This is a genomic window from Desulfurivibrio nitratireducens (assembly GCF_044068515.1).
Classification (GTDB): domain Bacteria; phylum Desulfobacterota; class Desulfobulbia; order Desulfobulbales; family Desulfurivibrionaceae; genus Desulfurivibrio.
The window spans coordinates 1-56,014 of record NZ_JBIPKI010000010.1 but is presented as its reverse complement, the minus strand read 5'-3'; the positions used below and the strand labels follow the sequence as shown (position 1 = coordinate 56,014).

At 62.2% G+C, this 56,014-nt stretch carries 49 protein-coding genes and 1 riboswitch; of the genes, 31 read left to right on the top strand and 18 right to left on the bottom strand.

Going from position 1 to position 56,014, the window contains the following annotated elements:
- The first annotated feature begins 212 nt into the window (after positions 1-212).
- The 4 genes from rpsO (at position 213) to ACHHTY_RS04910 (ending at position 5,143) form a co-directional block, all read left to right on the top strand.
- Positions 213-482, top strand: a complete 270-nt coding sequence (gene rpsO / locus ACHHTY_RS04925; RefSeq protein WP_395492979.1) for a 30S ribosomal protein S15 — start codon at positions 213-215, stop codon at positions 480-482.
- A gap of 181 nt (positions 483-663) precedes the next feature.
- Entirely contained in the window at positions 664-2,781 is a 2,118-nt protein-coding gene (pnp, locus tag ACHHTY_RS04920; protein ID WP_395492978.1) for a polyribonucleotide nucleotidyltransferase, read from the top strand.
- 106 nt (positions 2,782-2,887) lie between these two features.
- Positions 2,888-4,177 (top strand): M16 family metallopeptidase, encoded by a 1,290-nt coding sequence (locus ACHHTY_RS04915; RefSeq protein ID WP_395492977.1) that lies wholly within the window; start codon positions 2,888-2,890, stop codon positions 4,175-4,177.
- 186 nt (positions 4,178-4,363) lie between these two features.
- Positions 4,364-5,143, top strand: a complete 780-nt coding sequence (locus tag ACHHTY_RS04910) for an MBL fold metallo-hydrolase (RefSeq protein ID WP_395492976.1) — start codon at positions 4,364-4,366, stop codon at positions 5,141-5,143.
- A gap of 94 nt (positions 5,144-5,237) precedes the next feature.
- Here the strand turns inward: ACHHTY_RS04910 and ACHHTY_RS04905 are convergent, their stop codons facing one another.
- Positions 5,238-6,626: a sigma-54-dependent transcriptional regulator gene (locus ACHHTY_RS04905; RefSeq protein ID WP_395492975.1), complete on the bottom strand. Its 1,389-nt coding sequence runs from the start codon at positions 6,624-6,626 to the stop codon at positions 5,238-5,240.
- Complete coding sequence (locus ACHHTY_RS04900; protein WP_395492974.1) at positions 6,619-8,112, bottom strand: sensor histidine kinase; 1,494 nt, start codon at positions 8,110-8,112, stop codon at positions 6,619-6,621. Before ACHHTY_RS04900 ends, ACHHTY_RS04905 begins: the two co-directional genes overlap by 8 nt.
- 270 nt (positions 8,113-8,382) lie before the next feature.
- Between ACHHTY_RS04900 and ACHHTY_RS04895 the strand changes: the two genes are divergently transcribed.
- A complete protein-coding gene (locus tag ACHHTY_RS04895) occupies positions 8,383-8,793 on the top strand; it encodes a DUF4168 domain-containing protein (protein ID WP_395492973.1) in 411 nt (136 codons plus the stop codon).
- A gap of 666 nt (positions 8,794-9,459) precedes the next feature.
- Positions 9,460-10,068 (top strand): 5-formyltetrahydrofolate cyclo-ligase, encoded by a 609-nt coding sequence (locus ACHHTY_RS04890; protein WP_395492972.1) that lies wholly within the window; start codon positions 9,460-9,462, stop codon positions 10,066-10,068.
- Between the two features lie 7 nt (positions 10,069-10,075).
- Here ACHHTY_RS04890 and ACHHTY_RS04885 read toward each other — a convergent pair whose 3' ends face one another.
- On the bottom strand, positions 10,076-10,873 hold the full coding sequence (locus tag ACHHTY_RS04885) for a sulfite exporter TauE/SafE family protein (RefSeq protein ID WP_395492971.1): 798 nt from the start codon (positions 10,871-10,873) through the stop codon (positions 10,076-10,078).
- Between the two features lie 306 nt (positions 10,874-11,179).
- Between ACHHTY_RS04885 and ACHHTY_RS04880 the strand changes: the two genes are divergently transcribed.
- Positions 11,180-12,355 carry a diguanylate cyclase gene (locus ACHHTY_RS04880; protein WP_395492970.1) on the top strand — a complete coding sequence of 392 codons (1,176 nt, stop codon included), beginning with the start codon at positions 11,180-11,182 and terminating at the stop codon, positions 12,353-12,355.
- 91 nt (positions 12,356-12,446) lie between these two features.
- On the opposite strand, the gene ACHHTY_RS04875 is transcribed toward ACHHTY_RS04880, so the two are convergent.
- The 13 genes from ACHHTY_RS04875 to ACHHTY_RS04815 form a co-directional block, all read right to left on the bottom strand.
- Positions 12,447-13,226: a cytochrome c3 family protein gene (locus tag ACHHTY_RS04875; RefSeq protein WP_395492969.1), complete on the bottom strand. Its 780-nt coding sequence runs from the start codon at positions 13,224-13,226 to the stop codon at positions 12,447-12,449.
- 213 nt (positions 13,227-13,439) lie between these two features.
- Positions 13,440-14,819: a sigma-54-dependent transcriptional regulator gene (locus ACHHTY_RS04870; RefSeq protein WP_395492968.1), complete on the bottom strand. Its 1,380-nt coding sequence runs from the start codon at positions 14,817-14,819 to the stop codon at positions 13,440-13,442.
- Positions 14,819-16,786, bottom strand: a complete 1,968-nt coding sequence (locus tag ACHHTY_RS04865; protein WP_395492967.1) for an ATP-binding protein — start codon at positions 16,784-16,786, stop codon at positions 14,819-14,821. Before ACHHTY_RS04865 ends, ACHHTY_RS04870 begins: the two co-directional genes overlap by 1 nt.
- Before the next feature lie 318 nt (positions 16,787-17,104).
- Positions 17,105-17,965, bottom strand: coding sequence for a ChaN family lipoprotein (locus ACHHTY_RS04860; protein ID WP_395492966.1), 861 nt, complete (start codon positions 17,963-17,965; stop codon positions 17,105-17,107).
- 167 nt (positions 17,966-18,132) lie between these two features.
- Entirely contained in the window at positions 18,133-18,807 is a 675-nt protein-coding gene (locus ACHHTY_RS04855) for a hypothetical protein (RefSeq protein WP_395492965.1), read from the bottom strand.
- A 15-nt stretch (positions 18,808-18,822) separates the two neighbouring features.
- Complete coding sequence (locus ACHHTY_RS04850; protein WP_395492963.1) at positions 18,823-20,598, bottom strand: cytochrome c3 family protein; 1,776 nt, start codon at positions 20,596-20,598, stop codon at positions 18,823-18,825.
- On the bottom strand, positions 20,595-21,659 hold the full coding sequence (locus tag ACHHTY_RS04845) for a 6-bladed beta-propeller (RefSeq protein WP_395492961.1): 1,065 nt from the start codon (positions 21,657-21,659) through the stop codon (positions 20,595-20,597). Before ACHHTY_RS04845 ends, ACHHTY_RS04850 begins: the two co-directional genes overlap by 4 nt.
- Positions 21,660-21,687: 28 nt before the next feature.
- The gene (locus ACHHTY_RS04840; RefSeq protein ID WP_395492960.1) at positions 21,688-24,072 is read right to left on the bottom strand and encodes a hypothetical protein; all 2,385 of its coding nucleotides are present in this window, start codon (positions 24,070-24,072) and stop codon (positions 21,688-21,690) included.
- Between the two features lies 1 nt (position 24,073).
- Positions 24,074-24,715, bottom strand: a complete 642-nt coding sequence (locus ACHHTY_RS04835) for a cytochrome c3 family protein (RefSeq protein ID WP_395492959.1) — start codon at positions 24,713-24,715, stop codon at positions 24,074-24,076.
- Entirely contained in the window at positions 24,715-25,779 is a 1,065-nt protein-coding gene (locus tag ACHHTY_RS04830; protein WP_395492958.1) for an NHL repeat-containing protein, read from the bottom strand. Before ACHHTY_RS04830 ends, ACHHTY_RS04835 begins: the two co-directional genes overlap by 1 nt.
- Before the next feature lie 89 nt (positions 25,780-25,868).
- Positions 25,869-27,164 (bottom strand): cytochrome c3 family protein, encoded by a 1,296-nt coding sequence (locus tag ACHHTY_RS04825; RefSeq protein ID WP_395492957.1) that lies wholly within the window; start codon positions 27,162-27,164, stop codon positions 25,869-25,871.
- Positions 27,165-27,328: 164 nt separating this feature from the next.
- Positions 27,329-28,054 carry a cytochrome C gene (locus tag ACHHTY_RS04820; protein ID WP_395492955.1) on the bottom strand — a complete coding sequence of 242 codons (726 nt, stop codon included), beginning with the start codon at positions 28,052-28,054 and terminating at the stop codon, positions 27,329-27,331.
- Between the two features lie 123 nt (positions 28,055-28,177).
- Positions 28,178-29,056 carry a hypothetical protein gene (locus ACHHTY_RS04815; protein ID WP_395492953.1) on the bottom strand — a complete coding sequence of 293 codons (879 nt, stop codon included), beginning with the start codon at positions 29,054-29,056 and terminating at the stop codon, positions 28,178-28,180.
- A gap of 695 nt (positions 29,057-29,751) precedes the next feature.
- On the opposite strand from ACHHTY_RS04815, the gene resB reads away from it, so the two are divergent.
- The 23 genes from resB to ACHHTY_RS04700 all read left to right on the top strand — a co-directional run bounded on the left by resB (position 29,752) and on the right by ACHHTY_RS04700 (position 51,243).
- Positions 29,752-31,095 carry a cytochrome c biogenesis protein ResB gene (gene resB, locus ACHHTY_RS04810; protein ID WP_395492952.1) on the top strand — a complete coding sequence of 448 codons (1,344 nt, stop codon included), beginning with the start codon at positions 29,752-29,754 and terminating at the stop codon, positions 31,093-31,095.
- 52 nt (positions 31,096-31,147) lie between these two features.
- Positions 31,148-32,008 (top strand): c-type cytochrome biogenesis protein CcsB, encoded by an 861-nt coding sequence (ccsB, locus tag ACHHTY_RS04805; protein WP_395492951.1) that lies wholly within the window; start codon positions 31,148-31,150, stop codon positions 32,006-32,008.
- Between the two features lie 252 nt (positions 32,009-32,260).
- Positions 32,261-33,190, top strand: a complete 930-nt coding sequence (locus ACHHTY_RS04800; RefSeq protein WP_395492950.1) for a phosphate/phosphite/phosphonate ABC transporter substrate-binding protein — start codon at positions 32,261-32,263, stop codon at positions 33,188-33,190.
- 25 nt (positions 33,191-33,215) lie between these two features.
- A complete protein-coding gene (locus ACHHTY_RS04795; RefSeq protein WP_395492949.1) occupies positions 33,216-35,084 on the top strand; it encodes a sensor histidine kinase in 1,869 nt (622 codons plus the stop codon).
- Positions 35,081-36,469 carry a sigma-54-dependent transcriptional regulator gene (locus ACHHTY_RS04790; RefSeq protein WP_395492948.1) on the top strand — a complete coding sequence of 463 codons (1,389 nt, stop codon included), beginning with the start codon at positions 35,081-35,083 and terminating at the stop codon, positions 36,467-36,469. The genes ACHHTY_RS04795 and ACHHTY_RS04790 overlap by 4 nt, the downstream gene beginning before the upstream one ends.
- A gap of 104 nt (positions 36,470-36,573) precedes the next feature.
- Entirely contained in the window at positions 36,574-36,993 is a 420-nt protein-coding gene (gene arfB / locus ACHHTY_RS04785; RefSeq protein ID WP_395492947.1) for an alternative ribosome rescue aminoacyl-tRNA hydrolase ArfB, read from the top strand.
- Positions 36,994-37,178: 185 nt separating this feature from the next.
- On the top strand, positions 37,179-40,676 hold the full coding sequence (locus ACHHTY_RS04780) for a DUF748 domain-containing protein (protein ID WP_395492946.1): 3,498 nt from the start codon (positions 37,179-37,181) through the stop codon (positions 40,674-40,676).
- Positions 40,677-40,732: 56 nt separating this feature from the next.
- Positions 40,733-41,500, top strand: a complete 768-nt coding sequence (locus tag ACHHTY_RS04775; protein ID WP_395492945.1) for a Mut7-C RNAse domain-containing protein — start codon at positions 40,733-40,735, stop codon at positions 41,498-41,500.
- A gap of 187 nt (positions 41,501-41,687) precedes the next feature.
- A complete protein-coding gene (locus ACHHTY_RS04770; RefSeq protein WP_395492943.1) occupies positions 41,688-42,248 on the top strand; it encodes a Slp family lipoprotein in 561 nt (186 codons plus the stop codon).
- Between the two features lie 96 nt (positions 42,249-42,344).
- Positions 42,345-42,836: a Slp family lipoprotein gene (locus tag ACHHTY_RS04765; protein ID WP_395492941.1), complete on the top strand. Its 492-nt coding sequence runs from the start codon at positions 42,345-42,347 to the stop codon at positions 42,834-42,836.
- 69 nt (positions 42,837-42,905) lie between these two features.
- Complete coding sequence (locus ACHHTY_RS04760; protein WP_395492940.1) at positions 42,906-43,088, top strand: hypothetical protein; 183 nt, start codon at positions 42,906-42,908, stop codon at positions 43,086-43,088.
- Between the two features lie 123 nt (positions 43,089-43,211).
- A complete protein-coding gene (locus ACHHTY_RS04755; protein WP_395492939.1) occupies positions 43,212-43,499 on the top strand; it encodes a DUF5676 family membrane protein in 288 nt (95 codons plus the stop codon).
- Positions 43,500-43,640: 141 nt separating this feature from the next.
- On the top strand, positions 43,641-46,451 hold the full coding sequence (locus ACHHTY_RS04750; protein WP_395492938.1) for a heavy metal translocating P-type ATPase: 2,811 nt from the start codon (positions 43,641-43,643) through the stop codon (positions 46,449-46,451).
- 60 nt (positions 46,452-46,511) lie between these two features.
- Complete coding sequence (locus ACHHTY_RS04745) at positions 46,512-47,132, top strand: methyltransferase family protein (protein ID WP_395492937.1); 621 nt, start codon at positions 46,512-46,514, stop codon at positions 47,130-47,132.
- Positions 47,133-47,267: a hypothetical protein gene (locus ACHHTY_RS04740; protein ID WP_395492935.1), complete on the top strand. Its 135-nt coding sequence runs from the start codon at positions 47,133-47,135 to the stop codon at positions 47,265-47,267. It begins immediately after the preceding gene.
- Positions 47,257-47,667 (top strand): hypothetical protein, encoded by a 411-nt coding sequence (locus tag ACHHTY_RS04735; RefSeq protein WP_395492934.1) that lies wholly within the window; start codon positions 47,257-47,259, stop codon positions 47,665-47,667. The genes ACHHTY_RS04740 and ACHHTY_RS04735 overlap by 11 nt, the downstream gene beginning before the upstream one ends.
- A gap of 1 nt (position 47,668) precedes the next feature.
- A complete protein-coding gene (locus ACHHTY_RS04730; RefSeq protein WP_395492933.1) occupies positions 47,669-47,935 on the top strand; it encodes a 2Fe-2S iron-sulfur cluster-binding protein in 267 nt (88 codons plus the stop codon).
- A 16-nt stretch (positions 47,936-47,951) separates the two neighbouring features.
- Complete coding sequence (locus tag ACHHTY_RS04725) at positions 47,952-48,671, top strand: hypothetical protein (RefSeq protein ID WP_395492931.1); 720 nt, start codon at positions 47,952-47,954, stop codon at positions 48,669-48,671.
- Positions 48,668-49,294, top strand: a complete 627-nt coding sequence (locus tag ACHHTY_RS04720; protein WP_395492929.1) for a hypothetical protein — start codon at positions 48,668-48,670, stop codon at positions 49,292-49,294. The genes ACHHTY_RS04725 and ACHHTY_RS04720 overlap by 4 nt, the downstream gene beginning before the upstream one ends.
- A gap of 80 nt (positions 49,295-49,374) precedes the next feature.
- Positions 49,375-49,713: an SHOCT domain-containing protein gene (locus tag ACHHTY_RS04715; protein ID WP_395492928.1), complete on the top strand. Its 339-nt coding sequence runs from the start codon at positions 49,375-49,377 to the stop codon at positions 49,711-49,713.
- Positions 49,714-49,861: 148 nt separating this feature from the next.
- Complete coding sequence (locus ACHHTY_RS04710; RefSeq protein ID WP_395492927.1) at positions 49,862-50,290, top strand: hypothetical protein; 429 nt, start codon at positions 49,862-49,864, stop codon at positions 50,288-50,290.
- 113 nt (positions 50,291-50,403) lie between these two features.
- Complete coding sequence (locus tag ACHHTY_RS04705) at positions 50,404-50,742, top strand: c-type cytochrome (RefSeq protein WP_395492925.1); 339 nt, start codon at positions 50,404-50,406, stop codon at positions 50,740-50,742.
- A 15-nt stretch (positions 50,743-50,757) separates the two neighbouring features.
- Positions 50,758-51,243: a hypothetical protein gene (locus tag ACHHTY_RS04700; protein ID WP_395492923.1), complete on the top strand. Its 486-nt coding sequence runs from the start codon at positions 50,758-50,760 to the stop codon at positions 51,241-51,243.
- Positions 51,244-51,262: 19 nt separating this feature from the next.
- On the opposite strand, the gene ACHHTY_RS04695 is transcribed toward ACHHTY_RS04700, so the two are convergent.
- Together ACHHTY_RS04695 and ACHHTY_RS04690 are read right to left on the bottom strand one after the other, a co-directional pair.
- Positions 51,263-51,856: an anaerobic ribonucleoside-triphosphate reductase activating protein gene (locus ACHHTY_RS04695; RefSeq protein ID WP_395492921.1), complete on the bottom strand. Its 594-nt coding sequence runs from the start codon at positions 51,854-51,856 to the stop codon at positions 51,263-51,265.
- A gap of 136 nt (positions 51,857-51,992) precedes the next feature.
- Positions 51,993-54,230, bottom strand: coding sequence for a ribonucleoside triphosphate reductase (locus ACHHTY_RS04690; RefSeq protein WP_395492980.1), 2,238 nt, complete (start codon positions 54,228-54,230; stop codon positions 51,993-51,995).
- Positions 54,231-54,361: 131 nt separating this feature from the next.
- Positions 54,362-54,563: riboswitch (cobalamin riboswitch) on the bottom strand.
- 574 nt (positions 54,564-55,137) lie between these two features.
- On the opposite strand from ACHHTY_RS04690, the gene ACHHTY_RS04685 reads away from it, so the two are divergent.
- Positions 55,138-55,791, top strand: coding sequence for an outer membrane protein (locus ACHHTY_RS04685; RefSeq protein ID WP_395492920.1), 654 nt, complete (start codon positions 55,138-55,140; stop codon positions 55,789-55,791).
- Positions 55,792-56,014: the final 223 nt, after the last annotated feature.

Genomic DNA, 56,014 nt, shown 5'->3' with positions numbered 1-56,014 from the left:
CAAAAAGGTGGCCGGCGCTGACATCAGGGCCCGCCCGGAGCGGTCGGCGGGGACGAGGCCGGCGCCGGTGACGGTTATAGGCCTTGACGGGCGGCGTTTATTTGATTAAAAGACACTGCTTCAGCAGTTGGTAGGAATGGCTGGTCGGGAGGGTTTTCCGCCCGGGGCTGGCCATCTCCCGAATGTTTAATTACCCCGAGGAGTTGTTACCCATGACCCTGCAAACCGAAGACAAACAGGCCATCATCGCCGAGTATGGCGCCAATCCCCAGGATTCCGGCTCGCCCCAGGTCCAGGTCGCCCTTTTGAGCGCCCGGATCACTTATCTCACCGAGCATTTCAAAATCAACAAGAAAGACCATCACTCCCGCCGCGGCCTGCTCAAGCTGGTCGGTCAGCGCCGGCGCCTGTTGGACTACATCAAGGGCAAGGACGTCGAGGCTTATCGCCAACTGATCCAGAAGCTTGGTATCCGTAAGTAAGTTTCGCGTTAATAATAAATCTGTTGCTTCAGGTAAACGTTCAGCTGGGTGGCCGCTTACGGCACCGCTGGACGTTTGCCGTTTTGGCTCCCGCCGTTGGGAGCCCACCGAGGGCAGGCGTCGCGGGCCGTGAAAACCGCATCATTCGTCTGTCAAGATGACCGTCAGAGGAGAAAGAAAAATGGAAAAGAAGATCAGTATCGAATTAGCCGGCAGAACCTTGACCATCGAGACCGGCCGCCTGGCCAAGCAGGCCAGCGGCTCGGTTTTAGTAACCTACGGCCAGAGCGTGGTCCTGGTGACCGCCACCGCCGCCCGCGAGGCCCGGGCCAACGTCGATTTCCTGCCGTTGACCGTTGAATACCAGGAGCGTTTCTACGCGGTGGGCCGGATTCCCGGCAGTTTCTTCCGCCGCGAGATCGGCCGCCCTTCGGAAAAGGAAACCCTTTCCTCCCGCTTCATCGACCGGCCGCTGCGGCCGCTGTTCGCGCCCGGCTACCAGAACGAAACCCAGGTCATCGCCACCGTTCTGTCCGCCGACCAGGAAAATGATCCCGATCTGATGGCCATGCTCGGCGCTTCCGCCGCCCTGACCGTTTCCCATATTCCGTTCCTCGGCCCCATTGCCGGGGTCCGGGTCGGAATGATCGACGGCCAGTACGTCCTCAATCCCACCCGGGAACAGCGCAAGAATTCCCGCCTCGACCTGATTGTCGCCGGCTCCGCCAAGGCGGTGGTCATGGTGGAAGGCGGGGCCGACAGCCTGTCCGAAGAAGAGGTGATGGGGGGCATTTTCTTCGCCCATGAATCCCTGCAGCCGCTGCTGGCCGTCCAGGAAGAGTTGCGGGCGGCGGTGGGCCGGCCCAAGATGGAGGTCAAAGCCCCCGAGGTGGACGAGGCCCTGCGGGCCCGGGTGCAGGAACTGGCGGCCGGCGAGATGGCCGCGGTGATCAGCACCGTGGACAAGCAGCAGCGCTACGAGGCCGTGGCCGTGCTGGAGGATAAAGTCGTGGCCGCCCTGGAGGCGGAAATGGCCGGGCAGGCGCCCGATGAGGCGGCGGCCAAGCTCAAGGAAGCCAAGGGACTGCTCCACGATCTGAAGAAGAAAATGATGCGGGAACGGATCGTCAGGGAGAAAACCCGGATCGACAACCGCCGCCTCGACGAGGTTCGGCCGATCACCAACGAGGTGGCGGTGCTGCCCCGGGTGCATGGTTCGGCCCTCTTTACCCGCGGCGAAACCCAGGTTCTGGTCAGCGCCACTTTAGGCAGCGGCGAGGACGAGCAGCGGATCGAATCCTTGAGCGGCATGTCCTTCAAGCCCTTCATGCTCCACTACAACTTTCCGCCTTACTGTGTCGGCGAGGTCCGCTTTCTGCGCGGTCCCAGCCGCCGCGATATCGGCCACGGCGCCCTGGCCGAACGGGCGGTGCGGGCGATGCTGCCGGACAGCGAAAGCTTTCCCTACACCATCCGGGTGGTTTCCGAGGTCCTGGAATCCAACGGTTCATCCTCGATGGCCACGGTCTGCGGGGCTTCGCTCTCCCTGATGGATGCCGGGGTGCCGATGAGAAAGGCGGTTTCCGGGATCGCCATGGGTTTGATCAAGGAGGGCGAGGATGTCGCCATCCTGACCGACATCCTCGGCGACGAGGACCACCTGGGCGACATGGACTTCAAGGTGGCCGGGACTGAAGACGGGATCACCGCCCTGCAGATGGACATCAAGCTTGAGGGCGTTTCCCAGGAGATCATGGGCCAGGCCCTGGCCCAGGCCCGGGCCGGGCGGCTCCATATCCTGGAAAAGATGAAGGAAGCCATCGCTGCTCCCCGGACCGATGTGCCGGCCCATGCCCCCAAACTCTTCAGCATCACCATCAATCCCGACAAGATCCGCGATCTGATCGGCCCGGGGGGCAAGATGATCAAGTCGATCACCGCCGATTACGGGGTCAAGATCGACGTCACCGACGACGGCAAGGTCAAGATTTTCGCCCCCAGCGGCGAGGTGGCCGAGCAGGTCAAGGAAGTGATCCTGGGCCTGACCGCCGAGGCCGAAGTGGGCAAGATCTATACCGGCATTGTCCAGAAGGTCATGGATTTCGGCGCCTTTGTCCAGATCCTGCCCGGCACCGACGGCCTGGTTCACATTTCCGAACTGGAAAACCACCGGGTCAACAAGGTCACCGACGTCCTCAACGAAGGGGATGAGGTGCGGGTCAAGGTCCTGGAAATCGACTCCCGCGGCAAGATCCGCCTGAGCCGCAAGGCGTTGCTGCAGGAGGAAGGCCAGTCCTGAGCCGACGGGATCAACAGCCACCCCCCCAGCCGGGAACGGGCAGAATCTCCGGACCTGCCCGCCCCCGGCTGCATCTCTGAACTGTACCGTGGACGCCGGAACTTATTTGAACAGACCATTGCCCAATCAGGTCAGCACCCTGGCCAACGGAGTGCGGATCGTCACCGAGGCTACCCCCTCCCGGGTGGTTTCGGTGGGGATCTGGGTGGAGGTCGGGGCCCGTGACGAGCATGACCTGACCAACGGTTGCTCCCATTTCGTCGAGCACATGCTCTTCAAGGGGACCACCCGGCGCAACGCCCATCAGATTTCCCGCGAGTTCGACGTGATGGGGGGCGCCGCCAACGCCTTCACCGCCACCGAAAGCACCTGCTATTACGCCACGGTTCTGGCGGACCGGCTGCCCCAACTGGTCGATCTGCTCAGCGATATCGTGCTCAATTCCCGCTTTGCCCCCGAAGAGGTGGAAAACGAGCGCGAGGTCATCCTCCAGGAAATCGCCATGGTGGAGGACACCCCCGATGATTTGGTGCACGATCTTTTCAATCGCCAGATCTGGGGGCGCCATCCCCTGGGCAACAGCGTCCTGGGTCCTCCCCGGGTGATTGCCGCCCTCACCCCCGGCCATCTCCGCGACTACCACCAGCGTCATTACAACCCGGGCCGGATTCTCATCGCTGCGGCCGGCAAGGTCGAGCACCAGAGCTTCCATCGCCTTTGGCAGGAGGCTTTCGCCGGCCGAGCAGGGGCCGGGGCGGTGGCCGCCGACCTGGCTCCCGCGGCCCGCGGCGGCGCCCTGAGCCGCCGGCCCCCGGAATATCTCCAGTCGAGCCGGCGGATTTTCGCCCGGGACCTGGAGCAGGCCCACCTGGTGCTGGGCGCCTACGGCCTGGGCGAAACCGATCCCCAGCGCTATGCCCTGCACCTGCTCAACACGGTGCTGGGCGGCAACATGAGTTCCCGCCTGTTCCAGGAAATCCGGGAAAAGCGGGGCCTGGCCTATGCCGTTTATTCCTACGTCAACGCCCACAGCGACAGCGGCACCCTGGGTATTTACCTGGGCGTGGATCCCCAGGCGGCAGCCGAGGCGGTGGCCCTGGTGAACGCCGCGGTCAGCCGCCTGCGCCGGGAGCCCCTGGCGGACGAGGTGCTGGCCGAAGCCCGCGATTATGCCCGGGCGGTGATCATGCTGGCCGAGGAAAACATGGAAGCCCGGATGTGCCGGCTGGCCCGCAACATCATCAACTTTGGCCGGCCGTTGCCCATCGAAGAAATTATCGCCGATCTGGCCCGGGTAACCGCCGACGATGTCCTGAAGGTGGCCAATCGGGTTTTCGCCCCGCCCCTGAGCGGCGTGGCGCTGGGTCCCCTGGACCAGGACCTGCTCAACTGGTAAACTTGCTGCAGCACCCCATTGAGCGGCGTTCAGCCCGGCTTGGCTTGGACGGCGAACCAGGCGGCGCCGATCCGCTGGCCGCGGGCTGCGGCCCGGCGGCCGTTTTACCTTGTTCCTGGGCGGTTGATCCTCTTTTTCCGGTTGGTTTGGTGCGGTAGCTACTGTTGGCGGCGATGGGGTTTGGCCATGCGATTTTGTGTGCTGGGCGGCGGGAGCAAGGGCAACGCCACTTACGTTGAGGCGGGGGAGACCCGGCTGTTGATTGATGCCGGCTTTTCCGGCCGGGAGATCGAAACCCGGCTGGCCGCCCTGGGAGTGGCTGCCGCCTCTCTGAGCGCCATTCTGCTCAGCCATGAACACTGCGACCATATCCGGGGAGCCGGAGTTCTGTCCCGGCGCTACCGTCTGCCCCTGCTGGCCAACCGCGCCACCCTGGCGGCAGCCGGGCCCGGCCTGGGCAATCCGGCCGCGGTGGGGGAATTCACCACCGGCACGGCCTTTGTCTGCGGGGAGGTGCAAATCCATCCCTTCGCCGTTTCCCACGATGCCGCCGAACCGGTGGGGTTCCTCCTCCAGGCCGGCGGGATCTCTTTGGGCCACTGCACCGATCTCGGCATGGTTTCCCGGCTTACCCGTCATCGCCTGAGCGGCTGTAACGCCCTGGTCTTGGAGTGCAATCATGATCCGGAGATGCTGATGAACGGGCCCTATCCCCCCGCCCTGAAGCAGCGGGTTCGTTCCCGGCACGGCCACCTGGCCAACCAGGATGCCGCCGCCTTCCTCTGTGAGCTGCTCCACCGGGAGCTGCGCCACGTGGTGCTTTCCCACCTCAGTGAAACCAACAACACCCCGGCCCTGGCCGAGCAGGCGGTTCGCGCCGCCCTGACCGCCACCGGAGCCGGCCCCCTGCCGCAGATCACCATCGCCTGCCAGCACCTGGGCAGCGCCCTGCTCCACCTCCGTTAGCCGGGCCGAGCCCCCCAATCTTGCGCCAAGCGGCGGCCCGCCACGACATCGGGGCCAGCCAGCTCGCGCATTGACTGCCTGGGTTTTGAACCTGTCAAGTGAGGCGGCGGTAGAGGGTGCGGCGGCCGATGCCCAGGATCTGTGCGGCCCGGCGCTTGTTACCGCCGACTCGGGCGAGGACCAGGCGGACGTAGCGGTTGGCCACTTCTTCCAGGGAAGGCAGATCCGGTTCCTCCCCATCGCCCAGCAGTTGGGGCGGCAGGGCATCGTCCCCTGCCTGGTCCGCCGCCTTCGCGGGGCGGCGGATCCGCTCGGGCAGATGTTCCAGGCCGATTTCCCGGCCGGGGCAAAAGGCCACTGCCCGTTCAATAGCGTTGCGCAGTTCGCGGACGTTGCCGGGAAAGGGATAGCGCCGCAGGCGCGCGAGGGCGGCGGGGGCAATTAGCCGGGCCGGGCGCCGGGTTCGGGTGGCGAACAGTTCGATGAAGCGGGCGCAGAGCAGATCCAGGTCATCATCTCGCTGCCGCAGGGGCGGCACCTGGATCCGGAAAGTTTCCAGCCGGAAATAAAGGTCTTCCCGGAAGCGGCCCGCCCGGACCTCCTCTTCCAGGTCGCGGTTGGTGGCGGCAATGATCCGGACCTCGACCCGCTGTTCCCGGTCAGCCCCCACCGCCCTCACCATGCCGTCCTGGAGAATGCGCAGCAGCTTGGCCTGGAGGTTGAGCGGCAGTTCGGCGATTTCATCGAGCAGCAGGCTGCCGCCCTCCGCTTGGAGAAACAGGCCGCGGCGAGCCCGGTCGGCCCCGCTGAAGGCCCCGGCGGCGTGACCGAAAAACTCACTTTCGGCCAGTTCGGCCGGAATTCCGGCGCAGTTGACGGCGATCAGCTTCTGGTCGGCCCGGCCGCTTTCCTGGTGCAGGGCCCGGGCTACCAGCTCCTTGCCCACCCCGCTTTCACCGCTGATCAGTACCGGGCCGCCGGCCGCCGCCACCTGGCGCAGGGTGGCGAACATTTTCCGCATCGAGGAGCTGCGGCCGATGATGCCGTGGAAATCGTCGCTGCCCAGCAGTTGGCGAAAACGTTGGACTTCGCCGCGCAGGCGCCGGGTTTCCAGGGTCCGCCGCAGACAGAGGAGCAGGTGGTCCAGGTCCAGGGGCTTGGTGAGAAAATCGTCGGCGCCCTTTTTCAGAGCCTCCACCGCCTGGGGTACCGTGCCGAAGGCGGTGATGATGATCAGGGCCGGCTGCGGCGGGGGCAGGTGGCGCAGCCGTTCCAGCAAGTCCAGGCCGTCGGGGCCGGGCAGGCGCAGGTCGCTGAGGACCAGGTCCGGCTGCCAGCCGCTGACGATCTTCCAGGCCCCGGCCACGTCGCCGGCGGTCCGCACCCGCAACCCATGGTCCACCAGCTCTTCCGCCAGCAGTTCCCGCAGGCCGGGGTCATCCTCGACGATCAGGACTTTTTCTCTTTTTTGCGCTTCAGTCATGCTGTTCTTCCTTTTCCGGGGCCAATGCCGCGGCCGGCGGCAGGCTGAGGGTGAAGACCGCTCCGCCGTCGGGGGCGTTTTTCACCTCGACGTTGCCGCCATGATCGCGGGCCACGCTGTGGACCACCGCCAGGCCCAAACCGGTGCCTGCGCCCACTTCCTTGGTGGTGAAAAATGGTTCAAAGAGCCGCGGCAGCAGCTCCGGGGCAATTCCCGGACCATCGTCCGCCACCTGGAAGCCGGCCTGCTCGCCCCGGCTGAACCAGGAGAGTCGGATGGTGCCGCCGCGACTCAGGGCCTGGAGGGCGTTGCGCAGCAGATTGCCCAGGGCCTGTTCGAGCCGGATCGGGTCGACTTTGAGCCGGGGCGGCGGCCGGTCGCCGAGGACCAGCAGCCGGGTCCCCTGGCACCGGGCCTGCTCCCGCACCTGGGCGGCGGCATTGGCGGCCGGCACCTCGGCGCTGATGGTCCGGAGACGGGGGCGGTTGTTGCGGCCGAAGTCCAGCAACTGGCGGACGATGTGGCTCATGCGGGCCACCGCCGCCCGGATTTCCCGGAAGGCGGCGGCACTTTCCGGGGGTTGGTCGCGGCGCAGCATGCGTTGGGCTTTGCCCGCCACCAGGCTTAAAGGGGTGCCCAGCTCGTGGGCGACCCCGGCGGCCAGACCACCGATGGCCGCCATTTTTTCGGCCTGGCGCAACCGCCCTTCCAGCCGGCGCTGCTCTTCCCGCTGGTAGGCCAGCTCCTTTTCGCCCCGGGCGATGCTGTCCAGCATCCGGTTCATCCCTTCGGCCAACTGGCGGATTTCGGCGGGCCCCCAGGGCCGGGCCCGGTACTCCCGCTCACCGCCGGCGATGCGGGCCATGCTGGCCACCAGGCCGTTGAGAAAGGTGCCGATAATCCGGTGATGGGCATACAGGACCAGGCTTAGCAGGGTTAAGCTCAGCAGGGAAAGCAGCAGCAGGGCGCGGGCGCGGACCTGGTGGATGTCTTCCCGGAACTGGCTGCCGTCCCGGGTCAACTGCAGCAGCCCCAGGTTGCGGCCCACCGAGTCGCTCAGGGGGACGAAGTAGGAGTAGACCTGCTGTTCCCCGGAACCGTCGTAGGCCCCGTGCCGATCGCCCTCGGCGGCCAGCTGCACCAGCTCCCGGCGCTCGACTCCCGGTTCGGCGGGGCCGCTGGCCGCCACCCGGCGCCCTTCGTGATCGTAAACGTAGACCCCGTAAACTTCGCTGAAGCGAAAAGCCGAGGAGAGGGTGCGGTCCAGGCTGCGCTGGCGCTCAAATTCCAGGGCGTGTTCCAGGGGGCCGCGGATGGCCCGAGCGATCAGTTCGATGTCTTTCTGCATCTGGTGCTCGACCAGTTTTTCCAGGCCTCGCAGACTGGACCAGGAAACCAGGGCCAACAGCAGTACCAGGGGGACGAGGAGAAAAAATACCAGGGTCAGCCGCAGGCTGTAGCCGCGGGCCAGCAAACTTTGTGTCATCGTAGTCCTCCATAATGAACCATGTGCTAATATGGCACATTATAGCGGCCGGGTCAAACGGGCCGTGTCAGCGGCTCGGCTGATTTTTTTTGTTAATCATAACGGAGACCTATAGTTGAATATGAGAAAAAACCATTTTACCCTGCGGGCCGGTATCAAGCTTGCAATTACCCGTTGTTATCGATCAGCCCGTTGCGGCCGGGATGGCGGCGACGGGCCCTTTTAAGCCGGCCCTCTGACTGGGCCTAGTAACAACAAGGAGGCAGTTTTATGAACCATCAGAACAATTCGAAAAAGATTATGACCCTGCAGAAAAAACTCGTAGGCGCGATGCTCTTTATGCTCATGACCCTGGCCGCCCCGGGCCTTGTGCTGGCCATGCCGGGCATGGGCGGCGGCGCGGCCCCCCAGCAGTTCGAGCAGGAAACCCTGCAAAGCTTTGCCAACGCCTCGGTGCAGCTGCAGGAGATTCAGCGAAATTATGCTGCCCGCCTGGAAGGGGTCCAGGAGCAGGAAAAAGCCATTGAACTCCAGCAGCAGGCCAACCAGGAAATGGTCGCCACCGTGGAAGAAGAGGGGTTGGACGTGCAAACCTACAATGCCATCGCCAACCAGATGAATAACTCACCGGAACTCAAGGCTACGGTCATGGACATGATCGAACAAGCCCGCAACAACTAATAAAGCATTATCCCCAATCCTTTGTTTTCGGTACAGCCCGCCGGTCCCAGCTAGAAAGCCTGGAGCCGGCGGGCTTTTTTGCGGGTAAACGCTTTCAAGCTGGCGGTACCGGGACAATCCGGTATAAATTAACATCTACTAATCTAATCGAGCGGTTATGCAGCGCCCTGACCGCCACCTGAGGACTCCTGCCGGAGATCACCATCACCTGCCAGCACCTGGGGAGGCTCTTGATTCAGCTCGCATAATCTAGCTTGGGGGGTGAGCCTGCTCCACATGAACCTGGTTTCGGCATATTGTTGACAAAATTTGTCAGTATAACGGCCATATTGGGTCAATGTTCTCCCTTGGGCCGCGATCTGCCGGCAGGCTATCCGTCCGCCGCCCAAAACCTTCCTGCTGGCGAGGCGGCGGCAATCCGGTATAATCGGGTTATCAACCCTGATCAATCCGGCAAAAGTCAACACTCCCGCTGGTCGGTCCCGGCTGAACAACTGGTTGCGAAGCGGGCCTTCGCGGCGGCGCGGCTTTTGCATCAGCGACAACGCCGAGGGGGCAGGTTTGCCTGGATGAGACGGCAGGTAAAACACGCAGGAGGCAACGGCAGGGTCATGACCGCTAACCTTTCCATCCTCCGGACCGATCCCAACAACAGCGAGGTGCCGGATGGCGGCAAACCCTGATGCTCCCCTTTCCCCGACGGCGGCGCGGGCCCAGATCCGGCGCCGGGTGCTGGCGGCCCGCGATGCCCTTACCCCCGCCGAGCGCCGGAGCAAAAGCGCCCTTATCCACGCGGCCCTGGCCGGTCTTGAGCCTGTCCGGCGCGCCGCCACCATCATGACCTATCTTCACTTTCGCAGCGAGGTGGAAACCTTGCCCGGCTTGCTGGCCTACTTGCCGGCGGGTTGCCGGCTGGCGGTGCCGTTGACCCTGGTGGCGGCCCAACGCCTGGAGATTTTTCTGCTCAGCGATCCGGCCCGCCAGTTGCGCCCGGGCTACTGCGGCATTCCCGAACCGGACCCGGCCCGGGCCGATCTTCTCGACCCCGGCGAACTCGATCTCGTCCTGGTCCCGGGCAGCGCCTTTGACCGCCGGGGCGGGCGGCTGGGTTACGGCGGCGGCTACTACGACCGCTTTCTGGCCGCCGCGGCCCCCCGGGCCTTGCGTGTCGGCCTGGCCTTCGATCTCCAGGTGGTGGAGCCCTTGCCCCTGCTCCCCCACGATCAGCGCCTCCACTACCTGGTCAGCGAAAGCGGGGTGATCAGCTGCCGCTGATTGTTGTTTAAAACAGGTCCCAGAGCATCCGGGTGCCGACGGCGATCAGCAGCAGAGCGAAGATTTTCTTTAGCCGGTCCACCGGCAGGCTGTGGGCCAGACGCACCCCCAGGGGGGCGGTGAAGACACTGGCGGCGACGATGGCGAGCAGGGCCGGCAGGTAGATGAAGCCCAGGGAATAGGCCGGCAGATCCGAAGCCCCCAGCCCGTTGACCACATAGCCGATGGTGCCGGCCACCGCGATGGGAAAGCCGATGGCCGCCGAGGTGCCGATGGCCTGATGCAGCCCGATATTGCACCAGACCATGAAGGGGACCGACAGGGTGCCGCCGCCGATGCCCACCAGGCTGGAAAAGATTCCGATGGTGCCCCCGGCCCCGAACATTCCCGCCGGGCCGGGCAACTCGCGGCTGGGGTTGGGCTTGCGGCCGGTCAGCATCTGGAAGGCGACGAAATAGAGGAACAGGACGAAGAAGCCCTTGAGAAAGTTGGTGGAAAGGGCGGCGGCGACGAAGGTTCCGCCCAGGGTGCCGACCAGGATGCCGGGCACGATCCGCCGCACCACCTCCCAGCGCACCGCTCCCCGGCGGTGATGGGCCATGAAGCTGGAAACGGCGGTAAAGATAATGGTGGCCAGGGAAGTGCCCAGGGCCAGATGCATCAGGTGCTCGGCCGCCACCCCCTGCCAGGCCAGGGCGAAAACCAGCATCGGGACAATGACCAGGCCGCCGCCGATCCCCAGCAGGCCGGCCAGCACCCCGGCCACCGCGCCCAGGCCGAGATAAAGCAGAATGACGGATAACATCTCGATTTTCTCTCAATGGTTTGGGTTGATAAAACAGGGCCCAGCTTTGCCCATCGGGGTGGTAAATGTCAAGCAAACAATCGGGGGGACCAGGCCAGCCAGTCCGGTATGCCATGGGGCGAGCTTGGCCGGGAGATCCGGCCAGCTTCGGCGCCGGATATTAATTATGGGCGAAAAATTAAAAAGAAAAGACCCAAAACAGCGGAAAGATGTTGCGGATTTGCTGTCGGATGGCATTATCATGGCTGATAAATGGTGGCCAGAATTTTAAGCCGGGATAAGCTCGGATAACCACGGAGGCGGGGCATGGAAATGGAGCTAGCTGGCAATTCCCCCCAGACTGCCCTGGATAAAATTCTAAAAAACGCGGTCCTGGCCTGCCTGCAGCCGGACGTGGTGGAGCGGCTCGACTTTCTGGTCCAACGGGAAGGGCCGGCCACCTGCAAGGCCATCCTGGAACTGATTTCCCATCGTGAATTCAGCCCGGAGGAAGCCGCCTCGTGTTGGCGGGAAATTGTGGCCCACCGGGGCAAAATGTCCGCCGCACTGGGTCGGCCGGTGGACTTGGCGGTGGCGGCTTGCGATTATTTTACCCTGCAGGGCCAGGGAATATTCTTTCCTAAATTTGTCGATATCATGGAGTTCGAGGCCCTGAAAAGCGAGAGCCAGTATGATTTTCTCACCGGTCTGCTCAACCGGCAGGCTCTGGAGAGCGCCCTGCACCGGGAGATCGGCCGGGCCGAACGATCTCTGTGCCAGCTTTCGGTCATCTTTCTCGACCTTGATTCCTTTAAGGACCTCAATGACCGCCATGGTCACCTGGCCGGCGACAAAATGCTGCAACAGATCGGTAAGATTTTTGGCCAGAGGAAGCGCCTGGTGGATATCGCCGCCCGCTACGGCGGCGATGAATTCGTCATGCTCCTGCCCGATACCAGCAAAAAGGAAGCCCGGGTGGTAGCGGAAAGGATACGTGAGGCGGTAAGCGAGGAAGTGGTAACCCTTGAGGGTCGGACAGTAAGCCTGACGGTCAGCGCCGGCATTGCCAGCTACCCCGATGACGGCACCAGGGGAGAAGACCTTTTTGCCTGCGCCGATAACGCCCTTTACCGGGCCAAACGCCGCGGCGGCAACAACGTCCAGCTTTATTGTCCCGAAAAACGCCGGGCTCAGCGGGTGGAAATCGTCGCCCCCCTGGTCATTACCCGGATCGACCAGAAACCTGCCCGCCTGGCCCCCTTGCAGGCCAAAAACCTCAGCGAAACCGGGATCCTGCTCGAGAGCAACTTTCCCTTAACCGCCGGCTCGCGCCTGGAGTTGGAAGTTTCCCTGGGCGAAACCAAGTTGACCATCCAAGGCCAGGTGGTGAGAACGGAAAAGCGCGACCAGCAAATCTTTGATGTCGGGGTGGACTTTCTCGGTCCCGTGGAAAAGGCCGCCGCCCTGGTGCGCGATTTAACCGGCCGGGCCAACAAAGAATAGCCGGCTGCCTGGCCGAGCGTCTTTTTTCTGCACCCGGTCCCGCTAACATCAGGCTAATGCCGGAACCACCCAGTCCACTGAATCAGGCTCCTTACTTGACATGGCAGGAAAGACAGAGGGCGCTGCGCAAGTTGTTCCTGGACAGCATGAAGGGTTCGCCCGAGAAGCGGTTATGGCAGGTACCACAGCCGATCCGGTCGGCAAATAGTTCGATTTTATCTCCAAGGGCTTCCGGGGGAATAAAGTTGCGTGGTCTTTTGTTGAATGTTTCCCGGTAGGAAATCCCGATGGGATGGTTATTGAGCCGGCAGGAAAAGTTGTTCCAGGTTTTCGCGGCGACTTTTACGTCCAGGGCAGCGATTCGGTCATCATGGCATTCGAGGCAGAGCAGGGTGATGGGATCGATTCTGGTATCGGCCTTATTGACCTGAAATTGGCCGCCATGGGTGGCCCCCAGGAAGATATGGTCCTCATCGTCTAATTCGTGGCAACTCAAGCAGAAATGCTTGCCTTCAACAATGCGCCGCAGGAAGTGGCCGGGCCCATCCGGGCTGTCCCTTTCGGCATGGACATCGTGGCAACTGATGCAGGTGAAGAAGCCATCCTCCAGTGGGATTTCGCGGGGCAGGGTTATGCGCGGGAAAATGTCCGTCGGGTGGGATTGGTAACTTCTCTTTCGCGCCGGAGGATGACAGGTTGTACAGGCAGCGGTGATATCCCAGCGCAGACTTTCCTTTCCCCCTTCGCCATCGGTATGACAGAGCAGGCATTCTTCGAGAGTGAACCGGTGCGGCAACCCATCGGAGATGCCCAAGACGATGGTTGGTACGCCCAGAACCAAGCCGACAAGAAGCATTTGCAGCCATTTCATGGTTTGGCCAGATTCATGTGGATATTCTCTCTCTAACACGAGGTGGTAACGGATGCAGTGGTTGCCGGGAGCAAAGGCCTCGGAGTCATTCTACTAAACTCCCGTGTAATGACAATTATATAAGCTATAAATGGTCAAGTCATGGTTTTTCTGGGCGGCCCATGCTGCCAGGAAGAAAAGGTCTAAATTTCCCCCGCCCCCCGCCGGGCTCCTTCATTTTCTTGCCCAGTTTGGTGCCAGTTCAAACTTGTGCAGTTTGCGATAGAGAGTGGTGAGATCCAGACCCAGATTTCTGGCGACTATTTCCTTGTTGCCGTTGGTTTGGTTCAACATCCGGGCAATAACCCCTTTTTCGTATTCGGTCACCATTTCCCGCAGGGCTTGCGGCGGCGGGCTCCCGGTCGCTGGCTGATTCCCGCTTGCCGCCGCGATCAGTTGGGGCGGCAAATCATTACGGGAGATGGTATCACCTCCGGCGAAAACCAGCGCCCGCTCGATAACATTCCGCAGTTCGCGGACGTTTCCCGGCCAGATATACCCGCTCAAGGCCTCGAGGGCGCCCGGAGCGAAGCCGCGCACCGAACTGCCTGCCGCCGCGGCCAGCTCGCCCAGAAAATGCCGGGCCAGTTGCGGAATATCCTCCCGCCGTTCCCGTAGGGGTGGGATATGGATTTCGATGACGTTCAGCCGGTAATAGAGATCCTCCCGAAAGGCCTTTTCCTCGATGCAGTTTTGGAGATTCTTGTTGGTCGCAGAAATGAGGCGGACATCAACCCTGGCCGATTTGGTGTCGCCCAGAGCCAGAACCTCGCCGGACTCCAGCACTTTGAGGCTTTTGGATTGCAGCATCGCCGGCATATCCCCTATTTCATCCAGAAACAGGGTGCCGCCGTCGGCCAGGGTCATCAGACCGGGCTTGTCGGTGTTGGCGCCGGTGAAGGCCCCTCTTTTATAGCCCATAAGCTCCGATTCAAGCAGGGGCTCCGGGATCGCGGCGCAGTTGATGGAGAGAAAGGGGCGGTCTTTGCGGGGGCTGTTGCGGTGGATGGCCTCGGCGATGAGGCCCTTGCCGGTCCCGCTCTCCCCGGTGATAAGGATATTGGCCCTGGTCGGCGCCACCTTTTCGACGGCGGCCAGAATCCCGGCGATAGCTGGAGAAGTGCCTACTATTTTAGTCCGATCGAAGCGCCGGTTCAGCCGCCTCCCGCAGCGGGGACCATCGAGCGCGAGCTGGCGCCGCTCCAAGAGCCGGCCGATGGTGATGCTGATTTCGCCATGTTGAAACGGTTTGACGATATAATCCTCCGCCCCCAGTTTCATGGCTTCGACGGCGGAATCGATGGAGCCAAAGGCCGTGATCATCACCACCGGGGTGGTGGGGGCAAGTTTTCTCGACTGGCGCAGGACTTCGTAGCCATCCGCCCCGCTCATCTTCAAATCGGTAATCACCAGGTCATAGGTGCCGGCCTTCAGCCTGGCGATTGCTTCCAGCCCGTCGGCGGCGCCGTCAACGGCATAGCCCTCATCGCCAAGTACCAGCTCCAGCGATTCCCTGATGTCTCTTTCATCGTCGACCACTAGAATTTTCGCCATCACTGCGTTCCCCCCCCAGGTAGAATAACGGTAAAGACACTGCCCGTGTTTGGGTGGCTGCTCAGCCGGAGATCGCCCCCCAGTTTCTTTAGAATTTCGTAGCTGATCGGCAAACCAAGTCCGGTCCCCTTTTCCTTGGTGGTGAAAAAGGGGTCAAAAACCCGGGCCAGATCATTTTCGTCGATACCGCAGCCGGTATCGCCGACCTCAACCAAGACCAGGTTGTTCTCGGATCTGCTCCGGAGCGTAATGGTGCCTTGCTCGCCGCAGGCGTCGGCGGCGTTCAGGAGCAGGTTGATGAAAACCTGGAGCAGGTAATCCGGGTCGATCTCCACCGGCGGCAGATCGTCCGCGACCTCGTTATGGATCGTGATGCCGGCCATTTTCCGGTCAAAGCGGGTGATTTCCACGGCGGCCTCAACGATCGGCCTGAGGTCGTGCCGGCTGATGCGCAGGTTGGGAAGCTTGGAAAATTGGGACATCTGGCCCACGATCTTGGAAATTCTGCCGATATGCTCCAGGATGGTTGCCAGGCGGCCTCTGGTCGCCTCCTCCTGCGATTTCTGCTGGACGATCTGGGCGAGAGAAGAAATCGATGTCAAGGGATTGATAATCTCATGCGCGACCCCGGCCGCCACCCGGCCGAGGGCGGAAAGTTTTTCCGAGTGTACCAGCTTTTCCTCGAGCCGCTTGAGTTCGGTGATATCCTGGATGAGTTTGAGTTCGCCGCTTATTTCTCCCTCCTGGTCCCTGACCGGGGCGGAGGTGATTTGAAAAATATTGTTTTTACGGCCGAAAAGCCCCTTGATGATTTGATGGGACACCTGTCCGGCGGCCGCCGGCGGGCAATAATCGCTAAAAATCGCCTGACAATCCTGGCCAACCACGTCACCGGTCCATTGCCGCAGGGTATGGTTGATCCAGATGATTTTATGCCCCCGGTCCTGCAGGAGCAGACCGCAGCCGATGGCGCTGACAATGGTGTCCAGTTTCTGTTTTTCCAGGCGGATGGCGGTGCTTGCCTGCTGGGCGGCGGTCGTCCGTTTTTTCTGCATCAGCACCAGGGCCGAGGCGCCAAGCAAAACGGTGAAAAATATCGCCGCCACCAGCCAGGAATAGATCCGCATGCTTCTTTCGGTCACCGAAATCACTTCGGTGTAGGGGGAACTGACGGAGATGATCCAGGTGTTGTCGCCCATTTTCAACCGGGAAAAGGCCAGAACCTTGTCCTCCTTGGTCGGGGCGAGATAGCGGCCGGATTCGAGCTCCGGGTTGTCGAGCACCTTATGCTCTATTTCAAAGGAGTTGTGGCATTGAAAGCACTCTACCCCGGCCCGGTAGAGGTTGTTGGCGATCATATGCGGTTCGGTGGGATGGTAAAGCAGGTTGCCCTCGCCATCCATGAGCCAGGCGTAGCCCTTTTCCATGGACTTGAACGGCGTCAGAAAGCGGGTGGCCAGATCGCTGATCGGTAGTTCGGACAGGAGCCAGCCCTTGTGCCTGATCCCCCGGCGCAAGGGCAGATAAATAAAGAGCCGCTCCATGCTGTGGGTAATGAAAAAATCGGTGTTGTTCCCGGGAGGGATGGCGGGCGGGGAGCGCGTGCGCCCGAGCGCTCCGGGGGTCGAATAGACCACCTGGTCGTTGGCGTTGTAAATGGTGGTAAAACCTTTGATGGTTTCAGCAACCTGGAAGTAATTATCCACCAGGCTCTTCACCACCGGATCTTCCAGGTGATCGTCCACGGTGAGAAAATTGCCGATAACCCTTAGCTTGGAGATCTCCCGCTCGATCACCACTTCCAGGCTGTTGGCAATTCCTTTGGCGACCAGCACTTGCTGATTGTTGTACAGCGCCGCCAGTTCCAGCCGTAGTGACTCGTGAAAAATCACGTTCATCGTCACCAGCAGGGAAACCAGCAGAAAAAATATCCCCAGAATAATAAATTTGTTCTTTGTCGCGGTCATTCCCTCTTTGCCCGGGGATCGTCGCCGGAACCGGGGCGCTCGCATGAGCTGGCCGGCTGGCCGACCAACTCCAAGTCCCGGGGTAAGCCTTCAGGGCCGGTTCGTACGAACAGAAACCAGGCAGCGGTTTTTTGCCATAAAAGTGCAGTAAACATGCCAGGTTACTGCCTGGCAACATTGTTTCGTTTTTTTAGCGACTTGGTGCGCCGCAGGGGGATTTGCCGTCGGGGTTGCCGGTCAGCGGCGAGGTGAAAATTGGGGATATCGCCAGATTGCGCGCAGGGAATCCGGGGAAAAAACCAGATGATGTTCGCCGGCCTACCTGAGCGGGGACAAATCGCCGACCAGATAATCCCCTTGGCGGTAATGTTCGTCCTGGCCGCCGAAACCGCCCATTGCAGGGAGGATGACGGTGGTCTGCAACGGGCGTTGTTCGGCCAGCCGGTCCGGCACGCTGCTTTTAACCGTATGCCAGAAGCCGGCAATGATCACCAGCTTGCGGTCCGGGTTGGCCGCCCCGAAACGGGCCAGGTTGGCGGCCATGCCGTTATTGCGCAGTCCTTGGGCCTCCAGGAAAAAGGCATAGTTGCGGCCGGTGGTTACCCGCTCGAATACCGGGCGGAAGAAGGTGTCCATCAGCCGGGTGTAGGAGCTGTTCAGCCCGGCGGTGATATCCGGGGGCAGAAGCTGCCGCTCTTCGGAACTCAGGGCGGCAAAACCCTGGCGGCCGACTTTGTTCACCAGCTGCTTGTCCAGGTTGAGGGCCACCAGTGGAATCTCCTGGTCACGGGCAAAAATGAAGATATCCCGGTACTGCTCCCAGGGATATGACCAATTCTGGGAGTAAATAGCCACAAAGCTCTCCTCGCTGAGCCGCCCTTGGTACCATGCATCCAGGGCCGGCTGGCTCTCCATCTGCATCATTTCCAGCCCGATGGCCAGGGCGTGATCCTGGTCCTGCAGGGCCCGGATTACCGCCAGAGCCATTTGCTGGTGGCTGGGCTGATTGTGGATCTCGCCGATAAAAATCGCTTCTGTCGTGGCGGCAGCCGCGATCATGGCGGCGAAGCCGACCTCCTGCCGGTCGCTGAGCCTGGTGATCCCCTGATCAGCCGGGACCTGCTGGGGAAAAATCGCCCAGAAGGCGGTGAGCAACACGAGATGCCGAAAAATTTTCATATCATCGTTTACCTGACAGAATAGCCGCTTGCAAACCTGCCTCGCCCGCCATCAGCGGGCGCTGCTGGCCCGGCGGCAGCGCCCTGAGACTGACCCAGGCTAATCGCGCGTCAGCGCTTGCGGGCGCCATTCCGGGGCAGAGTTGGGGGTGGGGGTTCCGGATATTTTTACTGATAGAATTGAGCCTCGTCGAGCAGCACCTTATAGGTGTGCATGGCGCCCACGCTGACATCGAGCCGCACCGTTCCCCGGACGGTGAGGGTTTCGCCCAGGCTGGCGGTATCGGAGCTGACCGCCAGCACGCTGTTGTCCGGGGCGGTGCCGGTTCCGTCGGCCAGGGTAACCCAGTTTTGGCCCTGGATATTACCGCTGTAACCGATCACCTTGGCTTGCAGGACAACGGTCGCGCCCTCCAGATCCTCCCGGTTGAGGAAAAGATCGGCAAGCGACAGGCGGCGGGTGTCCTGATCGGTCGGGAGTTCCGGTCTCGCCGTTGCCGGTGAAGGCGCCGCTTCCTCGTCGCCCGGCAGCGCCACCATCTCGGTGATCCGGATATTGGTCACCAGCAGGATTTCTTCAAAGGTATGGTCCATTGCCGGACTGTGAAAATCTCGCATCTCGATGCCGCCGGTATATTCGACGAGATCGCCGGGTGCGATGTCGATGAAGTTGGCCGCCAGCCAGCGTTGCTCGCCGTTTTCTTCGAGCAGGATAAAGGTGTATTTGCCGGCGTGCTTGCCCATCAGCACCTTGCCGGCCTTAATTTCCCTCTCCGCCGCCGAGGCGGGGAGGAAAGAGCAGAGAATCAGGGCGAGGATTACGGCCATTGCTTTGCTGTTCATGGTTTTCTCCAGTTTTCAGTAGGTTTTGGGGTCATGCTCGACGCCGTGGCAGTTGAGAAAGCACTGCCCGCTGAAAGTCCCCAGTTTTTGATAATAGAGCCGGCCCTGGGCGTCGGGGCGGACCAGGGAGTCATCCCCCAGGTATTGGCCCGTGGCAAAATTGATCAGATGGCTGTTGTTAAGTTCCGTGGCCCCATCGCGGTAGCTGACCCCGTGGGGATCGTGACAGATGGCGCAGGGGGTCTGCTGCTCAACGATGTGGCGGTTGTGTTCCCTGAAACTCTGGTCGGCCAGCAGGCTGGAGCGATCGTGGCACTGGTAGCAGAGTTCGTAGGCCAGTAAGTCGCTGTACATCGGGTCATCGGGGAAAGGGTCTTCGGTCTCGTAATTCAAGGCCAGCAGATAGGGATGGTCGGAGCCGTGCGGTCCCCGGGGACCGGTGGGATCATTGTTGTTGTGGCAGTCGCTGCAGCCGATCAGCCTCTCCTCCAGGTCGAAGGGGGCAAGCAGGCTCGGCGGCGCAACCCGCCCGGCCCGGGAGCGGAATTCCACCACCGGGTGAAAAGAGGGGTTGTCGGGATCGAAGGCATAACGGTTGTTCTGCTGGTCGATCTGCCGCTGCAGGGGATCCTGGCCCAGGAAATCGAAACCGGCGTCCCCATGGCATTTGAAGCAAATTTCATATTCATATTCGGCCACCGCCAGTGGCTGGCCGGCGAAGGTTATCCCCGTAACCCCGGCCGTGGCCCCGGAGACCCGGCGGGGCTGGCCCAGCGGCGTTTCCGGCCGGCTGGCATTGACCTGGTGGGGGTTGTGGCAATCGGCGCATTCCACGTGCCGTTCCAGCAGATCGGCGCTGAAATCTTCGGCGGGATCGTGAATCCCGAAATAATCCTGGACCCCGTGGCGAAATTCCTTGAGCAGTTCGGGGGCAATAGCGGTATTCGCCACATTGCCGTTGTGGCAAACCAGGCAGTTGTCCTCATCCGCGGCATAGGTGAGCAGGCGCTCATGGCCGCCGGCGGCGTGGGGGGTATGGCAGTTCTGGCAGCCGTTCTGGGCCACGGTCCCGTAGGGGGTGTTGGGCCAGGGGTCGTGGCCGCTGCCGTTCCAGGTCGCGGAAGCCAGGGCATGGCTTGCATCCTCCCAGTTTTCCTGGGCGTGGCAGGCGGTACAGAGTTCGGAATATTCAGTGGAAATCACCAGGAATTTGCCCAGGGTGTTGTCGTGGGGATCATGGCAGGCGGTGCATTGCAGTTCCTGATTGCGGTCCAGCCGGACTGCCGGCGGCAGGCTGTCGGGATAGCGCAACCGGGGGTTACGGCTGGCCAGAGCGGCATCGTAAACAAAGGAGATCGGATGATCGTCGCTGAGGTCGGTCCCCAACCGGGAGCGGAATCCTTCCGGCATGAAGCGGACCTCGCCTTCAAATTCGATTTCCGGCCGGGTCAGCAGCGCCCCCAGGGCAACGGTCCCGTCGTGGCAGCTCAGGCAGAGCTTGGAAGAGCCGGTGGGCTGACCCACCGCGGCATAGAGGGTCGAGCTCTGGTAGGGAATGTACTCCTCCGAGCTGAGTTGTCGGTTCCAGAGATAGGGGAACTCGGGGCTGGCGTGATGCGGCGTATGACAAAAAACACAGATCTCGTCGGCCTCGGACTTGATCGGCCCCGGTCCGGTCACTGAGAGGTTATGCTTGGTGTCGACAATGCTGCTGGAGGCCGACAAGGGCAAAAAGGCTGCGGCGAGGGCCGGCAACAGGAGCAGGGTGAGCCAGAGAGCGGCGGTTTTCATGGTAATTCTCCTCCCCTGAGAAACTGGAAGATTTGAATCCGTCGATTGTAAGTGTCAGCCACATATACGCGGTCCCGGCCGTCGATGAAAATGGTGGCGGGCAACCAGAAGCGGCCCGGGGCCTGGCCCGGGCCGCCGTAGGCCATGAGCAGGCGACCGTCGCCGTCAAAGATCTGGACGTTGTCGAAGAGGGCGTCCAGCACGTGGATATTGCCTTCGGAATCCACCGCCACCCCTTTGGGCCGGGCAAAGTAGCCGGGCCCGTCGCCAACACTGCCGAATGTCAGGAGAAATTGGCCGTCGGCGCCGAATACCTGCACCCGGTGATTGAGGGAATCGACCACATGAATCCGGCCCTCCGGCCCCACCGCCACGGCCACGGGAAAATTGAATCGTCCCCCCTCTTCGCCCCTGCCGCCGATTCTGCCCACCAGGGCCAGGTCGACCAGGGAAAAACGCAGGATGGAGGAATTGGCGGTGTCCACCACCAAGAGTTCTTCGGTGGCGGGATGGATGGCCAGGCCGGTGGGGCGTCCTATCTGTTCACCGGTCAGCTCGCCCAAGGGGCGGCCGTTGTCCAGGGCAAAAATTTTGACCGCACCAGTTTCGCCATCACTGACGAAAAAGCGTTGCCGGTCGGGGTCAACCGCCACGTCAAGGGGGCTCTGCAGCCCGGTTCTGGCGGCAAGCAGATTTTGATAGCGATTGTTGGCCGGGTCGAAAATGTGAATTCCTCCGGTCAGGCGGTCCACCACAAAGAGGCGGCCGGCCTCATCGCTCTTGATCCCATGCGGCATTTGCAAAGGCTCCGGCTCCTCTCCCAGCAGGCCGCGCCGGAACCGTTGCCAGAGTCCGACCCGGATGCCCAGCTCCTCGGGTCCGCTGACACTCTGCCGGTAGATAACCCGGGGAATTTCCGGGGCCGGCGGCCAGCGCAGGTATTCGCGATCTTCCCGCTCAGGGGGCGGGGCCGCCGGCATGCAAGCGGGGGCCGACAGGGCCGCCGCCAGCAGGCCGAGCAGGACCAGCCGTGGGAGCAGGGCTTTCAACCGAATTTTCATCACTTTCTCCTGCCTTGCGCTCCGGCCCTCAGTTCAGGGCCCTCTTCAGCCCCAGCATGAAGGTGTTGTTGGTGGTGCGGATCCCGGCCGCAGTTCGGTGCTCATCGCTGTAACGGTAATCTGCGGACAGAGTTAGAAATCTAAGGCGATATTCATAGCCCCCGACCAAGGTGTAGATTTTGGTTCTTTGGGGCTGGTTGGTGGTGCGCAGGCGGTACATGCCGTCCAGCCTGAGGCTTGCGTGCCGGCCGATTCTCTGCTGGAGCCGGGCCCGCACCTCGCGCCGCTCATCCTCGCGGTCGCTTTCCCGGACTTCCAATTTGGCCAGCCGGCCGCTCAGGCTGGCCCGCAGTCCCGCCCTTAAGCGCAGGTCGGCGGCCAGGCGATAACTTTCCTCCCAGCGCTCCTCGTCGCTGGCGGTCATTTTATCATACTCCCCTTGCACGGACAGCCGACGATTGGCCGGCAGCCGGAAGTCGAAAGCCGAAACCAAATTGTACCGGTGGATTTCGTCGACCACGGTGATCTCCCGGGGGTCTTCCCCGGCGATGATCTCGCTCCGCAGGAAAGTCGAAAGCGTCTTGCTGTAGGTGAAGGTATTGCGCATGGTGGTTTGCCCCTCGCGAAAACGCCGGCCGAGGCCGGCGCTGAATTGGGGGCCCCGGCTGGAGCTGGTGGCGCTGCTCGCTTCGCGGTAATTAAAAGCGCTGCTCAGCGAGGTCGCGCCAAAGGCCCGTTGCCAGGCAATGCCGGTATCATATGACTGGTCATCCCTGAGATTGGTGGGAGGGGTGCCTGCCAGCAATCTTTCCTCGCTGCGGCTGGTCCGGTAATGTACGGTCCAGTATTGCCAAAAGTTAAGGCGGCCGCCATAGTTGCGAGTCCAGGTAGCGCCATCGTAGCCGGGCTCGAGCCGGGCCCGGTAACGAACCAGCAGGGTCCAGCCCTGGCCGAAGATTTCCTCTTCGGGATCCAGGAGGCGGGTATCGAAAACGATGACCACCACCTCGCCGTCCACCCGGTCGCTATAGATGTCGTTGGGATCCACCGGCGGAACCGGGGGCGGGGGGGCCTCGGGAGCGGGGGGGGGAGGAATCAGCTCCAGCTCAAGGCTTTCCCGCTCGACAAAATCAGCCGCAAACCGGCTCAGCCTGAACTCACAGTCAAAAAGCGGCAGCTCCCCGTTTTCCAGGCAGGAATCGAGCAAAAAGCTTTCGCGAATTTCCTCGAAGCGAGCCGTAACCTCCCGCTGGTCGATACGATACTCCTGGCCCAGGTTCAGGTTCAGGAAACCGGTGGGGATCCGGCGGCCGTAGTTCATGTTGAGATTGCCGAGATAGCGGTCGTGCTCGCGGACCTCTGAACTCTCCTTCTCAGCCCGGGCCCGCAGGGAAGTGAGGAGGTTTTCATAGAGCCGATGGTTGAGCCCGGCCCCCAGTTCATAGGTGTTATCGACCAGGCCGTCGGTGCGTTGCTGCTCATATCGGGCGTCGTAGTGGCTCGAAAAATGCTCGGCATGCTGGCGGTCCCAGATCAGATGCTCGGTCAGGTTCAGGTTTTCGCTGCGGGCTCCCAGGATCGACTCAGACCAGCGGCCTCTGAAGCGGGAGTTCAGCTTGAGTTCGCGGTCTTCCGTCAAGATCAGGGTGTTCTGCAGCCGGCCGGTGGTGGTTTGCGAACTTCCCCCCATTGCCCGGCCGCCGCCCTGCTGGGTAGAGCTGTGACTTGCGTTCAGGCTGGTGGTGCTGCGTTCCTTTTGTTGCAGGGCGTCGACAAACCAGGAGTCGGTGGTGCTGGTGGTGGCCGGCGTGCCCAAGGTCTGCCGTTCCAGGGCCTGATGGCGGTAGCGGACCTTGGTGGGAAAGCTTTCCTGCCACCAGGGCAGAGTCGTCGAGAGCCCGTAGCGGGTCTGGTCTAGATCGGTGGTCACCGCCTGCGGGCTGACCCTGGTGCTCAGGGTGCGGCCGGCAAAAAAATCCAGCGCGTAGGGCTTGAGGGCGAGCAGGGTGCCGTCAAGGTCATATTCCAGGCGCGCTCCTTTGCCGCGGCCGTCGCGGCCTTCGGAATCACGGCGCACCTCCTGCTGCCAGGAAGGACTGAGAGCGAGGTTGAAGTGGACCAGGGCCGGATGATAGGCCCAGCCGCGGGTGGCGACGGTGAAGCCCTCGGTGAAGATATGGGATGAAGTGCGGGTGGAGCCTTCGGGCCGCGTAGTCTCGCGCAGGTCGTAGCGATAATCCAGGTTCAGATCCCAGCGGGGCCGGTCCAGATAGGAGTAGAAGGGCCAGTCCAGCAGGAGGCCGCGGGCCTGGGCCGAGCCGGGAGCCTGGCCGGCCGCCAGGCAGAAGAGGAGCAGCAAAAGGGAGATTCGTTGCCCCATGCTCCGACGGAGTTGTCCGCGGGGGAGGGGCATATCAGAAGACTTCCTCGTAATCCTCGCGCAGCATCATGGCATCGGCGCCCAGGTGGGGGTTGTGGCACGACAGGCAGGCATCCTCGCCTTCGTGCCGCTCCCGGTCATGGATAAGGCCCTCGCTGTGGCAGGAGCGACAGAGTTCGTCGCCGGCCCGGCGCAGCATAAAGGGCTGGCGGCTGAGGTGGGGATGATGGCAGCGCATGCAGGCGGCGGCGGGGCCATGCAGCCACAGACCCTCATTCCGGGCCCGCTCCGGGCTTTTCTCCTGGTGGCAGGCCAGACACATTTCCCCGAAGGATTGGGCAAAGCGACCCGGTTGGACCCGGGTGGGGGTCTGGCCCTCGGGGGCCGGCGCCATCACGTGGCACTGGTCGCAATGCTTGGCCCCGTAGGGACCGTGGGTGTATGGGCCCTCTTCCCAGCGCTCGGGCATGGTCCGGCGGGGGATGGCGGCCACGAGCTCTCCTTCCCCCGCCGGGCCCGTTTCTTCGGCCAGGGGGGGCACCCCGGTGAAAAAAATGGTCAGCACCTGATGGCGGGTCTCGGGGCGGCATCCCGCCGCCCCCAGCAGGGTCAGGCCCGCCAGCCCAACCAGCAGCAGCAGGGAAAAGCCCAAACCCCTTTTCAGCCGGCAAGGCATCAGTTCAGCGGCGCCCCGGTCCACTTGCCGAAACCGTAGACATTGAGCTTGTAGTCGCCCAGCTGATTGCCCACGTAGATCAGGTATTCAACCTCAAAGTCCGGGTCCACGTGCTCTTTAAAAAAGTCCACGTTTTCATATTCGATGGTCAGCGGGGCGGGCAGGTACATGAAGCTGGGGGCGTGGCCGAAGCCGCCGAAGAAATAAACCAGAAACTGGGTTTCGTCGTGAAAGACCTGGACATTTTCAAAGGCGGCATCGACGGCGTAGAGATAGCCGTCCCGGCTGAGATCAAATCCCTTGGGCCGGGCAAAGGCGCCGGGCGTCGAACCCACATAACCGAAATGGTGCAGGTAGTTGCCCTCCGGGTCGAATTTCTGGATCCGGAAATTGAGGGAATCGGTGACGTAGATATTGCCCTCCTGGTCGACCCGGAGGTGGGTGGGGCGGTCAAGCTGGCCCTCATCCCGGCCCCGGCCGCCGATGGTCTGGACCAGGTCGCCGCTTTCCCGGTCGAAAACCTTGATCTCATGGGCGGGGAAATCGGCCACATACACCCGGTCGCCGTGGACCGCCACGTCCAGGGGCAGTTCCAGGGTCTGCGGTCCGCCGTAGACCCGGAGATACTGGTCCTCGGCGTCAAAGGCCACCACCTGCCTGCGGAGGCTGTCGGCCACATAGAGGTGATCAGCCGCCACCGTCAGCCCCCGGGGCTGGCGCAGGGTCCCTTCCCGGCTGGTCTCCAGGGCCCGCATCTCCCTCTGAACCAGATCGACGATCACCACCAGGTCGAGACCGACATCGGTCACGTAGAGCCGCCCCGGCCGGCTGGCCACCGCGTAGGGCCGGCTCAGGCCGCGGGTCTGATCCTCGCCGGCCACGAAAGCCCGCAGTCCGGCGGTCCTCTTGCCGATGTCCTGCTCGTTGGAGATCGTGGTCAGGAACTGCATCCGCGGTTCATTGGGCAACTCCGGATAAAACCTGGTTTCTCTTTCCACTTTCGGCGTCGCGCAACCCGGCACCAGCAGGATCAAGCCCAGCAACAACAGATATTTTCTCAACATAAAGCAAACCCCCTCTAAAGATGAATCGGTAATGTGGGCCCCGCCGGCGCCGACGGGACCAGCCGTTCTTTGTGCCTCGGCCGGCCAGCTCAGTCCGGCCACGGTGAGGTGCGCAGGCGGTTATCCACCGGCTCCTCGCGGTCATAACCGACCTCGATATGGCAGGCGGTGGCGCAACTGCCGCCGGTGTCGGTTTTCTCAAACCGCTGGCCCAGGGCGGCCTGGCCGAAGCGCACCACCGGGCTGATCATAAAGGGCTGCCTGGAGCCGTGGGCCGAATGGCAGGCCCCGCAGGAGCGGCCCTTGGCCCGGTTGACGTGGCGGAAGTGCAGGTTCATTTCCCCGTTGCGGAAGCCGGTGTCCCGGCTGGTCCGGAATCGGGTGAGGTTGTCGCTGTCGTGGCACTGAAAGCAGAGGGCGTAGGCCTCTTCGGAGTAGCCGGTATAGAGCCCGGCCGGATAAGGCTCGGTGAGCAGGCTGGGGTACTCACTCACATGGGGTCGGTGGCAGTCGCTGCAGCGGCCCTTGGCGAAGGGGGCGTGCAGGAAAGCTTCCGGGTCGTCAAACAGCGGCTGGATGGGCGGCACCGCCTGGCCGGCGGCTCTGGTCTGGCGCCGGTCGTGGCAGGCGAAACAGATTTCCGGCTGGGCCAGTTGCATCCGGCTGGGCGGCGGGGCCTCCGGGTCGGCGGCCGGGGCGAAGTCCGGCGCGGCGGCCCGTTCATCCGCCAGGGCCAGGAAGGGGGAGGCATGGCAGCTTGCGCACTTGCCTTCGATTACCGGGCCGTGTTCCACCGGGCCGCTGAAAGGCTCATGGCAGCTCAGGCAGAGCTCCCCCTGGGGGAGGCGCAGCAGGCCGGCTTCGGCGGCGCGGTGGGGGAGATGGCAGGTGGCGCAGGTTCCCTCCCGGACCTCCCGGCAGCCCAAGCTGCATTGGGAGCCGGCCGCCGTATGGCAAGCCAGGCAGAGGTGCTCCGGCGCTTGCCGCAACAGCCGAGGGAAGGCGGACTGGTGGGGCTCATGGCAGTCGCCGCAGCGGCCGGCGGCGGCCGCCGGGTGGGCTTGCTGTTTTTTCGTAAGGGCGGGGTCCTGGTGGCAGTCGGCGCATACCGGGCCGAGATCGGCCGGCAGGGGGGTGAAGGCGTGGGTGCCGGCCTCGAGGGGCTGATGGCAGGCGGTAGCGCAGCCGAAGCCGTCGGCAGCGGCGGGATGAAGATGGGGGGCCACGGCCAGATCCTGGTGGCAGCGCAGGCAGGATTCCTCCGGGTCAAGGGCGAAGCCCTCTTCCCGCTGGCCGGCCGCGGCGCCGGCCGGCAACGCCGCCAGCAGCAGGATCAGCAGCAAAAGAACCCGGGCACGGCCAGTAAAACACCACGTTATTGGCATTAGGGGAGACTCAACAAAGCGACCCCCGGCGCCGGCCGGGGGTCATTAAAAAAATCGGACTTATCATTAAGAGGCAAGTTTCGATTATACCAGTTGGCCAAATTGATCTTTTAACCTATCCCAACTTTTATTGTCAATTAGGCAACTTGCCAGGAATAAAAAAATTACTTGTTGTGGCAGGTCAGACAGAGCAGCGAAGCGTGTTGAGCCCCCCCCTGGCCGGTCCGGATACCCGCCCGCAGGACCACGGTATTAGGCACCGAGACCCGGTTGTGGACATCGTGGCAGGAGTGGCACTCCACCCGGCCGAACTCCAGATACTGGCTCACCGGGCTGTGGTCGTACCAGGTTTTGTCGGCCGGGTCATGCAAGCCCCCCGCCATCCCGATCTTGGTATTGTCGACATACTGCACCGAGACCGGGTGATGGCCCCGCAGATCGAGTTTGGCCCCATCCTTGAGGGCCCCGATCACAAAGCGGCCGGTCAGCACCGTATCGATGTCGCCCTGGCGGCCGTCGAAGGCGTCCAGGGCCACCGTCCCGTCGTGGCAGCTCAGGCAGAGCTTGGAGCGCCCGATCGGCTGATCTTCGATGGTCCCGGCCAGGCTGGCACTACTGTACATGCTGTATTCAGCCGTACTCACGCTGTGGTTCCAGAGCAGGCCGGAATCGGAGCCCTGCCAGAGCTCGAGGCCCCGGTCATGGGGGGCGTGGCAGACCCGGCAGACTTCGCCGCCGTATTCAAGCCCCCCGTTGTTCCAGTCCTCACCGGAAAAATCATGCTTGCTGCCCTTGATTCCCTGGCCATTACCGGCCAGCAGGTTGCCCGGCAGGGCCCAGCCGGCCAGCAGGAGCAATGCCGCCACCAGCCACCAGTTGGTTTGCTTCATGTCCTCCTCCCCCTTTGTTGACCCGCGGGTGCAGCCCCAACGTCCTCCGGGCGCGGAAGGCGAACCCCCCTTCCGCGCCCGGAGGCAACCTAATTGCGTCGTCCAATGGCGGCGCGATCAGGCTTACTTGTTGTGGCAGCTCAAACAGAGACCGGAGGGATCGGCGCCGCGGTTGCCCGCCAGCCCCTGGCCGGCCCGGTTGAGCCGGGTGCCGATGGCGTTGACGCCGGGGGAGTCATGGACATCGTGGCAGGAGTGGCACTGCACCATGCCCTGCTCCAGGACCATGTCCACGGTGGGGGCATCGGTCATCTTAACCAGATTGCCGAAGACCTGGCCATCGGGGTTATGCAGACCCCCGGCCCGGCCGACCTTGGGGTTCTCGGCAAAGTGGCCTTCAGCATAAGCGACGGAGATCGGGTGGGTACCCATCAGGAAATCGGTGCCACTGCCAGCGCGTCCTTGGCCTATGGTGAAGCCGTTGGAGAGATTGCCCATAAAAACACCACCATTTAGGGGTTCTTCCGCGGTTCCAAAAGCGCCACCTTGCTGACCGTCAAAGGCATTAAGGGCCACGGTGCCGTCATGGCAGGAGAGACACAGTTTGGATTTGCCGATAACGTTGCCGGCGATGTCACCTTCGAGTGAAGAACTCTCATACATGTCATAAACGTCCGTATCGGCGAGTTGATGGTTCCAGAGCAGCCCGGTTTCGCCTACTTCCTCGCCCCACTCCTTCCAGGCGGTGCGGCCCTTATCATGGGGAGCATGGCAAACCCGGCAGATCTCACCCCGGTAGTTCCAGCCATCAGCGGCTTCCTGAAAATCAGTGCCAGTGTAGTCACGGAAACTAGAACCTGTTTCAGCATTTACATTGTCGGTAAAGTCATGGGCGCTGCCCACGATGCCCGCGCCCTTGGCCCGGGCGTCCGCTTCATTGTACAGGCCACCGGCTACTACCAGGGCCGCGGCGGCCAAACCTACTACCAGATACTTTTTCATTGCTGCATCCTCCTGAATTGTTTGAGACTTCCCTCTTTTGCTCTCCGGCTGCCCGGCCCAAACCGGGCCGGCAACCTTGTTCATTGTCTTGTGCCTGCTGCGGCAACGGCCGGCGGGTCCCTGGCCGGTCCCCGCCTGGGCTTACTGCTTGCTTACTGACGGTGCCTTCACCTCCCTCTCCTTGTGCTGGTTCCAAGTTCCGCTTGCGCCGCTGGCCAAGCCCTCCCTTGCTGTCGGTCAGGGTCACTAGCAATCGGCGTGCCAATTGCCGTTTTATGGCTAAAAAAGACGATTAGACAGGGAAATGAAGGGACGGAAGGGGAGGGCGGTCGGGTGAGGCCGGAGCAGAATCCGGGGATATGACCAGATAGGGTTGGCCATATCCCCGGCCGGGGGGCGTGGACTCGTTCATTCGGCCTTAATCCGGGGCCGTTCAGCCCACCCGCAAGGCCATGCGCCGGTGTTCCCAGGCTTTAGTTAACTCGCCAAAAGGTCGGGTTTTTTGGCATAACCGGACCTTTGGTCCGGCAGATGACCGAGTTGTTTTAAGTGATTTTTTGGGGATTTGACTAAAGAAGGCATAGATTTTGCTGGTTAATAAAATTTTCAGTTCAGGCTCTGGGCCCTTATTGGGGGGCCGATCCCTGACCCTAACCCCCGCAAGCGCCTCATTTTTTTTAGCCCGGCAGGTCCCCATGAACCAAACAGATGCACCCATCTGGCATTTATTCGCCTCGGTCAAACTGGCCCTGGTGCTCATCGGTCTTCTGGCCGCCACCTCCATCATCGGCACCATCATTCCCCAGGGCCAGCCCCCGGAGTATTACCAGGACGCCTACGGCCCCGGCCCGGCCCGCCTCTTGCAGGCCCTGGACCTGACCGCCATGTACGGCTCCTGGTGGTTCCTCCTCCTGCTGCTGGTTTTTGCCGTCAACCTGGTGGTCTGCAGCCTGGAGCGCCTGCCCCGGGCCTGGCGGCTGGTGACCCGCGACCATCTGGCCACCGAGCCGGCGCGGCTGGAGAAAATGCCGCTTAAAGCGGAGCTGGCGGTAGCGGCCGCAACCCCTGCCGCCGCCGCGGAGAAAGTGGCGAACCTGCTGGCCGCCGCCGGCTGGCCGAGCGCCGGCCGCGAACGGGAGGGCGGGGTGCTGCTCTTCGCCCAGAAAGGGGCCTGGTCCCGGCTGGGGGCCTACCTGGTCCATCTCAGCATTCTGGTCATCTTCGCCGGCGCCCTGGTCGGGGCGGTTTTCGGCTACAAGGGCGGCATCATGTTCCCGGAAGGGGTGACCATCAGCCGGGTCTTCGAGCATGGCAGCGCCCGGGAGATTCCCCTGGGCTTCCAGTTGCGCCTGGACAACTTCGCCATCAGCTATTACCCCAACGGCATGGCCCGGGAATACCGCTCCGATGTGACCATCCTCGATCCCGCCCTGGTCGCCCCCCGGCAAACCGCCATCCGGGTCAACCATCCCCTCAAGCACCGGGGCCTGACCTTCTACCAGGCCAGCTACGAGCCCCGGCCCGAATTCCTGGTCCGGATCCGCAATCAGGCCAATGGCCGGGAAACCAGCCTGCTGGCCGGCGCCGGCCAACCCTTTGCCTGGCCGGAGGAGGAGGTCAGCTTCCAGTTGGCCACCTCCAGGAGCGACCGGCAGGGCCGGGTCGAAGAGTTCCAGGTCAGTTTCAGTGCCCCCGGGGCTGAACCCAACGTTTTCCCCCTGCGTGATCTGGAGACCGCCACCCTCTCGTGGCCCGGCGGCGATTACCTTTTTTACGTCCGCCAGCGTTACGCCACCGGCCTGCAGGTGGCCCGGGATCCCGGGGTCTGGGTGGTCTATGCCGGCTTCGCCCTGATGCTCCTGGGCCTCTACGTTACCTTTCTGGTCACCCACCGCCGGGTCTGGGCCTGCCTCCGCCCGGACGGGGAGGGCCGGACCCGGCTGCTGCTGGCCGGCGGCAGCAACCGCAACCAGGCCACCTTCGACCAGCGTTTCGCCGAACTGGTCGAGCGGCTGCGGCGCGATCCGGCCATCAAATAAACCAACCGGCAACCCTCCAGGGCCTAAAACCAAGGATCAAAGGCAAACCCCCATGCAAAGCGCCACCTTCCTCAACCTGACCACCTTCGCCTACCTGGCCTCGTCGGTACTCTACATCGCGATCCTGGTGTACGGGACCAAAAACAAAACCCTGGGGCTCGCCGCCACCCTGACCACCATGGGCGGCCTGCTGCTCAACACCCTGGGCATCCTGACCCGCTGGTACGAGGCCTTTAATCTCGGTTTCGGTTATTACGCCCCCTTCTCCAACATGTACGAGTCCCTGGTCTTCTTTGCCTGGTGCATCGCTTTGATCTACCTGATCATGGAATACATGTATAAGAACCAGACCCTGGGGGCGTTTGTCATGCCCTTTGCCTTCCTCAGCCAGGCCATGGCCGAATACTGGCCCCAGTGGAACCAGGATCTCCGCCCCCTGCTGCCGGCTTTGCAAAGCAACTGGCTGATCGCCCATGTGATCACCTGCTTCATCGGCTACGCCGCCTTCGCCGTCGCCTTCGGCCTGGCGGTGATGTACCTGCTCAAGAGCCGCAACGCCGATAAAAGCGGCAAGCCGGACGGCGTCGGCATTTGGGCCACCCTGCCCGGCCTCAAAACCATTGATCACATTATCTACAAGACCATTCTCTTTGGTTTTCTCTGGCTCTCGGCCGGGATCATTACCGGGGCGGTCTGGGCCAACTCGGCCTGGGGCACCTACTGGAGCTGGGACCCCAAGGAAACCTGGTCGCTGATCACCTGGTTCGTCTATGCCGCCACCCTCCATGCCCGCTTTACCCGGGGCTGGGGCGGCCAGCGGATCGCCTGGCTGGCGATTCTCGGTTTTGTTTGCACCCTTTTCACTTATTATGGAGTAAACTTTCTGCTGTCAGGACTGCACAGCTATGCTTGAGCGGCAAAGGGACGGAAAAATCAGGAGTTTTGCCTTTTCAGGAGATTCACGCCCGGGTTGGGTCTTGACAATCCGGGCGGCGGTCGTCATAAGACAGCGATCATGCAACGGTGCCGGCCGGCGAGCCGCGTTGGCGGGCCAAGGCGCATAAGCACCGATCATCAATGACGCCTTGCCGCCGCGCCGGCCTTTGGCCGGGGGCGGTCATGCGTTATTGACGCCAGCCGGAAGTTCGGGAAGGGAGAGAAAGCGATGAAGTCTTTTTTGCCGCGTTGCCGGCCCCTGTTAGTGCTTGGCCTGCTGACCCTGCTCTGGCTGTCGGCGGCTTGCGACCGGAACCGGGAAAAAACCCCCGAGCCGCCAGCCTGGCCGCAGCAGCGCCTGCTTATCGGCCTGCTGCCCGAACAGGACATCTTCGTGCAGCGCCAGCGTTACGCCCCCATTGCCGAATACCTGGCCCGGCATACCGGGCTCGAGGTTGAGCTGCGGATAATGCGCCGCTACGGCAACATCATCGATAATTTCACCAGCCTGGAGCTGGACGGCGCTTTCCTGGGGAGCTTTACCGGGGCCCTGGCCATCGAGGTGCTGGGGGCTAAGCCCCTGGCCCGGCCGGAGTACAGCGGCGGGGTTTCCACCTATTACGGGATGATCTTTGCCCGCAAGGACAGCAAGATCAGGACGGCCGAGGGTATGCGAGGCAAGGTTTTCGTAATGGTTGACCGGGCCACCACGGCCGGCTGGCTGCTGCCGCTGCACTACTTTCACCAGGAGGGGATCAGCGCCCCCGAAGCCTGGTTGGAAGAAATTTATTTCGCCGGAACCCACGAAGACGCCATCCGCGACGTTATCGAGGGGCGGGCGGACATCGGCGCCGCCAAGGATCTGATTTTCGACAGGTTCGAAGGCGGCCGGGCCCGGGAACTCCTGGAAATCATCGCGGTTTCACCGCCGGTGCCCTCCAATACCCTGGTGGTGAGCTCGGCACTGGATCCGGCTCTGCGGGAGCGCCTGCAGCAGTTGCTGCTGACCATGCAAGATGACCCTTCCGGGCGCGAGGCGCTGGCGAAATTCGGCGCGGAGCGTTTTCTCGCCACCGGGGTCGAGGACTACAATCCGGTTTTGGATTATGCCTGGGATATAGGCCTGGATCTGGCCGACTACCACTACCGCAACCAGTGATGGCGGCGGAGATGATTTTGATTTTATGAGAAAAAAAGCGATTATTGGTTTTATCGTCCTGACCCTTTTTTTTGTCGGTGGGGGCATCTATATCACCATGGCCAACAACCGGGCCATCCATGGCCTGGAAAAGGTCGTCCAGCTCACCGAAGTGGCCCATCGCCGGGCCAATCTGCGCAACAGCATCATGATGGTCCAGACCGATCTGCTGCTGGCCGATTCGCCCCACGCCTCGGATATCACCACCGTGGTCGGCCACGGCGAATCGATGCGCAAGGCCTCGCAAGAGTGTTATTCCTGCCATCACAGCGAAGAGATCTTTGCCAGCTTTGACCGGATCAAAGTAATGATGGATGATTATCTCAAAAAGCTGAGCCGGGTTTATACCATCCGGGCGAACCGGGTCCGGCTGCACAATGAAATAGAGGAGGCTTACGCCAGCGGCCAGCAGCTCTATGGGGAGGTTTCCCGCCTGTCCACCATTTCGGCCCACAAGATCCCGATGCGGATCGAGGAAACCAGGGCGGAGATCGGTCGGACCAAAAACCTGGTTCTGGCTTTGGTGATCAGCGGCCCGTTGATCGCCCTGGCTCTGATCTTTTTTTTCATTCGCCGCTTCACCAACTCCATTTCGGTGCTTACCCGGGCCACCGGCAAAATCGGGGCAGGAAACCTGGACCATGCCATCTCCGAACCCCTTTATGACGAATTTCAGGAGCTGGCCGGGGCCTTCAACCAGATGACCGCTTCCCTGAAGCGACAGCGCGAGCAGATTGCCGAGGTGGAGGACCGCTACCGGATTCTTTTCGAATCGGCGGTGGATGCCATTTTCATCCTTGAGGCCGAAGGCGAAAAGGTGGGAACCATCGTCGCCGCCAACCAAGCGGCGGCGACCATGCACGGCTATACGGTGGCGGAAATGATCGGCATGCGCATCCAGGATATCGATACCCCGGAAAGTGCGGCCAAGGCCGGGCCCCGCTTTCAGCGCCTGTTGCAGGGAGAGCGGGTGGAGGCTCGGGTTTACCACCGCAAGAAGGACGGCACCGTTTTTCCGGTGGAATTCAGTGCCGGCCTGGTGGAAATGGAGGGGAAAAAGTACGTGCTTGCCTTCGACCGGGATATCACCCTCCGGGTTCGGACCGAGGAAGCCCTTCTGCGTTCCCGGCAGTTGGCCACGGTGGGAGAAATGGCCGCCGGCCTGGCCCACGAGATCAAAAACCCCCTGGCCGGGATCAAGATTTCGATGGAAGTGTTGAGCAACGAACTGGAACTGGCCCCGGAGGATCGCGATGTATTTACTCGAATCGTCCGAGAGATTCAGCGGATTGAAAATCTGCTCCGCAATCTGCTCAACTACGCCCGGCCCCCAAAGCCCAATTTTTCTCGCCTCGATTTGAATCTCCAGGTTGAAAACGGCCTCAAGAACGCGGAAATGATCCTCAAATCACCTGATTATGCCGGGCAAAACGGCAAACGGATTGAATTCCGCCGGGAGCTGACCCAAGATCTCCCCCCGGTCCAGGCCGATGCCGCCCAGTTGCAGCAGGTTCTGCTGAACTTGTTGCTCAATGCCGTTGAGGCGATTGCCGAGGAGGGCATGATCACCTTGGCCACCTGGCTTGGCCCGGATAATAAGGTGCGGGTGAAGGTGGCCGATACCGGCAAGGGCATGCCGGCCGAGGTCAGCGCCAGTATTTTTCAGCCCTTTTATACCACCAAGCCCAAGGGCAATGGGTTGGGCCTGGCGATCAGCAAGCGGTTGGTCGAACTGCACGGTGGCGATATCGAGGTGATCAGTTCCCCGGGCCGGGGCACCACTTTCATCATCACTTTGCCCCGGGAACCGGAGGAGCAAAGTCTCGGGGAACTTGAGGAGGCTGTCGGCGCATGAATAATAATGGCCGAATTTTCGCCGTCGATGACGACGAGCTGATCGTTTCCATGCTGGCTCGGGCCCTGAAGAAAGAAGGCTACGAAGTGCATTATCAGACCACCACCGCCGAGGTGGTGGCCAATATCGCAGCCTGGCACCCCGATGTGGTCTTCCTCGATATCGACATCGACGAAAAGATGAGCGGGCTCGATGTGCTGGAGGCCCTAAAGCGGGAGGGTGTGGGGGCGGCGGTAGTCATGCTCACCGCCGATGATTCGGCGGAGTCGGCCATTCGGGCCATGAAGCTCGGGGCGGTCGAATACTTCACCAAGCCCTTCAATATCGAAGAAGTAAAAATCATCACCCGGAATATTGTCGAGAACCTGCGCCTGAAGGAGGAAGTCAAATTCCTCCGCGAAAGAGAGGCCAAAGCCCCGGAGAAGCAGTTTTTTGGGGAATCCCCGGTCATCCGGGAAATCCTGCAAAAGGCGCAGAAACTGGCCTCGGTCGGGGCTGAAACCATCCTCGTCACCGGCGAGTCCGGGACCGGCAAGGAGGTTCTGGCCCGCCAGATTCATGCCTGGCAAGAGGCCGAGCAGGAGGAAGAGGGGCCGTTTCTGGCCATCAACTGCACGGCCCTGCCGGAAAACCTCATCGAAAGTGAACTCTTCGGTCATACCCGCGGCGCCTTCACCGATGCCAGGACCGACAAGAAGGGGGTTTTCGAGCTGGCCGCCGGGGGTACCTTGTTGCTGGACGAAATCGGGGATATGCGCCTGGACCTGCAGGCCAAGCTGCTGCGGGTGATCGAGGACCGCAAGGTCCGCCGGCTGGGCGGCAGCATTGATTTGCCCATCCATACCACGGTGATTGCCACCACCAACAAGGATATCAAGATAGCCGCGGAGAAAGGCGAATTCCGCGGAGATCTCTATTTCCGGCTCAGCACCTTCACCGTCTGCCTGCCGCCTTTGCGGGAAAGAGGGGAGGACATCCTGCTGCTGGCCCGTCATTTTCTCCGGTTCTTCGCCCATAAGTATCTGAAAAAGGAGATCAAGGGCTTTTCTCCGGCGGCGGAAAAGGCGATTATGAGCTATCCCTGGCCCGGCAATGTGCGGGAATTGCGCAATGTTATCGAACACTGCGTCGTCCTGGAGAATGTGGAAATCATGGAACCCTGGCACCTCTCCCTCAACCTGCCCCAGCAGAGGGGTTTTGTCGAGCGCCGCAAATCCAATCGGATTATCCTGCCGGAAGCCGGTATCTCTCTGGAAGAGGTGGAAAAGGAGCTGATCCACCAGGCCCTGGAACGGACCGGCAACAACCAGGCCAAGGCGGCCAAGCTGCTGGGAATTACCTACGATACCATGCGCTACCAGGTCAAGAAGTTCGGGTTGGCCTGAGGGGGCATCGCTAAGTTGAGGCATGTTTACGGCTGGGCATAACACTCCCCCGGTATATCGTCGCTGGTGTGGCCGGGCCCGGCTGTACTGCCGTCACGGAGGAAATGATGCGGATAACCAGCGCAATCTCGATCCCCGACGGGGAAATCGAGCTGCAGGCGGTGCGGGCCGGCGGGCCGGGGGGCCAGCACGTCAACAAGGTCTCTTCGGCCATTCATCTCTTTTTTGCTATCCAAGCCTCATCCCTGCCCGAAACCTGGAAGGAAAAACTGCTGGCCCTGCCGGATCGGCGGATCACCGCCGAGGGGGTGGTGGTAATCAAGGCGGGCCGTTACCGGACCCAGGAGAAAAACCGGGAAGATGCCCTCCAGAGATTGCGGGAGCTGATTCTCAGCGTCAGCCGCCCGCCCAAACCCCGCAAACCCACCCGCCCCAGCAAAGCCGCCCGCCAAAAGCGCCTGGAGAGCAAGACCCGGGCTGGCCGGGTCAAGGCCCTGCGCAAGCCCGTCACTTCCGGCGACTGAAGCACTTGTCGCCTGACCGGTCGTTGCCTCCTGGGCCGGCCCGTTTTTTGCCCTTTGCCCTTGCCCTTTGCCCTTGCCCTTTGCCATTGACAGGCCCTCCCGCCCCCCGCTACAAAAGAGGAAGACTCGAAGGCGGAAGCCCTTTGGTCCGCTTTTGCCTAATCCGCGCGGCTGGGAGGTGTTAGATGGCCGAGAAAAAGCAGGCTTTGCCGGGGGCCGCACCAACCGGGGGATCCTGGTGGCAAAGATCCCGCAATCGCTGGCTGATTGCCGGCGGGCTGGCCCTGCTGGCTTATACCCTGGCGGGATTTCTGCTGGCTCCCTGGCTGGTCAACCGTTATCTGCCCCGCTATGTCGAGGAACAGCTCGAGCACCAATTGAGCCTGGGCGAGGTGCGGATCAATCCCTTTATCTTTACCTGTGAAATCAACGATTTTCGGCTGGGCGACGCCGGGGGTGAACCGCTGCTGGAGTTTAATCGCCTGTTCGTCGATTTCGAATTGGAAAGCATTTACCGGCGGGCCTGGACCTTCGCCGCAATTACCCTGGAAGCTCCCATCCTCCACCTGCGCATCGACCGGCAGGGCCGCCTTAATCTGGCTCAACTGCTGGCACAGTTGCCGGAGCGGGAAGAGCCGCCCCCGCCCCAGCTGCCGCCGCCCCAGCCGGCCAAGCCGGTGCGCCTGCTCCTCAAAAGCTCCGCCCTCAGCCAAGGGGAGATCCATTTTGCCGATTACTCCGGGCCGGTTCCGGTCCGCACCACCTTCGCCCCGGTGGCCATCGGTTTCAGCGAAATTTCCACCCTGCCGGAGCGCAGCGGCGCATACGCGGTGACCGCGATGCTGCCCGGCGGCGGCCGGTTGGGCTGGCAGGGAGATGTCTCCCTGGTTCCCCTGGCTTCCCACGGCACCCTGGCCATCGACGATTTTCAGCCCGCCGAGATCTGGAAATTTTTTCAGGAAGATTTTACCCTGGCCGAACCCGCCGGAGTCGCCCGCCTGCGCCTGGACTACCGTTTTGCCCATGCCGCCGGCGAGACCGAACTGGTGGTGGCCCCCCTGGACCTGGTCCTCAGCGATCTGCTGCTGCGGGAAAAAGCGGGGGAACGCCCCCTGCTGCAATTGGCCGAACTGGCGGTGCGCGATGTCCATTTCGATCTGGCCCGCCGCGAACTCCGGGTGCCGGCGGTCGCGCTGCGCCAGGGTCAGCTCAGCGCCGCCCTGGATCAAGCCGGGCAGCTCGACTGGCAGCAACTGCGCCGGCCGAACGCCGGCGACTCGAACCCTGCGCAGCCGTTGGCAGCGGAAGGGGCCGGCGAACAACCGGCGCCCGAGGCCGTCAATGGCACTTCCCAGCCCTGGCGCCTGGTCATAGAGGCCTTCCAGGCTGCCGATTTTGCTCTCCACTATGCCGACCGGAGTCGGGGCGAGCCCTTTATTGTCGAGGTCGAGGAGGCGGCCCTGGAGCTGAGCGCGGCGGCGGAAGTCGGGGCCGGCGAGCCGCAGGTGCGAGTGGCCGAGCTGGCTTTTCGGCTGGCCGGGATCAGCAGCCGGGAAGAAGCCGGCGCCGAACATCCACTCTGGGCTCTGGCTGGAGCGCGGTTGGCCGGGGTGAGTTTCGAGCTGGCCGAGCGCCGGGTGGAGATCGAAGCGCTGCGGCTGGAGGGCGGCCGGGCCGAGCTGGTGCGCACCGCCGCCGGGACCATCCGCCAACTCGAGGTGCTGGCCGCCGTACCGGAAAATTCGCCGGCCCCAGCCGATCCGGGTCCGGCTCCCGCAGCGGCCCCGGCCTGGCGCTTGCTGCTCGATCGCGGCGAGTTGGCCGATTTCAGCCTGGACTATGCCGACCAGGGCTTCAATCCCCCCCTGACCTATGGCCTGCGCGATCTGGCCCTGACCGTGGAGGGCATCGATACCGCCGGCCGGGAGCCTTTCCAACTCACGGCCCAGACCAAGGTGGCCCAGGGCGGCACCGTCGCGCTGGAAAGTGCTGTAGCCCAGAGCGGCGAAGAGGCGCGCGGCCGGCTCAGGGTCGCCGGGTTCAACCTCGAACCCCTGGATACCCTGCTGGCCGAGCACGTCCTGCTGCGTCTGGCCGGCGGTAAGCTCGCCCTGGACCAGGGTTTCACCTATCGGGCCGATCCCGCCGGCCCCCGGCTCCAGGTGGACGGCCGGGCCGGCATCGATGACCTGTTGCTCGAGGAGAGCTCAACCGGCGAGCGTTTTCTGGCCTGGCGGGAATTGGCGGTGGCCGGGCTCGATTTCAGCCTGAACCCGGATCACCTGTTGATCAGCGAGGTTAGGCTGCAGGAGCCGGAGGCCAAAATCGTCATTTTTGAGGACGGCGAGATCAACCTGGCCCGGATCGTCCGGGAAAAAGCGGACTCTCCGGACCCGGCGGCGGAACCGGTTGCCAATGGCGAGTCCGCCGCCGCGGAGCCTTTTCCCCTGCAGGTGGAGCGGGTACGGCTGGACAACGGGGTGGTCGATTTCGCCGACTTGAGCCTGGTGCTGCCCTTTGCCGCCCGCATTGAACAGTTCGGGGGTACCGCCCTTAATATCAGCAGCGAACCGGGGAGTCGCACCACCCTCCAGTTCAGGGGCCAGGTGGATGAATACGGCGAGGCCCGGGTGGACGGCGCCTTGGCGCCGCTGGATCCCAAGCATTTCACCGACCTCAAGGTGGTCTTCCGCAACGTGACCCTGCTGCCCATGACCGCCTACACCGCCACCTTTGCCGGCCGCCGGATCGCCTCCGGCCGGCTCGATTTGGACCTGGCCTATAATATCGCGGACAGCGAACTGCTGGGGGATCACCATGTTATCCTGCGGGATTTCCGCCTCGGCGAACGGGTGGAAAGCCCCGATGCCCTGCGGCTGCCGCTGGACCTGGCCATCGCCCTGCTCACCGACCGCGAAGGCAAGATCGACGTGGCCGTGCCGGTGCGGGGCAATCTCGACAACCCCGAATTTTCATACGGGCACGTGATCTGGCAGGCGATCCGCAATCTCTTGGTCCGGATCGTCAGCGCTCCCTTTCGGGCCCTGGGAGCCCTGTTCGGCAGCGACAGTCCCCAGCCGGACACGGTTTTCTTCGCCCCCGGCCAGGTCGAGCCGCCCCCGCCGGAGCGGGAAAAACTGCACCAGGTGGCGGAGGTTCTGGAGCAGCGGCCCCAGTTGATCCTCACCGTCCATGGCGCTTTCGCCCGGGAACCCGACGGGGCCAGTATCCGCTCCCTGGCGGTGCGCCGTTCCCTGGCCGAGCAGCTGGGCATGGAAGTGGCGCCGGATAAGGACCCGGGGCCGGTGGCCTTTGACCAGGCCAAAACCCAGCGCGCCCTGGAGGCCCTGGCCGGTGGTTCCGGGCCGGTGAACGAATTTCTGGCCGCTTACGTGGAGCAGACCGGCCGCCAGGCCCGTCGGGTCAATCCGGCCCTGGCCATTTTCGGCCGCGGCAGCGACGATCTCGAGTTCTACGAGGCGCTGTTCCAGCATTTGGTGGACAACGCCCCCCTGGCCGAACAGGAACTGCTCGATCTGGCTTTGGCCCGGAGGACAGCGGTGATTCGGGAATTGACCGAAGGGGCCGGCCTGGAGCCCGAGCGGGTAGTAGCCGGCGCGGCGGCCGAGGCCGAGGCGCGGGACGAATTGGTGCCGATCGGCCTGGAACTGGGGGTCCGCTGATTTTGGCCGGGGCCGCCAGTCCAGCACCGGCCGGAGCCGGGCCGCCGCTGCTCAGCTTGCGTTTTGCGGGGGAGTTGCGCCAGCTGCTGACAACGGCCCACCAGGCCGGCGCGGTTAGGATTCCCTATCGCGGGGCTTCGATCAAGGACGTGATCGAAGCCTGTGGGGTGCCCCACCCTGAGGTCGGCGCCATTGTCGCCGCCGGCCGGGAAGTCGATTTTGGCCATCGTCCGGCGGCGGGCGAGATGATCGAAGTTTTTCCCATCATCCCGCCGCTGGATGTAACCAAGCCTTCCCAACTGCGCCCCGAGCCCCTGGCCGGGCCCTGTTTCGTGGTCGATATCAACGTGGCCAAACTGGGCCGCTGGCTGCGGATGCTGGGCTTCGACGCCCTGATTCCGGCAAATCACGACGATGCCTTCCTGGCCGCCACCGCCGCCGCCGGCCGGATCCTGCTGACCCGGGACCGCCGCCTGCTCAAGCGCCGCCAGGTGGTCTTCGGTCGCCTGGTGCGTCATGGCGACCCCACCGCCCAGTTGCGGGAGGTGATCTCTTTTTATGGCCTGGGCGGCCAGGAGCGCCCCTTTACCCGCTGCCTGCGCTGCAACGCAAAATTGGAACCGGTGGCCAAGGAGGAAATTCTGCCTCGGCTCGAACCCTTGACCAGGAAATATTATAGCCGCTTCAAATACTGCCCCAGCTGCGACCAGGTTTACTGGGCCGGTTCCCACCGGGAGAAAATGGAGGGGCTGATCAGCGCGGTTCTTGCCTCGCCGGTTTTTGCGGTTGACACCCACCCGGACAATTACGACAATGAAGGATGAGAAACGGTAATAGCCCACCGTCGCCGGGCCCGGTCCACCGCCAAGCAAGAATGGTTCGGCACCGCTGCTCAGCAGAACGGTTTTTGCCGTCGCCCAAGATCTCAATACAGCCATAAAAGAGGACTCCGAAGCCGCCGGCCGCCGTCCCACCGGTTACCGGATGCACCGCCGGAGCGGGAGGTCCGCCATGCAAGACTCGCGCTTTCTTTTCATTTTGCTGCTTATGGTTCTGGCCGGTTTCTGGCTGGCCGGCTGTGCCACCCAGGTTCCGGAACCGATCCGGACCGCCCCGGCCTTGGAGCCGACTCCCGATGAAGTCCGGGCGGCCCCGGCCCGCTACCAGGGGGCTCCGGTGCGCTGGGGCGGGGTCATCGCCGGGGTGGAAAACCGGGTCGACCACACCCTGATCCAGGTGGTTTCCCGTCCCTTGGGCCACAGCGGCCGCCCCCGCGACACCGATGCCGGCCACGGCCGTTTCCTGGCCCGGGTGCCGGGTTTTGTCGAGCCCGCGGTTTTCGGCGTCGGCCGCGAACTGACGGTGCGCGGCCGGGTGGTGGGAGTCAAGCTGCGGCCGGTGGGCGACTATGAATATCCCTACGTGCTGCTGGACGTGGAGGCTTACCATTTGTGGCCGGTGCGGGAACCGGTGCCGGATCCCTATTATTACGACCCTTGGCGGCCCGGTCCTTTCTGGTACGACCCCTGGTATCCCTATCGTCACCCGTTTTATCGGCCCTGGCCCCGCTGATGACCGGCCGGGCCGGTTGCCACGCCCCGGGTCCCAGGCTCAAGGGCTGGGCTTAACCAGCTGAACCCCGGGCCGAGCCTTAGCAAGGAGCACCGCATGCGCCCCGTTCTGATGACTTTGCTGGTCCTGGCTCTGCTGGCCGGCTGCGCCACCGGCCCTCGCTATGATACTCGGGGGGTGGCCCTGGATTTACCGCCGGCCATAGTTTCGGCCAACCCGGAGCCTTACCGGGGGACCCCGGTCCTGTGGGGCGGCCCCATCATAGCTACCCGCAACCTGGCCGACTACTCGGAGATCGAAGTGCTGAGCTACCCGCTGGACAGCGCCCAGCGGCCCCGGACCGATCGCCCGCACCAGGGGCGCTTTCTGCTCCGCCAGCCCGGCTACCTGGAGGAACTGGATTATGCCCCGGGTCGCCTGGTCACCGTCAGGGGGCGGCTGGGGTCGGCCGCGGCCGGCCAGGTGGGCGAGGCCCCCTACACCTACCCGGTGGTTGAGGTCAGCGATCTTCATCTCTGGCCTCTTACCCGCCGCGATCCCGCCCAACCCCGCTTCCATTTCGGCATCGGGGTGATCTTCGGCCGCTAGAGGCAATTGCCGAAAACACCGGGGCAAAACCCCGGGGCCGGGTTTTTTTTCCGCTGTGGGAGGGAAGGAATGAGCCACCACCTGAAGATGATTCTGGGTTGCCTGTTGCCGCTGCTGGTTATTTTCCTGTTGCCGCTTTTCGGCCTGGGAGCAGGGATCAGTCTCTTTCTCTTCATCGTTCTGATGTTTGCCTGCCACTTGCTGATGCTGCGTGGTCACGACCACCGGCATCGTGAAGATCGTGAAAAATGACAGGCTCGCCAGCAGGATTTGGGTGATACGTTTACGCCGCCACCCCGGCGCCAAAACTCGGACAGGCTCCGGCGCGGCTTCGACCGGGAGGGCCATAAACAAAAAACGCTTCAGGAGGCGGTGATGGAAACCTTGAGCATCAAACGGTTGGGCTTTTCCCTGGGCATGGGCATGGCCATTATCTATCTCGGTTGTGTTTTTGTGATGCTGACCGTGCCCCGGGATGCCGCGGTCGGCTTCTTTAACAGCCTAACCCACGGCGTCGACTGGTCGCCGATCATGCGCTGGGAGATGCCGTGGTGGGAGATGATCATCGGCGTGATCCAGGTTTTTATCCTGGGTTGGCTGTTTGGGGCGATGATTGCCGCCTTTTATAATCTCGGCGGGAGGATGGCAAGGGAACGGACATGAGCCTCGGCCAATGCCCCGGATAATCTTCAGGAGTACAGATCCAGGCCGCAGAATGCAGGATGCCGGACCCAAGACTTCTCTGCGTGCTGACGACGATCTTTTGATCATGTGTCTTTTATATCTTGCATAGGGAGGACCGATATGCACGAGCACTCATCATCCGGACACGACTCCCAACCGCAGGCCGGAGCGAATACCGGTCCGGCAGACGCCAAGGCAACTCGCCCGGTTACTCTGGTGGTTCCCGGCATGTGCAGCGATCATTGCTCGCTGCTTATTTCGACTTCCCTCAAGCGATTGCCGGGGGTTGGTGAGATCCGCATGGATATGGCCAACCAGAGCCTCACCGTGGAGACCGATCCGGCCATGGTCACCACCGAGGCATTGCGGGAGGCGGTGGAGAAGGCCGGCTACGAGGTGGCAAGCATCATCCCCGAAGAGGCCGTCGCCGAAGCAGAAGAACTGCGGCTGCGGCTCACAATACCGGGCATGGGCAGCGACCACTGCGCGGGAATTGTTTCCCAGTCAGTACGGCGGTTGCCGGGAATTCGAGAGTTGCAGACCGACATTGCCAATACCCTGCTGACCGTGGAGCTTGAACCCGGCGCCGGCGTCGATGCCCAGGATGTGAAAAAGGCCGTGGAAAAGGCTGGCTACGATGTGGCCGGGATGCAGATCGAGGGTGGTGGCGGAGAGGCTTCGGGCAACCGGCTGCGGTTCACAATACCGGGCATGGGCAGCGACCATTGCGCCGGACTGGTTTCCACCTCCGTCCGGCGGCTGCCGGGGATCAGGGAACTGCAGACCGACATTGCCAATCACTGGTTGACGGTGGAGCTGGAAAGCGGGGCCGGGGTGGACGAGCAGGCGGTGCGGCAGGCGGTGGAGAAGGCCGGTTATGAGGTGACGCAGGTTGAAGATCTGGCCGCCGGCAGCGATGCCGGGGAGCCGGAAGCCATCGAAGAGGCCTATCTGCGCCAGGCCTGGCGCCGGCTCTGGATTGCCGCCATTCCGACCACCCTCATCATGGTGCTGATGGCGGTACATATGTTCTGGCGGCCCATTCCGGGCTATCTCGCCATCGTCGTGGTGCTGGCCTTTCCGGTGGTTTTTCTGGCCGGGGGCCGGGCCACCCATCGCTCGGCCCGGCGGTCGCTGCTCAACCGCACCGCCAACATGGACGTATTGATCAGCATGGGCAGCGCCCCGCCATACTTCATCGGCCTGGTCGGTTTTGTTTATCCGATGACCTCCTTTGTGGAGATGGCCGCCACCATCATGACCTTTCACCAACTGGGCCGTTATCTGGAAACGCGGGCCAAGGGCCGAGCCTCGCAGGCCATCCGTAAACTGGTCACCCTGGGCGCCAAAACGGCCACCATCCTGCGCGCCGAGCAGGAGGTGGAGATCCCGGTTCGGGAACTCCGGGCCGGTGACATCATGGTGGTGCGGCCCGGGGCCAAGATTCCCACCGATGGCGAGATCGTCGAAGGGGTCAGCCACATCGACGAGGCCATCGCCACCGGCGAATCGGTGCCGGTGGAGAAAGGCCCCGGCGAGCAGGTGCTGGGGGCCACCATCAACAAGGAAGGCCTACTCCAGGTACGCGCCACCCGGGTTGGCAAGGATACTTTCCTCGCTCAGGTGATCCGGCTGGTGCAGGAGGCCCAGGGATCCAAGGTGCCGATCCAGGAGTTTGCCGACCGGGTCACCAGTTATTTTGTGCCGGCGGTGATCGTGGTTGCCCTGGCCAGTTTCACCATCTGGCTCCTCTTCGCCGAGACTCTGCGGCCGATCCTCTACTGGGGCGCGGCTTTTCTGCCTTGGGTCGATCCGGAACTGCCCCCCCTGCTGGTCGCCATCCTCGCGGGCATTGCGGTGCTGGTCATCGCCTGCCCCTGCGCCTTGGGCCTGGCCACCCCCACCGCCATCATGGTGGGTTCCGGCATGGGGGCCGACCGGGGGGTACTGATCCGTTCCGGTGAGGCGATTCAGACGCTCAAGGACATCAAAATCATCGTTTTGGACAAGACCGGCACCATCACCCGGGGCGAGCCGGCCCTGACCGACGTGCTGCCGACGGCGGATTTCGACGAGGCCGACCTGTTGCGGGCGGCGGCCGGGGTGGAGGCGGGCTCGGAACACCCCTTGGGTCAGGCGATCGTCAAGGGCGCCCGGGAGCGCGGTCTCGAAGTTCCCAAGGTCGAGGAGTTCAAGGCGATCACCGCCGCCGGCGTCCAGGGCCGCATCGACGGCCGGATTGTGCGGGTGGGAGGCCGCCGGCTCCTGACGGAGGCCGCCATTGATCCGAGTGCTCTGGAAGAAGCCCTGGCCCGCCTGGAAAGCGAGGGCAAAACCGCCATGCTGGTGGCCATCGAAGACCGGGCCGCCGGGGTGATCGCGGTTTCCGACACCCTCAAGGAGGATTCCGTCGCGGCGGTGGCCGCCCTGAAAGAAATGGGCATCCGGCCGGTGATGATCACCGGCGACAATGAACGCACGGCTCGCAGCGTCGCGGCCCAGGTCGGCATCGACGAGGTGCTGGCCGGGGTCCTGCCGGAGGGCAAAGTGGACGCGGTCCGCCGGCTCCAGGAGCGGCACGGGCCGACCGTGGCCATGGTGGGTGACGGGATCAACGACGCCCCGGCCCTCAAGCAGGCCAATGTCGGCATCGCCATCGGCGCCGGCGCCGATGTGGCCATCGAAGCGGCCGACGTCACCCTGGTCCGGGGCGAACTCAGCAAGGTGGTGGAAGCGGTCGCCCTCTCCCGGGCCACCTTCCGTAAGATCGTTCAGAACCTGTTCTGGGCCTGGTTCTACAACCTGGCCGCCGTGCCCATCGCCGCCCTGGGCCTGCTGCATCCCATGATCGGGGTTATCGCCATGACCACCAGTTCGCTCTCGGTGATCGGCAACTCACTGCTGCTCAAGCGAACTCGTTTAAAAGCCTGATCGGTCCTATGGCCGGAACGCGGCCGGCCGCCAGGATCTCGCAGAGGGGGAGCCGGTATTATGCACGTGGGGATGTGGGGCCTGGCGGTCATTGTCATCGTTGCCGTTTCGTGGCTGATGTACCGCTACCTGGCCCCCGACAACTGGAAGGAGTGGACGCGGGTTGGCGTCCTCCAGGCCTTTATCATCGCGTTTTACGCCGAGATGTATGGGTTTCCCCTGACCATCTATTTTCTGGCCCGCTTCTTTGGTCTCGATTTAGCGGTGACCCAGGGCGGCAACCTTTGGGAGCAGCTTTTCGGCACCCCCGTGGCGCATCTTGTCGCCATGGTGCTCGGTTATACCATCGTGTTCATTGGCGCGACCCTGGTAGCGGATGGCTGGCGCAAGATCTATCATGCCCGCCGCGCCGGGAAGCTCATGACCGAGGGCGTATATGCCCGGGTGCGTCATCCCCAGTACACCGGTCTTTTTCTCATCGTTTTCGGGGAAGGCGTGGTGCACTGGCCGACGGTTGTCTCAGGGTTCGCGTTCCTGGTGATTATCTCGGCCTACACGCTGTTGGCCAGGAAAGAAGAGCAGCAGATGCTGGACAAATTCGGTGATGAATATCGCGCGTATCAACAACGCACTCCCATGTTCATCCCCCGCTTCGGCGGCGGGCACCCCGAGGAGCTTTAAATGAGCGCTCAAACGGCAACCATCGTCAGCGGCATCGTCTTATTGGTTGTTTTTATCCTCGTGGGTTGGAATCTGCGGCGTCGTAACCGATCCGGCCAGGAACAACGCCGAAAGGACGCGCGGCATGACGACTGATAAACCGCCGGTCCGCCCGGCTGCCCCAAAATCTGCGAGGTTAAAATTGATGAACTTCCCTGGTTTCCACCTGCTGCGCAGCCTTCTTGGTTTACCGGCGATCATTTGTCTTTTGCTGTATGCCGTGGAACCAGTCAATTTTTCGTATGCGGCCCCAAGCGATGTTCCGGTTGCGATGGAGCAACCGGCAGACGAAGCGCCGGACCTTCAGTGGTTCAAGGAGGAGATGAGAATTTCGGACCAATACGTTGACCGGCAGGAAGGCGTTTTCGGCATGTCCTGGGCGCATTTTTTTACCATGATCATTCTAGGATTGTTTGCTGTCTGGGCCCTGGTGGGGATTGTCATCCGTTACAAGCGCACCCAGCAATTACTGGAAGCGATTCGAAAGGAGGAATGAAATGGCATTTATAGTGGATTTTGCGGCATCGAAAAAAACCGTCCAATGGGACGATTCTCACCAAAGCCTGCTCGAACTGGCGCGAGCAAACGGGATCGAAATCGAAACCGAATGCGAAGCCGGCGTGTGCGGCAGCTGTAAAATCCGCCTTATTTCCGGGGAAGTGGCAATGGACCTTGACGACGGGCTCGAGGAAGAAGACCGGGCGCAAGACATGATCCTTCCCTGCGTGGCCGTGCCCAGAACCGACATCTCCCTTGATGTCTGAACGGATATTCTAACTCATGCTGACCGAAAAGAATATCCAGGCCCTGATAGCCGGTTTTTTTGTTTTCCTGGTGCTGAGCGTGGGGTTTCACCGCGACCCCGATTTTGCCGGGAGCGCGCTCGGGCACAGCCTCGGCATAGCCGGCACGGTTCTAATTTTCATGGCCATGATATATCCTTTTCGCAAACGGATCCTGAAAAAAAAGGGCCGGCAGAATCCGTTGAACAGCCATATCGCCTACGGCCTGGTGGGGCCGTCGCTGGTGGTTATCCACGCGGCCCACGATACCGGCAGCCTGATCGGCACTTTGGTTTTTTTGGCTCTTCTGATCGTGGTTCTGTCAGGTATTATCGGGCGGTTTTTATACCTTAAGGTCAATCGCTCGGTTCGGGAGCAACAAGCGGCCCTGGAGTTGCTCAAGAACAGCTTTTACGCCCGGGAAAAGGCAATGCGCGCGGCTTTGGCCGCCAGGCAGGGTGATATCGTCGTCAAGAAGGCGGAACCTGGGCGAGATTCCGCAGATGCTGATGAGGAATCGCTGGAGCAACACGACCGGCTCATGGAAGAGGCGTGGAGCATTTCCGAACTTGAATACGCGGTGACATTCTCGGGCCCCCTCAAACGTATGTTTTCATGGTGGATGCAGGCGCATAACCTGTTTACCGTCTTCTTGTTTGCCCTGATCGCAGTTCATGTGCTCGCCACTCTTTACTACGGACTCCGATGGCTGCCATGAAAAAGCAAATATTCAGCGGCATGGCTCTCCTGTTGATTATCGGCTTGGCCGCCGCCTGGCTCTACAGTAACGAGCAGGCGGCCAAGCCGGGCGGGCTCAGCAGTGCCCACGCGGCGTTCACTGCCTGTCAAACTTGCCATGTACCCTGGAGAGGGGTGGACGAGCAACGCTGCCGGCAATGTCATTTCTTCGGCCAGGTGGAAGATCTCAAGCCCCAACTCCGGTTTCATGAAGCCGGCAAGCACTGCCTTGCCTGTCACCGGGAACACCGGGGCCGGGGGGGAGATATTTCGAGGATGGATCATACCCTGCTAAGCGGGGAACTCCAATGTACCCAGTGCCACGTGGACCGCCATGCTTCCAGATTTGGCAATGACTGCCGGGAGTGCCACGGGATCAGCACATGGCGGATCGAGGGCTTTCGCCATCCAGCGGACGACAACAGAAACTGCCACCGTTGCCACCAGGCGCCAAGGTCGCATTATTACGATGAACTGTGGGAAAATTTTCAAAAAACTCATTTGGAATGGCGCCGCATAGAGACCATGCCGCCCCGCGAAGAATGCTGGCGATGTCATATCACCCACAGATGGGGTCACCGGCGGATGCCGCATGACTTCTGAGCCGGTCTGCGAGTCCCGCCAGCGGGAACCAAGCCGACCGCAAAACGGCAGATACAATAATAAAAACAGGAGCAACCAGCATGACACTCAAGTCCATTGCAGGAGAATTCTCGGTTGTATTGGTAATTTTGAGCGTGCTTGTCTGGCCGGCCAGGCCTGCGTTCGCCCACTGGGGGCGAGACGGGGACTGGTCGATGGGGCCCGGCATGATGGGAGGAATGGGATGGTTGGGCGCCATTCTGATGATAGTCTTCTGGGTCCTGGTGCTCGTCGGCCTGTTTTTGCTCATCAAATGGCTGTTGCTCCAGACCCGATCAGCCTCAACTCCATCGGCCCTTGAAATTCTGCAGGAGCGCTATGCCCGTGGGGAAATTGACAAAAAGGAGTTTGAAGAAAAGAAGCGAGACCTGCTTGCATAACGCGGAGTCGCACTGTTTGTTCGCGTGGGTGTTATCCTGGTCAGAGGGTTGGCCAGGCAGTTTGTTCTTGGGATGCAGTTGCCGCCAAGTCTGAATCGGGTGGGGACATGGCAAATTGACCCATAATCCTATGGATGGAGGTATGACGATGAAGAAAACGATCCTGCTGGCCCCCTTGTTGTTTGTTCTCGTGGTGGTCGTTCCTGGCTGGGCGGAAGAAGCCCACCATCCGGCTGCTGATCCGAGCCCGGAAGTGATCCAGATGGACCAGGAAAAAATTGACGCTCCCATGCAGCGGATGCAGGAAACCCGCCAAAAAATGCAGGAGGCAAAGAGCCCGGCGGAAAGAAAAAAATTAATGCACGAACATATGCAGCACATGCGAGAAGGCATGGGAATGATGGAGATGATGGGCATGATGAGGATGATGGGCGGGATGGATGGGATGAGGGCTGAATCGGAGATGGAACAGATGCCGATGGCCGATCGCATGGCCATGATGGAGAAAAAAATGGCCATGATGCAGGAAATGATGAAAGGCATGATGCTGCAGCAGGAAATGATGCTGCAGGAGTAAATCTTAGGCAAGAAGCCGGGATACGGCACCGCTGCAAGGTGGTGCGAGTAAACCAGCTAATCGGCCAGTAGTTTTTCAGCTCTGGCCATCAACCTGAAAAAGGAGGTAGAAAGATGAAGATTGTAAAGCTGGCCCTGTTGTTGATCGTAGTGCTTGCCCTGAGCCTCTCGATGGCTTGGGCGGCCGGGCATCTGCCGGAGGAGAGAGGCAAAAAACTGTTCAATGATCCCGGCTTTGCCGGCGGGACCACGTCCTGCAACGCTTGCCACCCTGGCGGCCAGGGACTGGAAAAGTCCGGGGAGAAAACCGCCTTCACTATCATGGGCCAAAGGCAGGGCACCCTGGAGGACGCGGTGAATTTCTGTATTGTCAATGCCAACAAGGGCCAGGCCATCGCGGTTGATTCGCCGGAGATGCAGGATATGGTCGCCTACATCAAGTCTCTGAAGTAGGCAGGCCAACCTGCCATGCTGAACGACGGCTGGGGCCGGCGGATTCTGGCTTTGCCGGAATTCAATCTGGCCCTGTTCGCCCTGCTGCTGAACTACCCCTGGGAGTTCATCCAGATCCCCTTTTTCGAGCAGATGCCGACCCTGCCCCACGGGGAGGCGGTGCTGTTCTGCACCCGGGCGGCCCTGGGCGATGTTTTGATCGCCCTGGCGGCCTTCTGGGTGGTGGCCCTGGCGCGGGGCGATCGAGGTTGGCTGCGGCGGCCCGACCGCCGCGCCGTTCTGGGCTTTGTCGCGGTGGGGCTGCTGGTGACCGTGGGGCTGGAGTGGCATGCCACCGAAGTAGCCGGCCGCTGGCATTACAGTGAACTGATGCCCACCGTGCCCCTGCTGGGTACCGGCCTGCTGCCCCTGCTTCAGTGGTTGCTGCTGCCGCCGCTGGTGGTCTGGTTTGCCCGCCGGCAGATCCGGGGTCAGGAAGCTTTGCGGGGCGATTGCCGCTGAACCAACCGGGCGCGGCAGCTCAGGCGGAAGGCGAGACTTGCCGGAACGGCTGGACCTTGTAGCTCGAGCCGGCCGGCACCAGTTCGCGAATGGCCGCCAGGTCGGCGGGGCTCAGCAGGTCCGTGACCGCCGTGGTCCGGAAGTGGTGGGCGATGCCGCTGGCGGCAATCATTTCCATAGAGCGGCGGATGAGGGCGGGGTCGATGGCGACCCCGGCCAGTTGCGGGTACTTCTCCCAGGGGGCCTTGAGGTCCATGGCGATATAATCCACCACTCCGGCGGTCAGCGCCTGGGCCAGCACCGCGGGCCGGCTGCCGTTGGTATCCAGCTTGACCGCCAGGCCCAAGTCCCGCAGGCGGCGGCAGAAGGGGAGCAGTTCCGGCTGCAGGGTCGGCTCGCCGCCGCTGATCACTACCCCGCCGATCTTGCCCATGCGGGCCGCCAGCCGGCCGATTATCTCCTCGCGGTCATAAAGGGCCGGGCCCTGCGGATCGAGCAGGCCGGGGTTGTGGCACCAGGGGCAGCGGAAGTTGCAGCCCTGGGTGAAGATCACCGCCGCCAGCCGGCCGGGATAATCGCTGAAGCTGGCCGGCAGATAGCCGCCGATCCGCAAGGGGCTGCAAGGCCCCGCATCTTGCTTCGTTCGGGCCGGTACAGCCAGTAAACCATGTTGCGCTGTTGCGAACGCCGCAAGATGCGGTTCCCGGGGCCCGCTGGCGCCAGGTGATGCCGGGCGGGGCTTGCCCCCTTCAGCTGTTGGGCCGCGCTTCATGGCGGGCCGCCTCGGCTCCGGCGTCAAAGGTTGGTTCCGGGGCGCGGACGGTTGCGGCGGCGGGGTGCTTGCTGCCGTTGCGGTCCCGGCGCGGCGCGGTCCCCGGGCGGGGGGCCAGCCGGTAATGGGAGCGGGCGGCAAATTCCGCCTGCTTGCCCTCGTGCCATTGCTGGATCGGGCGCAGGTAGCCCACCACCCGGGAATAGATCTCGGTGACGGTCCCACACTGCGGGCAGCGGGTTTGTTCCCCGGCCAGGTAGCCGTGCTCCTTGCAGACCGAAAAGATCGGGGTCAGGGTGAAATAGGGCAGGCGGTACTGGGAGCAGACCGTTTTGACAAACTCCTTGACCGCCCCGGGATCGATTTCGGCCTCGCCGAGAAAGCAGTGGACCACGGTACCGCCGGTGTATTTGGCCTGCAACTCGTCCTGATGCTCCAGCAAGGCAAAAATATCGTCGGTGTAGTTGACCGGCAACTGGGTCGAGTTGGCGTAGATCGGCAAACCTTCCTCTCCGCCGCAGGTCAGGGAGGCGGCCAGGCCGGGAAAACGGCGGGCGTCGAGCTTGGCCAGCCGGTGGCCGGTACCCTCGGCCGGGGTCGCTTCCAGGTTGTACTGGTTGCCGGTTTCCTCCTGGAACCGGCGCAGCCGCTCCCGCATGTGGTCGAGGACCCGCAGGGCGAACTGCCGACCCCTTTCCTCGCCGATATCCACTCCCAGCAGGTTGAGGCAGGCCTCGTTGGTCCCGATCAGGCCGATGGTGGCGAAATGGTTTTCCCAGAAGCGGCCGAAGCGCTGGTGGACCTGGCGCAGGTAGAAGCGGGTATAGGGGTAGAGGCCCTTGGCGGTGAAATTTTCCAGCACCTTGCGCTTGGTTTCCAGCGAGGTGCGGGCGATCTCCATCAGCCGGTCGAGGCGCTGGAAGAAGTCGGCCTCGTCGCCGGCCTGGTAGCCCAAGGCCGCCATGTTGATGGTCACCACCCCGATGGAGCCGGTCAGGGGATTGGCCCCAAAGAGTCCTCCGCCGCGCTTTTCCAGCTCGCGGGTGTCCAGCCGCAGGCGGCAGCACATCGAGCGGGCGTCGTCGGGGTTGAGGTCGGAATTGACGAAGTTGGCGAAGTAGGGCAGGCCGTAGCGGGCGGTGGTCCGCCAGAGGCTCTCCAGGTTGGGGTCGTCCCAGTCGAAGTCGGCGGTGATGTTGTAGGTGGGGATGGGAAAGGTGAAGGCCCGCCCCTTGCTGTCGCCGGCGGCCATGACCTCGAGGAAGGCCTGGTTGAGCAGGTTCATCTCGGCCTGGTAGTCGCCGTAGACGCTCTCCTGCTCGACCCCGCCAATGATCACCGGCGCGTCCCTGAGGGTCGCCGGCGGGTGCAGGTCCATGGTCAGGTTGGTAAACGGGGTCTGGAAACCCACCCGGGTGGCGACGTTGAGGTTGAAGACGAACTCCTGCAGGGCCTGCCGGACCTCGCGGTAGTTGAGCTCATCGACCCGGATGAAGGGAGCCAGCAGGGTGTCGAAGCTGGCGAAGGCCTGGGCCCCGGCCGCCTCGCCCTGGAGGGTGTAGAAGAAGTTGACGATCTGGCCCAGGGCGCTGCGGAAATGGCGGGCCGGGCCGCTTTCCGCCTTGCCCGGGGCCCCGGTGAAGCCCTGGCGGAGCAGATCGCGCAGATCCCAGCCCACGCAGTAAACCGAGAGCAAACCGAGATCGTGGATATGGAGATCGCCGGCCAGATGGGCCTCGCGCACCTCGGCGGGGTAGATCTTGTTGAGCCAGTAGTTCTTGCTGATCTCGCTGGAGATATAGTTGTTGAGCCCCTGCAGCGAGTAGGACATGTTGGAGTTTTCCTGGACCTGCCAGTCCAGTTTCTGCAGGTAGCCGTCGATCAGATCGAGATCGGTCCGGGTCACCATTTCCCGGATCCGGGCGTGCTGGTCGCGGTAGAGGATGTAGGCCTTGGCGGTTTTCTTGTAGGGCGAGGAGAGCAGCACTTCCTCGACCAGGTCCTGGATTTCTTCCACCGACGGAACGGCGGCCGCGGCGGCTTCCTCCCCGCTGAACAGGTTCTGGGCGATGGCCAGCACCTGCATGGTCAGCCGGCGGGCCTCGGGCCGGCCGATTTCACCGGTAACCTGGCCGGCCTTGTGGATGGCGTTGGTGATTTTTTCCGCCTGGAAGGGCACCTGCCGGCGATCCCGCTTGAGGATCGAGCTGAACAACTGGGCCGGTTGGGATTTGGCGGCCGGGGTCGGGGACTGGTTGAGGGCCCGGGCCTGCCTGGGAACTTGGGACATGACACTCTCCTTTGCGCGAGGCAGAGAATAACTGGGAGCCGGCCCGCGGCTGGGCCGGGCAGGCTGGTTTCACGGCAGGTCTTCGGACTTTCAGGCGGACTGCAACCTACTGATCATCCCTTCCCGGCCCGGGGGCCAGTGGTAATGACAACGTTCGTTCCTGATCACCGCTGCGCGACAGTTCCGGTCTCTCACCGGATTCCCTTTTCATCCCTTTCCGCCAGCAACGGTCAGGGAACCGCTTACCCACTGTATATCGTGTCACCGGTTGCAGGTCAATACAAAATATGGTGTAGGGAGTTGGGTCTGGTTGAGCCGCCCTTCCTTTATCGGCGAACCTGCCACGAGTAATTATTTTGCCGAAAAATGGCGATTCCATCTAGCCCGCCAAGCCGGTCTAAATGGGGGATTCGCCATTGTGGGGCCGGCTCTCAGCCCATCGCCCGGTTTCAATCGCCATATTTTGCTTGTGGTAGCGAGCTGATTTAGCTAGCCTAACAATAATTGTTGGAGAACAAAAACCCGCCATCTTGGGGGAGGGTTTCATGGCAAAAACGCATAGCTTCAACGAACTCCGCCGCCAACAGATAACCGCTCCGGGCAAATGGCCCGTGAGCGGTTATTTTTGTGGATTAAGGTCACGCTGAAACAGGGCTTTGGAGGGCGTGGCAGAAAAAAACTAAACTCCGCGATGAAGACGTTAGTTGCACCGTTTCAGGGATTCTCGAATGTAATTTTTTGCCCCACCTGGAAAGAACTTGCGAAGATGGGTTTCTGCCCCTGCCAATAATGGCGTTTTGGACTTTTTACTAGGGAGGTGAAGGAGATGATTATGAAAAAGTACCTCAGTATCGCATTTGTTTTTGCTTTGTCATTGGGCTTTATTGCAACGACCGCCCAGGCGCAGACCTACGCTTTTGGCAATCTGGCTGCGGTTTGGGTCAGTGACGCGGATGCGGGCTTCGACATCCCCGGCTTTGGCACCGGGATTACTTTGGCGGAAATCAGTTTTGACAGTGGAATCGGTATTACCGGGGGCTTTGGCCATGCCTATGGCAACGGACTTCGGACCGAGGTTGAATTGGCTTACCGGAAAAATGATCTCGACCAACTCGCGGGAAGGGGACCATTCGTCGGGGCTCCGAGAATGCCCCTGAATGGTGACATTTCCTCCCTGGCATTGATGATCAATGGTTTTTATGATTTCAATTTGGGCTTGCCGGTCACCCCCTTTGCCGGTGGTGGTTTAGGTATCGCCAGAGTAAGAATTGACAGCGATTGGCTTGGCGTTGACAGCAGCGACACGGTTTTTGCCTATCAGCTGGGAGCGGGACTGGCTTTCGCGCTGAATCCCCAGGTTAATATCGACCTGCAATATCGTTTCTTCGCCACCCTCGATCCCGAACTTAAGTTCCAGTCTGGCGAGCGCTTTGATACCGAATACATGACCCACAATGTCATGCTTGGGCTTCGTTACAGCTTCTAAGCCGCTTGGGCTGGGCGCAGGACAAGGGCCTCTCGATTATTCGAGGGGCCTTTTTTTAACTGAATTTTTGCTCTTGGCCCTCACCCTCGCTGTCGCCAGGCCTGTTCACCTGAAACACCCCGCTCTTTTTCCGCCAACCTCCACGCCTTACTTTTCAAGGAAGAATATTCCGCCGGATTCAGCGGCTATTCGGCAGCGGATCTCTTGCTGGCAAAGTGCTAAT

What these genes read in the sequence shown, in the direction of transcription:
- rpsO (WP_395492979.1), top strand. Translation starts at nt 213, where the DNA reads ATGACCCTGCAAACCGAAGACAAACAGGCCATCATCGCCGAGTATGGC.
- pnp (WP_395492978.1), top strand. Translation starts at nt 664, where the DNA reads ATGGAAAAGAAGATCAGTATCGAATTAGCCGGCAGAACCTTGACCATC.
- ACHHTY_RS04910 (WP_395492976.1), top strand. Translation starts at nt 4,364, where the DNA reads ATGCGATTTTGTGTGCTGGGCGGCGGGAGCAAGGGCAACGCCACTTAC.
- ACHHTY_RS04905 (WP_395492975.1), bottom strand. Translation starts at nt 6,626, where the DNA reads ATGACTGAAGCGCAAAAAAGAGAAAAAGTCCTGATCGTCGAGGATGAC.
- ACHHTY_RS04900 (WP_395492974.1), bottom strand. Translation starts at nt 8,112, where the DNA reads ATGACACAAAGTTTGCTGGCCCGCGGCTACAGCCTGCGGCTGACCCTG.
- ACHHTY_RS04895 (WP_395492973.1), top strand. Translation starts at nt 8,383, where the DNA reads ATGAACCATCAGAACAATTCGAAAAAGATTATGACCCTGCAGAAAAAA.
- ACHHTY_RS04890 (WP_395492972.1), top strand. Translation starts at nt 9,460, where the DNA reads ATGGCGGCAAACCCTGATGCTCCCCTTTCCCCGACGGCGGCGCGGGCC.
- ACHHTY_RS04885 (WP_395492971.1), bottom strand. Translation starts at nt 10,873, where the DNA reads ATGTTATCCGTCATTCTGCTTTATCTCGGCCTGGGCGCGGTGGCCGGG.
- ACHHTY_RS04880 (WP_395492970.1), top strand. Translation starts at nt 11,180, where the DNA reads ATGGAAATGGAGCTAGCTGGCAATTCCCCCCAGACTGCCCTGGATAAA.
- ACHHTY_RS04875 (WP_395492969.1), bottom strand. Translation starts at nt 13,226, where the DNA reads ATGAAATGGCTGCAAATGCTTCTTGTCGGCTTGGTTCTGGGCGTACCA.
- ACHHTY_RS04870 (WP_395492968.1), bottom strand. Translation starts at nt 14,819, where the DNA reads ATGGCGAAAATTCTAGTGGTCGACGATGAAAGAGACATCAGGGAATCG.
- ACHHTY_RS04865 (WP_395492967.1), bottom strand. Translation starts at nt 16,786, where the DNA reads ATGACCGCGACAAAGAACAAATTTATTATTCTGGGGATATTTTTTCTG.
- ACHHTY_RS04860 (WP_395492966.1), bottom strand. Translation starts at nt 17,965, where the DNA reads ATGAAAATTTTTCGGCATCTCGTGTTGCTCACCGCCTTCTGGGCGATT.
- ACHHTY_RS04855 (WP_395492965.1), bottom strand. Translation starts at nt 18,807, where the DNA reads ATGAACAGCAAAGCAATGGCCGTAATCCTCGCCCTGATTCTCTGCTCT.
- ACHHTY_RS04850 (WP_395492963.1), bottom strand. Translation starts at nt 20,598, where the DNA reads ATGAAAACCGCCGCTCTCTGGCTCACCCTGCTCCTGTTGCCGGCCCTC.
- ACHHTY_RS04845 (WP_395492961.1), bottom strand. Translation starts at nt 21,659, where the DNA reads ATGAAAATTCGGTTGAAAGCCCTGCTCCCACGGCTGGTCCTGCTCGGC.
- ACHHTY_RS04840 (WP_395492960.1), bottom strand. Translation starts at nt 24,072, where the DNA reads ATGCCCCTCCCCCGCGGACAACTCCGTCGGAGCATGGGGCAACGAATC.
- ACHHTY_RS04835 (WP_395492959.1), bottom strand. Translation starts at nt 24,715, where the DNA reads ATGCCTTGCCGGCTGAAAAGGGGTTTGGGCTTTTCCCTGCTGCTGCTG.
- ACHHTY_RS04830 (WP_395492958.1), bottom strand. Translation starts at nt 25,779, where the DNA reads ATGTTGAGAAAATATCTGTTGTTGCTGGGCTTGATCCTGCTGGTGCCG.
- ACHHTY_RS04825 (WP_395492957.1), bottom strand. Translation starts at nt 27,164, where the DNA reads ATGCCAATAACGTGGTGTTTTACTGGCCGTGCCCGGGTTCTTTTGCTG.
- ACHHTY_RS04820 (WP_395492955.1), bottom strand. Translation starts at nt 28,054, where the DNA reads ATGAAGCAAACCAACTGGTGGCTGGTGGCGGCATTGCTCCTGCTGGCC.
- ACHHTY_RS04815 (WP_395492953.1), bottom strand. Translation starts at nt 29,056, where the DNA reads ATGAAAAAGTATCTGGTAGTAGGTTTGGCCGCCGCGGCCCTGGTAGTA.
- resB (WP_395492952.1), top strand. Translation starts at nt 29,752, where the DNA reads ATGAACCAAACAGATGCACCCATCTGGCATTTATTCGCCTCGGTCAAA.
- ccsB (WP_395492951.1), top strand. Translation starts at nt 31,148, where the DNA reads ATGCAAAGCGCCACCTTCCTCAACCTGACCACCTTCGCCTACCTGGCC.
- ACHHTY_RS04800 (WP_395492950.1), top strand. Translation starts at nt 32,261, where the DNA reads ATGAAGTCTTTTTTGCCGCGTTGCCGGCCCCTGTTAGTGCTTGGCCTG.
- ACHHTY_RS04795 (WP_395492949.1), top strand. Translation starts at nt 33,216, where the DNA reads ATGAGAAAAAAAGCGATTATTGGTTTTATCGTCCTGACCCTTTTTTTT.
- ACHHTY_RS04790 (WP_395492948.1), top strand. Translation starts at nt 35,081, where the DNA reads ATGAATAATAATGGCCGAATTTTCGCCGTCGATGACGACGAGCTGATC.
- arfB (WP_395492947.1), top strand. Translation starts at nt 36,574, where the DNA reads ATGATGCGGATAACCAGCGCAATCTCGATCCCCGACGGGGAAATCGAG.
- ACHHTY_RS04780 (WP_395492946.1), top strand. Translation starts at nt 37,179, where the DNA reads ATGGCCGAGAAAAAGCAGGCTTTGCCGGGGGCCGCACCAACCGGGGGA.
- ACHHTY_RS04770 (WP_395492943.1), top strand. Translation starts at nt 41,688, where the DNA reads ATGCAAGACTCGCGCTTTCTTTTCATTTTGCTGCTTATGGTTCTGGCC.
- ACHHTY_RS04765 (WP_395492941.1), top strand. Translation starts at nt 42,345, where the DNA reads ATGCGCCCCGTTCTGATGACTTTGCTGGTCCTGGCTCTGCTGGCCGGC.
- ACHHTY_RS04760 (WP_395492940.1), top strand. Translation starts at nt 42,906, where the DNA reads ATGAGCCACCACCTGAAGATGATTCTGGGTTGCCTGTTGCCGCTGCTG.
- ACHHTY_RS04755 (WP_395492939.1), top strand. Translation starts at nt 43,212, where the DNA reads ATGGAAACCTTGAGCATCAAACGGTTGGGCTTTTCCCTGGGCATGGGC.
- ACHHTY_RS04750 (WP_395492938.1), top strand. Translation starts at nt 43,641, where the DNA reads ATGCACGAGCACTCATCATCCGGACACGACTCCCAACCGCAGGCCGGA.
- ACHHTY_RS04745 (WP_395492937.1), top strand. Translation starts at nt 46,512, where the DNA reads ATGCACGTGGGGATGTGGGGCCTGGCGGTCATTGTCATCGTTGCCGTT.
- ACHHTY_RS04740 (WP_395492935.1), top strand. Translation starts at nt 47,133, where the DNA reads ATGAGCGCTCAAACGGCAACCATCGTCAGCGGCATCGTCTTATTGGTT.
- ACHHTY_RS04735 (WP_395492934.1), top strand. Translation starts at nt 47,257, where the DNA reads ATGACGACTGATAAACCGCCGGTCCGCCCGGCTGCCCCAAAATCTGCG.
- ACHHTY_RS04730 (WP_395492933.1), top strand. Translation starts at nt 47,669, where the DNA reads ATGGCATTTATAGTGGATTTTGCGGCATCGAAAAAAACCGTCCAATGG.
- ACHHTY_RS04725 (WP_395492931.1), top strand. Translation starts at nt 47,952, where the DNA reads ATGCTGACCGAAAAGAATATCCAGGCCCTGATAGCCGGTTTTTTTGTT.
- ACHHTY_RS04720 (WP_395492929.1), top strand. Translation starts at nt 48,668, where the DNA reads ATGAAAAAGCAAATATTCAGCGGCATGGCTCTCCTGTTGATTATCGGC.
- ACHHTY_RS04715 (WP_395492928.1), top strand. Translation starts at nt 49,375, where the DNA reads ATGACACTCAAGTCCATTGCAGGAGAATTCTCGGTTGTATTGGTAATT.
- ACHHTY_RS04710 (WP_395492927.1), top strand. Translation starts at nt 49,862, where the DNA reads ATGAAGAAAACGATCCTGCTGGCCCCCTTGTTGTTTGTTCTCGTGGTG.
- ACHHTY_RS04705 (WP_395492925.1), top strand. Translation starts at nt 50,404, where the DNA reads ATGAAGATTGTAAAGCTGGCCCTGTTGTTGATCGTAGTGCTTGCCCTG.
- ACHHTY_RS04700 (WP_395492923.1), top strand. Translation starts at nt 50,758, where the DNA reads ATGCTGAACGACGGCTGGGGCCGGCGGATTCTGGCTTTGCCGGAATTC.
- ACHHTY_RS04685 (WP_395492920.1), top strand. Translation starts at nt 55,138, where the DNA reads ATGAAAAAGTACCTCAGTATCGCATTTGTTTTTGCTTTGTCATTGGGC.